Source organism: Longispora sp. NPDC051575 (assembly GCF_040681875.1).
In the GTDB taxonomy this organism is placed as follows: Bacteria; Actinomycetota; Actinomycetes; order Mycobacteriales; family Micromonosporaceae; genus Longispora.
The window spans coordinates 223,059-280,729 of sequence record NZ_JBFAZP010000005.1 but is presented as its reverse complement, the minus strand read 5'-3'; the positions used below and the strand labels follow the sequence as shown (position 1 = coordinate 280,729).

General features: G+C 72.0%; 44 protein-coding genes and 2 pseudogenes (2 of these 46 cut by a window edge). 18 read left to right on the top strand and 28 right to left on the bottom strand.

What is annotated here, in order from left to right:
• Both ricT and AB0M43_RS15665 read right to left on the bottom strand, forming a co-directional pair.
• Positions 1-529, bottom strand: the 5' portion of a protein-coding gene (gene ricT, locus AB0M43_RS15670; RefSeq protein ID WP_363725058.1) for a regulatory iron-sulfur-containing complex subunit RicT. The gene continues 296 nt to the left of window position 1, outside the view; only the first 529 of its 825 coding nucleotides appear in the window; the start codon lies at positions 527-529; its stop codon lies beyond the left edge, outside the window.
• Between the two features lie 137 nt (positions 530-666).
• Positions 667-1,986 carry an MFS transporter gene (locus tag AB0M43_RS15665; protein ID WP_363725056.1) on the bottom strand — a complete coding sequence of 440 codons (1,320 nt, stop codon included), beginning with the start codon at positions 1,984-1,986 and terminating at the stop codon, positions 667-669.
• A gap of 146 nt (positions 1,987-2,132) precedes the next feature.
• On the opposite strand from AB0M43_RS15665, the gene AB0M43_RS15660 reads away from it, so the two are divergent.
• Together AB0M43_RS15660 and AB0M43_RS15655 are read left to right on the top strand one after the other, a co-directional pair.
• Complete coding sequence (locus AB0M43_RS15660; RefSeq protein WP_363725054.1) at positions 2,133-2,588, top strand: MarR family transcriptional regulator; 456 nt, start codon at positions 2,133-2,135, stop codon at positions 2,586-2,588.
• Positions 2,585-4,159 (top strand): MDR family MFS transporter, encoded by a 1,575-nt coding sequence (locus tag AB0M43_RS15655; RefSeq protein WP_363725052.1) that lies wholly within the window; start codon positions 2,585-2,587, stop codon positions 4,157-4,159. Before AB0M43_RS15660 ends, AB0M43_RS15655 begins: the two co-directional genes overlap by 4 nt.
• 199 nt (positions 4,160-4,358) lie before the next feature.
• Here AB0M43_RS15655 and AB0M43_RS15650 read toward each other — a convergent pair whose 3' ends face one another.
• Positions 4,359-4,964 carry a CGNR zinc finger domain-containing protein gene (locus AB0M43_RS15650; protein WP_363725051.1) on the bottom strand — a complete coding sequence of 202 codons (606 nt, stop codon included), beginning with the start codon at positions 4,962-4,964 and terminating at the stop codon, positions 4,359-4,361.
• Positions 4,965-5,046: 82 nt separating this feature from the next.
• Between AB0M43_RS15650 and AB0M43_RS15645 the strand changes: the two genes are divergently transcribed.
• Complete coding sequence (locus tag AB0M43_RS15645; protein ID WP_363725049.1) at positions 5,047-6,300, top strand: MFS transporter; 1,254 nt, start codon at positions 5,047-5,049, stop codon at positions 6,298-6,300.
• A 91-nt stretch (positions 6,301-6,391) separates the two neighbouring features.
• On the opposite strand, the gene AB0M43_RS15640 is transcribed toward AB0M43_RS15645, so the two are convergent.
• Positions 6,392-7,579 (bottom strand): DNA polymerase III subunit delta', encoded by a 1,188-nt coding sequence (locus AB0M43_RS15640; RefSeq protein ID WP_363725047.1) that lies wholly within the window; start codon positions 7,577-7,579, stop codon positions 6,392-6,394.
• Positions 7,572-9,575, bottom strand: a complete 2,004-nt coding sequence (gene tmk / locus AB0M43_RS15635) for a dTMP kinase (protein ID WP_363725768.1) — start codon at positions 9,573-9,575, stop codon at positions 7,572-7,574. The genes AB0M43_RS15640 and tmk overlap by 8 nt, the downstream gene beginning before the upstream one ends.
• A gap of 126 nt (positions 9,576-9,701) precedes the next feature.
• On the opposite strand from tmk, the gene AB0M43_RS15630 reads away from it, so the two are divergent.
• A complete protein-coding gene (locus AB0M43_RS15630) occupies positions 9,702-10,874 on the top strand; it encodes an amino acid deaminase/aldolase (protein WP_363725045.1) in 1,173 nt (390 codons plus the stop codon).
• Here AB0M43_RS15630 and AB0M43_RS15625 read toward each other — a convergent pair.
• Entirely contained in the window at positions 10,871-13,951 is a 3,081-nt protein-coding gene (locus tag AB0M43_RS15625) for a BTAD domain-containing putative transcriptional regulator (protein ID WP_363725043.1), read from the bottom strand. The two genes, AB0M43_RS15630 and AB0M43_RS15625, sit on opposite strands and share 4 nt — an antisense overlap.
• A 110-nt stretch (positions 13,952-14,061) precedes the next feature.
• Here AB0M43_RS15625 and AB0M43_RS15620 point away from each other — a divergent pair, with 110 nt between their 5' ends.
• Positions 14,062-14,625, top strand: a complete 564-nt coding sequence (locus tag AB0M43_RS15620) for an RICIN domain-containing protein (protein ID WP_363725041.1) — start codon at positions 14,062-14,064, stop codon at positions 14,623-14,625.
• Between the two features lie 55 nt (positions 14,626-14,680).
• On the opposite strand, the gene AB0M43_RS15615 is transcribed toward AB0M43_RS15620, so the two are convergent.
• The gene (locus tag AB0M43_RS15615; RefSeq protein WP_363725040.1) at positions 14,681-14,968 is read right to left on the bottom strand and encodes a hypothetical protein; all 288 of its coding nucleotides are present in this window, start codon (positions 14,966-14,968) and stop codon (positions 14,681-14,683) included.
• Between the two features lie 228 nt (positions 14,969-15,196).
• Here AB0M43_RS15615 and AB0M43_RS15610 point away from each other — a divergent pair, with 228 nt between their 5' ends.
• On the top strand, positions 15,197-16,306 hold the full coding sequence (locus AB0M43_RS15610; RefSeq protein ID WP_363725038.1) for a helix-turn-helix transcriptional regulator: 1,110 nt from the start codon (positions 15,197-15,199) through the stop codon (positions 16,304-16,306).
• 55 nt (positions 16,307-16,361) lie between these two features.
• Here AB0M43_RS15610 and AB0M43_RS15605 read toward each other — a convergent pair whose 3' ends face one another.
• On the bottom strand, positions 16,362-16,898 hold the full coding sequence (locus tag AB0M43_RS15605) for a TetR/AcrR family transcriptional regulator (RefSeq protein ID WP_363725766.1): 537 nt from the start codon (positions 16,896-16,898) through the stop codon (positions 16,362-16,364).
• 202 nt (positions 16,899-17,100) lie between these two features.
• Between AB0M43_RS15605 and AB0M43_RS15600 the strand changes: the two genes are divergently transcribed.
• Entirely contained in the window at positions 17,101-18,375 is a 1,275-nt protein-coding gene (locus AB0M43_RS15600; RefSeq protein WP_363725036.1) for a D-arabinono-1,4-lactone oxidase, read from the top strand.
• A 95-nt stretch (positions 18,376-18,470) separates the two neighbouring features.
• Here AB0M43_RS15600 and topA read toward each other — a convergent pair whose 3' ends face one another.
• Positions 18,471-21,287, bottom strand: coding sequence for a type I DNA topoisomerase (topA, locus tag AB0M43_RS15595; RefSeq protein WP_363725034.1), 2,817 nt, complete (start codon positions 21,285-21,287; stop codon positions 18,471-18,473).
• Between the two features lie 164 nt (positions 21,288-21,451).
• A complete protein-coding gene (locus AB0M43_RS15590) occupies positions 21,452-22,030 on the bottom strand; it encodes a hypothetical protein (protein ID WP_363725032.1) in 579 nt (192 codons plus the stop codon).
• A 56-nt stretch (positions 22,031-22,086) separates the two neighbouring features.
• On the opposite strand from AB0M43_RS15590, the gene AB0M43_RS15585 reads away from it, so the two are divergent.
• Positions 22,087-22,632 carry a hypothetical protein gene (locus AB0M43_RS15585; RefSeq protein WP_363725030.1) on the top strand — a complete coding sequence of 182 codons (546 nt, stop codon included), beginning with the start codon at positions 22,087-22,089 and terminating at the stop codon, positions 22,630-22,632.
• Between the two features lie 110 nt (positions 22,633-22,742).
• On the opposite strand, the gene AB0M43_RS15580 is transcribed toward AB0M43_RS15585, so the two are convergent.
• The 7 genes from AB0M43_RS15580 to AB0M43_RS15550 form a co-directional block, all read right to left on the bottom strand.
• Positions 22,743-23,384, bottom strand: a complete 642-nt coding sequence (locus tag AB0M43_RS15580) for a class I SAM-dependent methyltransferase (RefSeq protein WP_363725028.1) — start codon at positions 23,382-23,384, stop codon at positions 22,743-22,745.
• Between the two features lie 234 nt (positions 23,385-23,618).
• A complete protein-coding gene (locus AB0M43_RS15575; protein ID WP_363725026.1) occupies positions 23,619-25,979 on the bottom strand; it encodes a sodium-translocating pyrophosphatase in 2,361 nt (786 codons plus the stop codon).
• A gap of 421 nt (positions 25,980-26,400) precedes the next feature.
• Complete coding sequence (locus AB0M43_RS15570; protein ID WP_363725024.1) at positions 26,401-27,195, bottom strand: alpha/beta hydrolase; 795 nt, start codon at positions 27,193-27,195, stop codon at positions 26,401-26,403.
• Positions 27,196-27,269: 74 nt separating this feature from the next.
• On the bottom strand, positions 27,270-27,686 hold the full coding sequence (locus AB0M43_RS15565; RefSeq protein ID WP_363725022.1) for a hypothetical protein: 417 nt from the start codon (positions 27,684-27,686) through the stop codon (positions 27,270-27,272).
• 174 nt (positions 27,687-27,860) lie between these two features.
• Positions 27,861-29,480 (bottom strand): carboxylesterase family protein, encoded by a 1,620-nt coding sequence (locus AB0M43_RS15560; protein ID WP_363725020.1) that lies wholly within the window; start codon positions 29,478-29,480, stop codon positions 27,861-27,863.
• A 335-nt stretch (positions 29,481-29,815) separates the two neighbouring features.
• Positions 29,816-30,220 carry an ATP-binding protein gene (locus AB0M43_RS15555; RefSeq protein WP_363725018.1) on the bottom strand — a complete coding sequence of 135 codons (405 nt, stop codon included), beginning with the start codon at positions 30,218-30,220 and terminating at the stop codon, positions 29,816-29,818.
• 5 nt (positions 30,221-30,225) lie between these two features.
• On the bottom strand, positions 30,226-30,567 hold the full coding sequence (locus AB0M43_RS15550) for an STAS domain-containing protein (protein ID WP_363725016.1): 342 nt from the start codon (positions 30,565-30,567) through the stop codon (positions 30,226-30,228).
• Between the two features lie 41 nt (positions 30,568-30,608).
• Between AB0M43_RS15550 and AB0M43_RS15545 the strand changes: the two genes are divergently transcribed.
• Positions 30,609-33,434: a DEAD/DEAH box helicase gene (locus AB0M43_RS15545; RefSeq protein ID WP_363725014.1), complete on the top strand. Its 2,826-nt coding sequence runs from the start codon at positions 30,609-30,611 to the stop codon at positions 33,432-33,434.
• A gap of 104 nt (positions 33,435-33,538) precedes the next feature.
• Here the strand turns inward: AB0M43_RS15545 and AB0M43_RS15540 are convergent.
• The 7 genes and pseudogenes from AB0M43_RS15540 to ssd form a co-directional block, all read right to left on the bottom strand.
• Positions 33,539-33,778: pseudogene (locus tag AB0M43_RS15540) on the bottom strand (Rv3654c family TadE-like protein); the annotation flags it as partial.
• Between the two features lie 227 nt (positions 33,779-34,005).
• Positions 34,006-34,383: a TadE family type IV pilus minor pilin gene (locus tag AB0M43_RS15535; RefSeq protein WP_363725012.1), complete on the bottom strand. Its 378-nt coding sequence runs from the start codon at positions 34,381-34,383 to the stop codon at positions 34,006-34,008.
• Positions 34,380-34,559, bottom strand: coding sequence for a DUF4244 domain-containing protein (locus AB0M43_RS15530; protein ID WP_363725010.1), 180 nt, complete (start codon positions 34,557-34,559; stop codon positions 34,380-34,382). Before AB0M43_RS15530 ends, AB0M43_RS15535 begins: the two co-directional genes overlap by 4 nt.
• An 11-nt stretch (positions 34,560-34,570) precedes the next feature.
• A complete protein-coding gene (locus tag AB0M43_RS15525) occupies positions 34,571-35,239 on the bottom strand; it encodes a type II secretion system F family protein (RefSeq protein ID WP_363725008.1) in 669 nt (222 codons plus the stop codon).
• Complete coding sequence (locus AB0M43_RS15520) at positions 35,226-35,930, bottom strand: type II secretion system F family protein (protein ID WP_363725006.1); 705 nt, start codon at positions 35,928-35,930, stop codon at positions 35,226-35,228. The genes AB0M43_RS15525 and AB0M43_RS15520 overlap by 14 nt, the downstream gene beginning before the upstream one ends.
• Before the next feature lie 734 nt (positions 35,931-36,664).
• Positions 36,665-37,711 (bottom strand): annotated as a pseudogene (locus AB0M43_RS15515) (TadA family conjugal transfer-associated ATPase); the annotation flags it as partial.
• 482 nt (positions 37,712-38,193) lie between these two features.
• Positions 38,194-39,234 carry a septum site-determining protein Ssd gene (gene ssd / locus AB0M43_RS15510; RefSeq protein ID WP_363725004.1) on the bottom strand — a complete coding sequence of 347 codons (1,041 nt, stop codon included), beginning with the start codon at positions 39,232-39,234 and terminating at the stop codon, positions 38,194-38,196.
• Between the two features lie 1,095 nt (positions 39,235-40,329).
• Here ssd and AB0M43_RS15505 point away from each other — a divergent pair.
• Positions 40,330-41,133 (top strand): HAD-IB family hydrolase, encoded by an 804-nt coding sequence (locus tag AB0M43_RS15505; RefSeq protein ID WP_363725003.1) that lies wholly within the window; start codon positions 40,330-40,332, stop codon positions 41,131-41,133.
• 189 nt (positions 41,134-41,322) lie between these two features.
• On the top strand, positions 41,323-42,309 hold the full coding sequence (locus AB0M43_RS15500) for a LacI family DNA-binding transcriptional regulator (protein ID WP_363725001.1): 987 nt from the start codon (positions 41,323-41,325) through the stop codon (positions 42,307-42,309).
• Between the two features lie 197 nt (positions 42,310-42,506).
• Here AB0M43_RS15500 and AB0M43_RS15495 read toward each other — a convergent pair whose 3' ends face one another.
• Together AB0M43_RS15495 and AB0M43_RS15490 are read right to left on the bottom strand one after the other, a co-directional pair.
• Positions 42,507-43,688, bottom strand: a complete 1,182-nt coding sequence (locus tag AB0M43_RS15495) for an alpha-L-fucosidase (protein WP_363724999.1) — start codon at positions 43,686-43,688, stop codon at positions 42,507-42,509.
• Positions 43,685-45,397 (bottom strand): glycoside hydrolase family 35 protein, encoded by a 1,713-nt coding sequence (locus tag AB0M43_RS15490; protein ID WP_363724998.1) that lies wholly within the window; start codon positions 45,395-45,397, stop codon positions 43,685-43,687. Before AB0M43_RS15490 ends, AB0M43_RS15495 begins: the two co-directional genes overlap by 4 nt.
• A gap of 405 nt (positions 45,398-45,802) precedes the next feature.
• Between AB0M43_RS15490 and AB0M43_RS15485 the strand changes: the two genes are divergently transcribed.
• Positions 45,803-46,645, top strand: a complete 843-nt coding sequence (locus AB0M43_RS15485; protein ID WP_363724997.1) for a DUF1932 domain-containing protein — start codon at positions 45,803-45,805, stop codon at positions 46,643-46,645.
• 58 nt (positions 46,646-46,703) lie between these two features.
• Positions 46,704-47,459, top strand: coding sequence for a hypothetical protein (locus AB0M43_RS15480; RefSeq protein WP_363724995.1), 756 nt, complete (start codon positions 46,704-46,706; stop codon positions 47,457-47,459).
• A 101-nt stretch (positions 47,460-47,560) separates the two neighbouring features.
• Here the strand turns inward: AB0M43_RS15480 and AB0M43_RS15475 are convergent, their stop codons facing one another.
• Positions 47,561-48,313, bottom strand: coding sequence for an oxidoreductase (locus AB0M43_RS15475; RefSeq protein ID WP_363724993.1), 753 nt, complete (start codon positions 48,311-48,313; stop codon positions 47,561-47,563).
• 269 nt (positions 48,314-48,582) lie between these two features.
• Between AB0M43_RS15475 and acs the strand changes: the two genes are divergently transcribed.
• The 5 genes from acs to AB0M43_RS15450 all read left to right on the top strand — a co-directional run bounded on the left by acs (position 48,583) and on the right by AB0M43_RS15450 (position 57,117).
• The gene (acs, locus tag AB0M43_RS15470; protein WP_363724991.1) at positions 48,583-50,514 is read left to right on the top strand and encodes an acetate--CoA ligase; all 1,932 of its coding nucleotides are present in this window, start codon (positions 48,583-48,585) and stop codon (positions 50,512-50,514) included.
• Positions 50,515-50,629: 115 nt separating this feature from the next.
• Positions 50,630-52,363: a bifunctional metallophosphatase/5'-nucleotidase gene (locus tag AB0M43_RS15465; RefSeq protein WP_363724989.1), complete on the top strand. Its 1,734-nt coding sequence runs from the start codon at positions 50,630-50,632 to the stop codon at positions 52,361-52,363.
• Between the two features lie 190 nt (positions 52,364-52,553).
• On the top strand, positions 52,554-54,842 hold the full coding sequence (locus tag AB0M43_RS15460) for an immune inhibitor A domain-containing protein (RefSeq protein WP_363724987.1): 2,289 nt from the start codon (positions 52,554-52,556) through the stop codon (positions 54,840-54,842).
• A gap of 75 nt (positions 54,843-54,917) precedes the next feature.
• A complete protein-coding gene (nhaA, locus tag AB0M43_RS15455; RefSeq protein WP_363724985.1) occupies positions 54,918-56,168 on the top strand; it encodes a Na+/H+ antiporter NhaA in 1,251 nt (416 codons plus the stop codon).
• A 22-nt stretch (positions 56,169-56,190) separates the two neighbouring features.
• A complete protein-coding gene (locus tag AB0M43_RS15450) occupies positions 56,191-57,117 on the top strand; it encodes an alpha/beta hydrolase (RefSeq protein ID WP_363724983.1) in 927 nt (308 codons plus the stop codon).
• On the opposite strand, the gene AB0M43_RS15445 is transcribed toward AB0M43_RS15450, so the two are convergent.
• Positions 57,092-57,671: the 3' portion of a BTAD domain-containing putative transcriptional regulator gene (locus AB0M43_RS15445; protein ID WP_363724981.1), read on the bottom strand. 2,606 nt of this gene lie beyond the right edge of the window; the window shows 580 of its 3,186 coding nt (coding positions 2,607-3,186); the start codon falls outside the window, past its right edge — the gene reads right to left on this strand; it ends in the stop codon at positions 57,092-57,094. The two genes, AB0M43_RS15450 and AB0M43_RS15445, sit on opposite strands and share 26 nt — an antisense overlap.

Genomic DNA, 57,671 nt, shown 5'->3' with positions numbered 1-57,671 from the left:
CCGGCTCGAAGTCGGTGAGGAACGTGGCGCAGCACAGGTCGCGGCCGCAGGAGCCGATGCCGCCCTGGATCCGGGCGGAGTCGCGGGCGGAGAGCTGGCGGAGTTCGACCCGGCATTTGAGGGTGGCACCGAGGTCGCGGACCAGGCCCCGGAAGTCGACGCGTTGCGGGGCGGTGAAGTAGACGGTGCTGCGGTCGACGTCGCCGCCGGGGACGTGGTCGACGCCGACGATCTTCATGGGCAGGTCGTGGGCGCGGATCAGCTTCTTGGCGGCGACCTTGGCCTCGGCCTTGCGCTTGCGGATGTACGCGTCGCGGGTCAGGTCCTCCTCGCCCGCGAGCCCGACCAGCTTGGGGAAACCGTCGGTGTCCTCGGTGACCCACTGGGCGGCCCAGACGCACTCGGCGACCGCCGCGCCGTCGTCGGTGGGGACGAGCACCTTGTCCCCGACCTGGGGGGTGAGGTCGCCGGGGTCGAGGTAATAGAGCCGTCCGTACCGGTTGAAGCTGACGGCGCACAGCATGCCCATGCGGAAAACTCTATCGGGGAGGAAAAACTCCCGTTTTGCCCCCTGCCTTTGTCCGAAATGCTAAAAATATTGCAGAACCGAGATGGTTCGAAGACCTGCGGGGGGTGCAGGGGCCTGCGGCGTCGTGTACACGGATCTCACTGTGATCCGGGTACCGGCGCCGCAGGCTTGTCCCCGTCCGGCGGCGCGGCCTCCAGGAGCAGCGCCGCCTCCTCCGCCTCGCGCACCGCGATCCCCTCCCGGTTGTCGTAGGAGATGAACTTCGGCAGCAGCGCCGAGATCGCGACCGTGCCGACGACGCACAGCACCCCGCCGGTCACCACCGAGCCGGTCACCCCGACGAGTTTCGCCGCGATCCCGGACTCGACCTGCCCGAGGGTGGGCCCCGAGGAGTACGAGATCACCTCGATGCCGGCGAGCCGGCCGCGCAGCCGGTCGGGGATGGTCTGACCCCACATGGTGCTCCGGAACAGGCCGGAGACCATGTCGGCCCAGCCGGCCAGGGCCAGGAACAACAGCGCCAGCCAGAGCGCCTCGGACAGCCCGAAGCCGATGATCGCCAGCCCCCATCCGGCCGCCGCGAGCGCGACCGCGAGGCCGTGCCGGTGGATCCGTTCGGCCCAGCGGGAGGTCAGGGAGGCGACGAGCGCGCCCAGGGCGGGGGCCGAGTAGAGCAGGCCGAGGACGCCGGGGCCGCCGAGTTTGAGGGCCAGGGCCGGGAAGAGGGCGGTGGGCATGCCGAAGAACATGGCGTTCATGTCGATCAGGTACGTGCCCATCAGTTCCTGGCGGCTCCGCGCGTACCGCAGGCCGGTCACCACGGTGCGCAGGCTGGGGCGCTCGGCGGCCTCGGGCGGGGCGACCGCGCGCACCAGGAGCAGGCAGACCAGGGAGAACGCGTAGGTGGCGAGGTCGACCGCGTACACCCAGGGGATGGGGACGGTGGCGATCAGCAGGCCCGCGACGGCAGGCCCGGCGAGCATCGCGGCCGTCGTCGCGGTGGACTTCAGGGAGATCGCGGCGGGCAGCTTCTCGGGGGTGACCAGCCGGGGGATGATCGAGTCGAGGGCGGGGCGCTGGATGCCGGCGACGCCCGCCGTGAGCCCGGCGAACACGTAGAGCACCCAGAGCTGGGGCGCGCCGGACAGCGAGTTGAGCATCAGGACGCCGACCAGGACGGCGAAGGCCAGTTCGCTGTAGAGGACGAGTTTGCGGCGGTCGACGTAGTCGGCGAGCGCGCCGCCCACGAAGGCCATGAACAGGAGGGGTACCAGCTCACACAGCCCCATCAGCCCGACGGCGAACACGTCGTGGGTGATCTCGTACAGCTGGTACGGGACCGTCACGTGCGTGATCATCGCGCCGAGGAAGGTGACGCTCCGGGCGCTGAACACGAGCCGGAAGTCGCGGAAGTCGCGCAGGGGGCTCAGGTCCGGGACCCAGCGTCTGATATTCACGGGCCCCAGCATTCTCCCCGGTCACGGACCGGTCGACCGATTTCCGGGTGCGACTGGTCACAAGATGAAGGGGTTTCGGGACACGGGCGTTCCGGATGATGGATGCTTTCAGCGAGCAAGTGTTTCGGCGTGCGCGAAGGAGTCGCATGAAGCCCCCCAATCCCTCTGACGAGATCCTCGGTCAGATCGGACTGTTCTTCCGCAGGTCCCAGGCCCTCTTCCAGTTGATCAAGCCGCAGGACGACGGACTGGAACGGCCGGCGTACATCCTGCTCGGCATGATCGACACCGACGGCCCGCTGCGGCTGACCGCCCTGGCGGGTCTCGCGCAGCTCAACCTGTCGACGATCAGCCGCCAGGTGGCCGCGCTGGAGGCCGCCGGGATGGTCGAGCGGGACGCCGACCCGGCCGACGGGCGGGCCAGCCTGGTCCGGGTCAGCGAGCAGGGCCACGCGGTCCTGGAGCACAACCGGAGCAGGTGGCGGGGCGAGATCTCCTCGATGCTCAGTGACTGGAACGAGACCGAACGGGCCGAGTTCGCCCGGCTGTTCACGCAGTTGAACCAAGCGATGGCCGCGCGTTGCGCCGTGGAGGAACAGTGACAGTGAACGTACAACTCAGCCCGAAACAGATCTGGACGTTGATGTCCGGGCTCATGCTCGGCATGCTGCTCGCGGCGCTCGACCAGATGATCGTCGGCACGGCGTTGCCCACCATCGTCGGGCAGCTCGGCGGTCTGAACCACTACTCGTGGGTGGTGACCGCGTACCTGCTGGCGTCGACCGCCTCGACCCCGCTGTACGGCAAGATCTCCGACCTGTACGGCCGCCGGCCGCTGCTGCTGTTCGCGATCGTCACGTTCCTGATCGGTTCGCTGCTCGCCGGCCTGTCCCAGAACATGATCCAGTTGATCCTGTTCCGCGGGATCCAGGGCCTGGGCGCCGGCGGCCTGATGACGCTGGCCTTCACGATCATCTCCGATGTCGTCCCGCCCCGGGAGCGCGGCCGGTACCAGGGCCTGTTCGGCGCGGTGTTCGGCCTGTCCAGCGTCGCGGGCCCGCTGCTGGGCGGCTACTTCGCCGACCACAACTGGCGGTGGATCTTCTACATCAACCTGCCGATCGGCCTGGTCGCGCTGTTCATGATCGACCGGCTGCTGCGCCGGGTGCCGTTCAAGCGCCAGGACCACAGGATCGACTACCTGGGTGCGGGGCTGCTCGTGGCCAGCGTGGTCGCGCTGCTGCTCGCCACGTCCTGGGGCGGCAAGGAGTACGCGTGGGGCTCGCCGACGATCATCGGCCTCTTCACCGCCGGCGCCGTACTCGCCGCCGCGTTCCTGTACGCCGAGACCCGGGCCAGTGAGCCGATCCTGCCGTTGCGCCTGTTCGGGACGCTGACGTTCTCGATCTCGAACCTGGCCGCGTTCGTCCTCGGCGTCGGCATGTTCGGCGGCATCATCTACATCCCGATGTACCTGCAGATCGTCAAGGGCTACACCCCCACCGAGTCGGGGCTCCAGATGCTGCCCATGATGGCCGGCATCATCCTCACCTCGATCGTGGCCGGTCAGGCGATCAGCAAGATCGGCAAGTACAAGTGGTTCATCGTCGGCGGCACCGTCACGATGACCGCCGGGTTGGGCCTGTTCACCCAGCTCCAGGTGGCCACCCCGCTGTGGCAGACCGCGATCTACATGGCGATCGTCGGCATCGGGCTGGGCCTGTGCATGCAGCCGCTGGTGCTGGCCGTGCAGAACGCCGTGGCCCCCAAGGACCTGGGCGTGGCGACCTCCACCTCGACGTTCTCCCGCTCGCTGGGCGGCTCGTTCGGGGTGGCGATCCTCGGCGCGGTGCTGTCCACGAAGCTCGCCGACTGGATGGCCGAGCTGTTGCCGAAGGCGATGGTCCAGCTGCCGCCCGAGCAGGCCGCGGCCCTGAAGGACAAGGACATGGCCAGCCTGCTGACCTCGCCGCAGGAGATCGCGCAGCTGCCCGCCGCGGTCAAGGGCGCGATCCAGGACTCCTTCGTGAACTCGCTGCACACGGTCTTCTGGATCGCGGCGGCCGTGTCCCTGGTGGCCGTGGTGATCTCGCTGTTCCTGCCGGACAAGACGCTCAAGGGCGCGCCGACCCCGGAGGCCGCGGAGGCCCTGGCGGAGTCGAACGCGCTGTAGCCGCATGCCGACCGCCCCCGCCCGCCGCACGGTGGCGCGGGGGCGGTTCGCTGTAGAAAGCCAGGTCAACAGCCATTTTCTGACTACGGGGTGCCGGCCGACCCGAACCCACGACGGCCGGACCGCCCTGGACGGACCCGTCGCGTCGGGAACCGTGGCGTCGCACGCCCGTTCGGGTCCCCGCCGAGCTGGCGGCGGGTCAGGCCGGGCCGGCCTTCGCCTTCTGCCGGGCGTAGTAGGCGCGGGCGCGGTTGCGGTCGCCGCAGTCCTTCGTGTCGCACCAGCGGCGGTTCCGCCTCGGCGACGTGTCCAGGTAGACCCAGCCGCACTTGACGTCCTCGCACTGGTGCAGCCGGTCGAGGTCCTCGCGCCGGGTCAGGTCCACCAACCCGCGGACGATGCGGTCCCGGGGCAGGCGGAGGTCGGCCTCCCGGTCCCGCCACCCCCAGCGGTCGCCGGTGCGGACCAGGTCGGCCGCCGCGATCGCCGCCCGGTACAGCTCCGCGAGGTGCCCGGCGGCCCCGGGGTCGTCCTCGAAGAGCGCCGCGTAGACCCGTTCGCGGGCCGTCAGGACCAGGAGCCGTTCCCGCTCGGCGCGGGCGTCGTCCCGGGCGGCCAGGGCGCTCAGGGCCACGGCCTCGTCCGCGCCGAGCAGCCCGGACTCGGCGCACCAGTCGAGCACGTCGGCGTAGGTCGCCAGCTTCTCCACGCGTTCGGCCCCGCCGAGGCGCCAATCGACGGTGTTCACCAGGTCGAGCATGCGGTCGCCCGCGATGTGGCCGAACTTCACGAGTACCCCTCTCATGGGTGAATGAATTATTGCATGTGAGGTGATCACGTGGCATGCTCATGCCTGATCAGGCAATAACCCATGAGGAGGAGGTCCTATGCCCGCCCCACGCGGCTCGTTCGCGGCGCTCTGGGCGTCCCAGGCGTCCTCGAATCTGGCCGACGGGCTGCTCCAGGCCGCCGCGCCGCTGCTCGTCGCCACCCTGACCCGGGACCCGCTCGCGGTGGCGGGGATGACGGTGGTGCAGTTCCTGCCCTGGCTGGTCGCGACCCTCCCCGCCGGCGCGCTCGCCGACCGGATGGACCGCCGCCGGATCCTCACCGCCGGCAACTGGCTGCGCGCGGCCGGGTTCGCGCTGCTCGCGGTGGCCCTGGCGAACGGTGGGCGGCACGTCGCCCTGCTCTACGCCGCCGTCTTCCTCGCCGGTTGCGCCGAGACGCTGGTCGACAACGCCGCCCTGACCATCCCGCCCCGGCTCCTGCCCCGGGAGCGGCTCGAACGCGCCAACGGCCGGCTGTTCGCCACCCAGTCCGTCATCAACACGTTCGTCGGCCCGCCCGCCGGGGCCGCGTTGTTCGCGCTGGCGGCGTCGGCGGCCTTCTACACCGGCGCGGTCGCGTTCGCCCTGGCCGGCGCGGCGGCCCTGCTGCTGCCCGCGCTCCGGCCGACCGAGGGGGAACGGGAACGGCGCCGGGCGACCCCGACCAGCGTCGGCCAGGACATCCGCTCCGGCTGGGCGCACTTCTGGCGGCACGACCTGCTCCGCCGGGTCGCCTTCATCTCGGCGGCGATCAACTTCTTCGGCGCGGCCACCGGCGGGCTGCTCGTCCTGCTGGTCACCGGCCCGTACCAGGTGCCCACCTCCCGCTACGGCCTGTTCATCGCCGTCCCCGCCGCCGGTGCGATCGCCGGCTCGCTGCTCGCCGAGCACGTCGTGCCCCGGATCGGCGGCGGCCCCACCACCTGGCTCGCCGCCCTCGCCCCGGCCGCCAGCTACGCCCTCCTCGGCCTGGGCCACGACACGCCCCTCGCCCTGGCCGGCATGTTCGGCGCCGCCGTGGCCACCGCGATGAACCAGATCGTCGTCAGCACCCTGCGCCAGGCGGCGGTCCCCGACGCACTCCTCGGCCGGGTCACCGCCGCCTACCGGCTGGTCGTCCTGGGCGTCGTGCCGTTCGGCGCCCTCGCCGGGGGCCTGCTCGGCCGGGGAGTCGGCATCCGGGCCACCTTCGTCGCGGCGGCCGTCGGGCTCGCGCTCGCCGCGCTCCCGCTCGCCTCCCGGGTCACCACCCGCGCCCTCCGCGACGCCGAGACGGGCCTACCCCGGCGCGAGGTCCAGCCGCACCCCTGAGCCGGATGGCACCGCCACCACGAAGAGCCAGGTCAAAGGCTACTTTTCAAGTACGAGGTGCCGGCCGACCCGACCACCCGGGGGTCGGCTCTCAGCCCTGCCAGAGGGACAGCATCATCGACTCGACGGCGATCCGGGGCTTGACGTTCGCGTCGATCGCCTCCCGGCACGCGAGGACCGCCTCCAGCCGGCGCAGCGTCGACTCCGGCGTCCACCGTTCGGCGGCGGCCCGCGCCATGTCCGCCCGGTCCGCGTGGATCGGCCGGGCCGGGGACTTCAGCGTCAGGGCGAGCACGTCGCGGTACAGGCCGGCGAGGTCCATCAGCGCCCGGTCGAGGGCGTCGCGCTGGGCCCGGGTGGCCCGGGACTTCTGCCGGCGTTCGAGATCCTTGAGGATGCCGGCCGAGCCACGGACCGCCCCGCCGGACCCCTTGCCCGTACCCCCCGCGCCCAGTGCCATCTCCAGCTCGGCCTTCTCCTTCACCGACAGCTCGGCGACGGACGCGGCGGCCTCGGCCTCGGACGCGGAGATCAGGGTCGCGGCGGCGTCGAAGGCCGCGCTGATGTTGGTGAGCCGGCGCGGCAGGCCCAGGACCTCCTCGCGGCGGGCGCGGGCCTCCGGGTCCCGGGCGAGGCGGCGGGCCCGCCCCACGTGGCCCTGGGCGGCCGCCGCGGCCCACTGGGCGTCGGCGGGGGCGATGCCGTCGCGTTCGACGAGTACCCGGGCGATGGACTCGATGTTCGGGGTGCCCAGGGCGACCACCCGGCACCGGGAGCGGATCGTCACGGAGATGTCGTCGGGGTGCGTGGACGGCGTACACAGCAGGAAGACCGTCCGGGGTGGAGGTTCCTCGATCGCCTTGAGCAGCGCGTTGCCAGCCGCCTCGGTGAGCCGGTCGGCGTCCTCGACGAGGAGCACCTGCCAGCGGCCCCCGGTCGGGGAGCTGGCGGCGCGCAGGACGAGGGCGCGCATCTCGCTGACCGCGATCGACAGCCCCTCGGGGACCACGAACCGCACGTCGGCGTGCGTCCCACCGAGCACGGTGTGGCAGGCGGGACAGGTGCCGCAGCCGCCGTCGGGACACTGGAGCGCGGCGGCGAACGCCCGGGCGGCCACGGACCGGCCGGAGCCGGGCGGGCCGGTGAACAGCCAGGCGTGGGTCATGGCGCCGGCCGGCACCTGTTCGCCGCGCACGATGGCGTCGGCGGCCAGGGCGGCGCGGCGCAGGGTGACGACGGCGTCGTCCTGCCCGGCCAGGTCGGCCCAGACGTCAGACATGGGCCGCTTCCCGGACGAGGAGCGCGTCCACCCGGTCCCGGATCTCCAGCGCGATCTTCTCCGGGTCTCCGGTGCCGTCGATGACCAGGTAGTTGGCGGCGTCGGCCCCGGCGAGGTCGAGGAACGCGTACCGGACCCGCTCGTGGAACGCCAGGGACTCCGACTCGATCCGGTCGGCCCCGCTGCGCGCCTTGGCCCGGGTCAGCCCGACCGCCGGGTCGAGGTCGATCAGGATGGTCAGGTCGGGCTTGAGCGCGCCGGTCGCCCAGGTGGACAGCCAGCTGATCTCGTCGGTGGCCATGGTGCGGCCGGCGCCCTGGTACGCGAGCGAGGAGTCCACGTACCGGTCGCTGATCACGACCTTGCCCTCGGTGAGCGCGGGCCGGAGCACCTCGGAGACGTGCTGGGCCCGGTCTGCCGCGTACAGCAGGGCCTCGGCGCGCGGCGAGATGTCGTCCTTGCCGTCGAGGACCAGGCCCCGGATCCGCATGCCGATGTCGGTGGCCCCGGGTTCGCGGGTGACGACGGGTTCGGAGCCCCGGAGGCGCAGCCAGGCGGCGAGCTTGACGACCTGGGTGGACTTGCCGACCCCCTCGCCGCCCTCGAACACGATGAACAGGCCCTTGCCGGGGTCGGGTTCGCCGATGCTGAGCGGCCGGCGGGTGAGCGCGCCCCAGATGTCGCCGAGGACCGGTACCCCCCGGCGGTCGTCCATCTGGCGGAAGGCCATCACCCCGGCGAGCGCGCCGACGATGCCGGCGGCGGCGAGCAGGATCCGGGTGAAGGAGATGTGCGCGCCGAAGATGAGCCGGGTGCCGCCGAAGCCGGCCAGGGTGGCCGACAGGGAGATGCTGAGCATGAGCACGACCCGCACGGCGGTCCAGATGAAGCCGAAGACCCGGCCCCGGACCTCGTCGCCGATCTCGGTGCCGAGCATCGTGGTACCGGCGAGGAAGGCCATGCCGGCCCCGGAGCCGACGAGCAGCGCGCCGAACACGGCGATGGCCAGGTGCGGGGAGATGGCGAGCAGGAACACGGCGCAGCTGGCCATCACGATGCTCGCGCCGAACCAGCGCTTGCGGGACAGGGTGCCGATGATCCGGGGGCCGAGGGCGATCCCGACCGCGAGGCCGATGAACAGCGAGCCGAACAGCATGCCGAACGAGGCGTCGCCGCCGCCCAGGGACTCGGCGTAGAACGGGCCGGCGCCGATGACCACGCCCGCGCCGGCGAACGCGCCGAGCATGCCGAAGACGAGGCCCCGGACGAGCGGGGTGCGGCCCACGTACCGCCAGCCGTCGAGGAACTGGGTGAGCACGCCCTCGCCCTTGGCCTGCCGGGCGCTGCGGCCGCTGATCTCCTTGATCCCGAAGAACACGGTCACGGCGGCGGCGAGGAAGGTGAGCGCGTTGAAGTACAGCGCGATGTTCGACGAGGAGGCCCAGGTGTTCGCCTGGTCCTTGAGCAGCGAGGACACCACGATGATCGTGAGCGCGGCGGACACCGGGGCGACGCCGTAGGTCATGACGAGGCTGAGCTGGTTGGCCCGTTCGAGCTTGCCCTTGGGCAGCAGGTTCGGGACCGAGGCCTCCTTGGCGGGGGCCCAGATCATGCCGACCGCCTCGATCAGGAACGTGGCGATCGCGGCCCAGCTGATCGCGACCCCGGCGTTGTCGGCGATCGTGCCGACCAGCGGGATCGAGGCGAACAGGACAAACCGCAGAATATCGCAGACCACCATCGTGTACCGGCGGTCGAAACGGTCCGCGAACACGCCCGCGATCGGGCCGAGCACGAGGGCCGGGAGCAGCCGGATGGCGATCACGCCACCGAAGGCGGCGCCCTTGGCCGCCGAGGAGTTGACCTGGGCGGTGGCGAAGATGGCGGTGGCCATGAGTCCGAGCCAGTCCCCGAAGGAGGAGAGGCTGAGGACGAGCCAGAGACGACGGAACGGCCGGATTCGCAGAATCGCGCGGACGTCGGCTCCGCTGGACAGATCGACCTGCGCGCTGATGACGAATCCCCCAACTCGAACGCCTGATACTGCCGATCACTGTATAACTGTTGGCCGTCGGACTCGGTGGCACCATCAATGTGAGCGAGTTTCGCGTTAAGCTGGGCCATGCCTGCGCGCTATGACCTAGCGACCACCGATCTCGACCCGCCGTTCGCGGTGGTCGACTCCGCCGCCTTCGACGCCAACGCCGCCGCCATGCTCCAGCGGGCGGGCGGCAAGCCGATCCGTGTCGCCAGCAAGTCGGTCCGCTGTCGGCCCCTCATCCAACGAGCCCTGGCCCTCCCCGGGTACGCGGGGGTCATGGCCTTCACCCTCGCCGAGGCGCTCTGGCTCGCCGAGACGGGCACCAGCGACGACATCCTGGTCGCGTACCCGACGGCCGACCGGGGCGGGCTCGCCGACCTGGTCAAGCACGCCGACAAGATCACGCTGATGGTCGACGACCCCGCACAGCTTGACCTGATCGACGCCGTCGTGGCACCGGGCGCGCGGCCCGACTTCCGACTCTGTCTGGAACTCGACGCGTCCTGGCGGCCGTTCGGGGCGCACATCGGGGTCCGGCGCTCGCCCCTGCACAGCGCCGCCGCGCTCGGGGAGTTCGCCGGGCGGATCGCCGCGCGCCGGGGCTTCACCCTGGTCGGCATCATGGCGTACGAGGCCCAGATCGCCGGGCTCGGCGACGCCCAGCCGGGCCGGCGCGCCTACAGCCGGGTGATCCGGTTCATCCAGCGCCGGTCCGTCGCCGAGTTGGCCGAGCGCCGGGCGGCGGCCGTCGCGGCGGTGCGCCGGCACGCGGAGCTGGAGTTCGTCAACGGCGGCGGCACCGGCAGCCTGCACCTGACCACGGCCGAGGACGCCGTCACCGAGCTGACCGCCGGCAGCGGCCTGTTCGGCCCGACCCTCTTCGACGGGTACTCCGCCTGGCAGCCCCGCCCGGCCGCCCTCTTCGCACTGTCCGTGGTCCGCCGCCCCGCCCCGGGCATCGCGACCGTGCTCGGCGGCGGCTGGATCGCCTCCGGTCCGGCGCACGGCAGCCGCCTGCCCAGCCCGTACCTGCCGAAGGGTCTTGCCCTGAGTGGTTCCGAGGGGGCCGGTGAGGTACAGACGCCGCTGCACGGGCCCGGGGCCGACGCGCTGCGGGTCGGGGACCGGGTGTGGTTCCGGCACGCGAAGGCCGGGGAGCTGTGCGAGCACGTCAACGAGCTGCACGTGGTGGAGGGGGACCGGGTGGTGGACGTGTTCCCCACCTATCGGGGCGAGGGGAAGGCGTTCCTCTAGGCGGTGACCACCGACCCGGCCGGGACGCCCAGCGCCGCGTAGAGGGCGTCGGCCGCCGCGCGGAACCGGGCCGCCTCCGCCGGGTCCGGGGCGCACCGGGCCGCGCCCGCCAGCGCGTCCGCCTCCGAGGAACGGGCCCCGCAGCCCCTGGCGAGCCCCACGGCGGCCTCGTGGTGCACCAGGGCCGCCGGGTGCCGGCCCACCGCCTCCAGGGCCAGGCCGAGCCCGTGGTGGGCGTTCATCAGGCCGCCGGGTGACCCGAGGTCCACGGCGAGGGCCACGGTGCCCCGGAACCGGGCCACCGCGTCGTCCCTGCGGCCCTCGCGGTGGTCGAGCAGGCCCAGGATGTTGAGGGTCTCCAGCTCGGCGACCCGGCTGCCCAGTTCGCGGTGCACGGCCAGGGCCTCGTCGAGGTGTCGGCGGGCGGTCGCCCCGTCGCCCCGGTTCGTGGCGGCCAGCCCGAGGTTGTTCAGCGCCACGCCCACCCCGCCCCGGTCGCCGGTCTCCCGGTACACCTCCAGGGCCCGTTCCAGGTGCTCGACCGCCTCCGGGATCCGGCCGGCCTGCCGGTGCACGATCGCGAGGTTGTTCAGGGTGTCGCCCTCACCGGTCCGGAAGCCGCTCGCGCGGTGGATCGCCAGCGCCCGGTCGTAGCAGTCCAGCGCCGCCGGCCACTCGCCCAGCCACTCGTGCACGAGGCCGATGTTGCCGAGTACCGCGCCCTCGGCGGCCAGGTCCCCCACCTCCCGGCCGAGGGCGAGCGCCCGGCGGAACTGGTCGAGCGCCTCCTCCGGTCGGGACAGCTGGTTGGCGAGCATGCCGAGCCCGTGTCTCGTCGCGCCCTCGCCGGCCCGGTCGCCGGTCTCCACCCGGACGGCCAGCGCGCGGGTCAGGTCCGCGCCCGCCTCGTCGTGCCGGCCCAGGCGGACCAGCGCGATCCCCCGGTCGTGCAGGGCCGCCGCCTCGGCGCGCGGGTCGGCCGCCGCCCGGGCCGCGTCGAGGGCCAGGCCGTGCACGTCGAGCATGTCGGCGTACCGGCCCCGGGTGTACAGGTGCCGGTGCAGGGTGCCCGACAGGGTCGCCAGGTGCCCGGACCACGGGCCCCGGGCGGCGAGCCGGACGGCCGCGAGCAGGTTGCCGAGTTCCGCGTCGAGCCAGGCCCGGGCGGCGTCGGGCCCCGCGAACGCCTCGGTGGGCACGGTCGGCTCGACGGCCTTGGGGCGGCGGTGCGCCTCGTACGGGTACACCAGGTCCATCGCCACCGACGCCGTGTACGCCTGCTGGTCGAGCAGCCGGGCCACCGCTGCGGGCCGCTCGTCGAGCCCGGCCGCCAGTTCGTGGGCGTACCCGCGCAGCAGGTCGTGGGACGCGTACCGGCCCGGGGACACCTCGTGGATCAGGTGCGCGCGCAGCAGGGCGCCGAGCAGGGCCCGGGGCGGGGCGTCGGCGAGCGCGCCGAGCGCGTACCCGTCGAAGTGTCTTCCCGGGTGCAGCCCCAGCAGCCGGAACGCCCGGGCCGCCCCGGCGGACAGGTGCCGGTCGGACCAGGACAGCACCGCCCGGACGGCCGTCCGGGCGTCCCCGCCCGCGTCGAGCACGTCGAGCCGGTGCTGCACGTCCGCGAGCTCCCCGGCCAGCTCCGCCAGGGTGGTCGCCGGGGCGTCGGCCACCAGCTCGGCGGCGATCCGCAGCGCGAGGGGCAGCCGGGCGCACCGGTGCGCGAGGGTCTCGGCGGTACCGGGCTCGGCCTCGGCCCGGCTGCCGATCAGGGCACGCAGCAGGTCCACGGCGTCGGCGACCGGGAGCAGGTCCACGTCGACCCGGGTCGCGCCGTCCCGGGCCACCAGGCCGGCCAGCGCGTCCCGGCTGGTGACGAGCACCCCGCACGAGTCGCCGGGCAGCAGGGGCCGGACCTGGTCGGCGGAGTACGCGTTGTCGAGGACGACGAGCAGCCGGCGGCCGGCGAGCACCGTGCGGTACGCGCCGGTCAGGTCGCGGGGCGCCTCCGCGCCGAGGGCCTGCAGGAACTCGACCAGCACGTCCTCGGGCTGGCGGGGCTGGTCGGGGCCGTAGCCGCGCAGGTCCACGTACAGGCAGCCGTCGGGGAACTGTTCGCGGGCCCGGTGCGCCCAGTGCAGGGCGAGGGCCGTCTTGCCGACTCCGGCGGTGCCGCTGAGGACGGTGAGGGTGATGGGCGCGCGCGGGGTGGGTGATGGGCGCATCGCGGTGTCGAGCTGGGTCAGTTCCGGGGTGCGGCCGGTGAAGACCGCCGGGGCGGGCGGGAGCTGCCAGGGGCGGCCGGTACCCGGGCGGGCCGGTGCCATGGACAGCCCCGGATCCGAGCGCAGGATCCGGCAGTGCAGCTCCCGGCTGGCCGGCCCCGGCTCGACCCCCAGTTCGTCGGCCAGCAGCCGGTACAGCCGCTGGTAGGTCTCCAGGGCCTCCGCCTGCCGGCCGCACCGGTACAGGGCGAGCATCAGCTGGCCCCACCGGCGTTCGCGCAGCTCGTGGCCCGCGATCAGGGTCGGCAGCTGGCAGGCCAGGTCCGCGTGCTGGGCGAGCGCGAGCCGGGCGTCGATCGCGTCCTCGGTGACGTCGAGCCGCCGGTCCTCCAGGAGGCGCGCCTCGGCGGCCACCGCCCCGGGGACCTCCAGCCCGGCCAGCACCGGCCCCCGCCACAGGGCCGAGGCGCGGCCGAGCCGGTCGGCGGCCGACCCGTACCCGCCGTCGGCCAGGTGTTGGCGGCCCTCGGCGGCCAGGGCCTCGAAGCGCAGCACGTCCAGGCCGAGGGTGCCGACCCGCAGCAGGTACCCGCCGCGCACGGCCTCCACCCGGGGATCGGCGGGCTCCGCGCCGGGCAGCAGCCGGCGGAGTTCGGCCACATAGGACCGCAGGTTGGCCCGGGCCGAACGCGGCGGGGCCCCGTCCCACAGCGCCTCCACGATCGTGTCGGTGGACAGCGGGAGGTTGGCGCGCAACGCGAGCATGCCGAGCAGCACCCTGGTCAGCCGCCGCCGGGGCGCGGTCGTGGAGCGCCCTTCCCGGATCTCCAGCACCCCGAGGACACGCAGCTCCACTGTGGTCTCCCGTCGCCGTCGGCATGCACACGCACGTGTGTGCGCGGCTGTGTGCCGAGTGGGGCAACTATGCAACCCAGCTCCGCCCAGTACCCAGGAAATGAGGTCTCATGTTGAAGCGCATTCTCATGACGCTGGCCGCCGCCGCGGTCGCGTTCGTCACGCTGGCCCCGTCCGCCGCGCAGGCCGACGTCTGGTGGTTGCAGTACTCGAACAAGGCCACCGGCCTGTGCATCGACGTCAAGGACCGCTCGACGGCCAACGGCGCGATCGTGCAGGAGTTCGGCTGCAAGGTCCCCAACTCCAGCGGCTCGGGCAACCAGCAGTTCACGTTCCAGTCCTCCGGTGCCGGCGTGCAGATCGTGGCCCAGCACAGCGGCAAGTGCCTCGACCTGGCGAACTGGTCCACGGCCGACGGCGGCACGGTCCAGCAGTGGGCGTGCTCGGGCGGCGCGAACCAGCAGTGGAAGGTGCAGTACCACAGCGCCAACCCGAACGGCACCACCAACTACATGATCAAGAACGTGAACAGCGGCAAGTGCCTCAACCACTCCAACTCGGGTACGGCGCTCTACCAGCTGACCTGCAACAGCGCGAGCACCCAGCAGGTCTGGAAGGAGCACTTCCGCGAGTCGAGCTGCACCACCTGCCTGACGGCCACCCGCGAGCACTGACCGTCCGGGGCGGGCCCACCCGGCCCGCCCCTCCGCCGCGCCATGGTCTGGCCAATCACGACAGCCGCACCGCCTGGCGGACGTACTCCACGAACATCGCAAGGCTTGAAGGGCTTTGGAAATCGTGGGGTACGAACACGTGGGTCACCATGAGCCGGTCGACCTGGGCGCGGGTGATGACCGGCGCACAGCCTGCCGGGGCGCCCGGGCCCCCGCTGATCCCGAACCGGCCGCGCGGGTCACGGAAGATGAGTGCGTCCAGGTCTCCCGGGCCGTATTCGGCGACGAGGCCGACCACGCACATGGACAAATGGTTGCGCTGGTCGTCGGAAAGTTCGAGCATGGATACAGCCCTCCGGGGTCAGAAGGGACCTCCTTCCGATGTGGACGCGCCGCCCGGCGGGGTCGGCAGGACGCGGTCCGGCCGGCGATGTCGTCGACCGGGTGCGCTGGCGCAGAGAGAAGCCTGTCAGTCGGGGAGCCCGGAGGGCCACGGTCCGGGCGCGCGTAGGTGTTCCTACCTGTTCCTTGCCGGTGGGTCTGCGGCCTTTGTGCGGAAGAATGTGAGTCCATGGCAACTGTTGGCGGCATCTTGAAAGCTGAACGTCAGCGGGCTGGTGGCCAGATCAAGGCCATGGCCAGCCGTTGCGGGGTCAGCCGGAGCTACCTGGCCAACATGGAAGACGGCCGCAGGCCGGTCACCCGGCGGATCGTCGCCATCTACGGAGAGGTGTACCCGGACATGATGCGACGCAGAGAAGTCATCGCGTTCCTGGCGGCGGCAGCCACCGTCACCCCGGCGGTCCTGGCCCTGGACCTGGAGGCCGCTCTGGCCTCCGAGGCGACCGGGCTGCGCGGCCTCGACGACTGGCGGCAGGTTCTGTCCACCCGCGCCACGGACTACATGTCCATCGCCAAAGTGCCCACCGTCCGCGCCGGCCTGTTCGGCGACCTAACGATCCTGCGTTCGGGCAGGTCCACGCCGCGCCACCTGGAACTCACGTCCCGGTTCGCCACCCTGTTCGGGCAGACCTCGCCGACGTCGACCGGCCCGCAGAACGCGATCGGCTGGTTCGAACGCGGCATCGCGCACGCCGACGCCTCCGGGGACAACGCCGCCCAGGTGTGGTCCCGCGCCCGCGCCGCCCAGGTGCTGGAGAGCACCCCGGAGCTGCACCCACGGGCCCTGCGATGGGCCGAGGAGGCCGTCGCGGTGGCCCAGCAGCCCACCACCGGCCTGGTCTGGGCGCACCTGACCCGGGCCGCCCTCGGCGCCCGCGACGACCGGGAGCTGTCAGGCGAGCTCGACGCCGCCGACCGGGCGCTGGCCGTCTCCGGCTCCGACTCCGCCGGCAGCGACTACGACATCGCCTACTGGCGACACCAGGTCAGCGTCTCCGGCATCCTCGCCGGGCTCGGCCACCCCCGCGCGGCCGCCGTCACGGACAAGGCCGAGGCGGTCCTCCCCGCGGGGCACGCCCGTTACGCGGTGCACCTGCAACTGCACCGGGCCGCCATCGAGCACGACGCGGGCGACCGGGCCGGTGCCCGGCAGCGCGCCCGCGAGGCCTACGACAGGCTTCCCGCCGACCAGCGCAGCCTGTCCATGCGGACGTTCCTCGGCGAGCTGGCCGGCGAGCACCGCCCCCACCGCCCGATCGTGCTCAAACGCCGCTGGTAGCGGTCGGACTCCCGTGGCGGAGCCCCGGACGGCCGGGCTGTCCGGGGCTCAGGAGCTAGACGTGCTTCGCCAGGTACTCGCGGATCATCGCCTTGCCCTCGGCCAGCACCTCGGGATCCCCGTTCGGGTCGCGCCGGAACGCCAACTTGATCAGCGCGTCGCCGGTCTCCACGGCCACCGCCAGCTGGAGCTCGGGCGGGTTCACCCCGAACCGGTCCGCGAGCAGCCCGCCGAGCCGCGCCGCGATGGCCGCGTTGTTGTCGAGCTCCGGGTCGAGCAGGTGCACGTCGACCACGTCGCCGAAGTGCAGGGTGCGGAACCCGGGCAGGTCGCGGCGCAGGGCGATGTACTCCTCGATGACCGCGTCCACGCCGTCCCACCAGTGCACGACCGTCTCGGCGGCGAACCGCTCGCCGATCCGGCGCAGGTACTCCCCGAGGTTGCGTTCCGTGAGCGCCTGGACCAGGGCCCGCTTGTCCGGGAAGAACTGGTAGACCGAGCCGATCGCGACCTCCGCGCGCTCCGCGACGAGGGTGGTGGTGAGGTCCTCGTAACCGAGCTCGTCGACCAGGGCGGCGCAGGCGTCCAGCATCCGCTCGACGCGCGCGGCGCTCCGCTCCTGCACCGGCAGTCGGCGCAGTGGCCCGCTGCGTACCTGATTAACCGCCATGTCCTAGTGCCTCCGTGTCCGTACACTAACCGTCTGCACATCATGCCCGATTCGTCCCAGCGAACTGGAGCCGTCCCCCTCCGGCCCCTTGACGTGGGGCAGACATGAAGAGTACTCACGTCACATGCAGGAATGGCGGAACTGGGCCGGCAACCAGCGCGAGACCGCGGCAAGGGCGGTTACCCCGGGCTCTCGGGACGAGCTTATCGATGCCATCAAGGCCTTCGATGGTCCGATAAAAGCGCTCGGCTCCGGGCACTCCTTCAGCGCGGCGGCCGTCACGACGGGACTCCGGCTGTCCCTCGACGGGTTCGCCGACCTGATCCGGATCGAGAACGACCTGGTCACCGTGGGTGCGGGCATGCCGCTGCACGTGCTCAACCCCCTGCTGGCCTCCCACGGCCTGGCCCTGCCCAACCTGGGCGACATCGACGCCCAGACGATCGCGGGGGCCATTTCGACGGGTACCCACGGGACGGGTTCCCGACTCGGCGGCCTGGCCACGTTCGTGGAGGCCGTGGAGCTGGTCACCGGCACCGGGGAGGTCCGCAGGTTCACGAAGGGCGGGCCCGGGTTCGACGGGGCCGTCGTCGGGGTCGGCGCGCTCGGGGTGCTCACCGAGGTCACACTCCGCTGCTGCCCGGCGTTCGTCCTGCACGCCACCGAGGGCCCGGTCCCCCTGGCCGACGTCCTCGCCGGGTACGAGGACCTGTTCGCCGCCAACGACCACTTCGAGTTCTACTGGTTCCCGTACACCGACCGCGCGCTCACCAAGGCCAACAACCGGGTCGAGCGCGACGACCGGCCGCTCGGCGGGTTCAAGAGCTGGCTGGAGGACGACTTCCTGTCCAACACCGCGTTCGACGGGCTGTGCCGGGTCGGGCGGGCCGCGCCGGGACTCGTGCCGTCGATCACCCGGCTGTCGGCGCGGGTGCTGTCCGCGCGCGAGTTCACCGGGGCCTCGCACCGGGTGTTCTGCTCGCCGCGCCGGGTGCGGTTCGTGGAGATGGAGTACAGCTTCCCGCGCGCCGTGCTCCGGGAGGCGTTCGCCGGGCTCCAGCGGGTGATCGCGGGGCTGCCCTACAACATCGTGTTCCCGGTCGAGGTGCGGTGCGCGGCGGCCGACGAGCTGTGGCTGTCGCCGTCCTATGGCCGCGACTCGTGCTACATCGCGATCCACCAGTACCTGGGGATGCCGTACGAGGAGTACTTCCGGGAGTTCGAGCGGATGGCGCTGGACCTCGGGGGGCGGCCGCACTGGGGGAAGATGAACTACCGGACGGCCGAGGACCTGCGGCCGGCCTATCCCCGGTTCGACGAGTTCCTGGGGCTGCGCGAGGAGCTGGACCCGGGGCGGCGGTTCGCGAACGCGTACACGGAAAAGGTGTTCGGGATCTAGGTCTTCCGGCCCCGAGGGGCCGTCGGAACAGGGCCTGGGGAGGCCTCGGAAAGGTGCCGCCGTCCGGCGCGGGCGGCGGCACCTCCCCGAAGGGTCTACTCGGCCGAGGCCGCCGCCTTCGCGGCCTTCTTCGCGGCGGCCATCGCGGCCTTCACCGCCAGGTTGGCCTTCTGCGTCTCGGTCAGCTCCTTGACCGGGGCCGCCGCCTTCTTGGCGGGAGCCTTCTTCGCAGCCGTGGTCTTCTTCGCGGCCGTCGTCTTCTTGGCCGCCGCCGCCTTCTTCGCGGTCGGGGCGTCGGCCTTCTTCGTCGCGGCCTTCTTGGTCGCCTTCTTCTTCACCGGCCCGGCCGCCCGCTTCTCGGCGAGCATCTCCGAAGCCTTCTCGATCGTCAGCTCCTCGACCGTGTCACCCCGGCGCAGCGACGCGTTGTACTCGCCGTCCGTCACGTACGGCCCGAACCGGCCGTCCTTGATGACCAGCGGGTTCTGGGTGACCGGGTCCGGACCCATCTCCCGCAGTGGCGGCTTGGCGGCACCCCGGGCGGCCCGCGTCTTCGGCTGGGCCAGGATCGCCAGCGCCTCGTCCAGGGTGATCGTGAAGATCTGCTCCTCGGTCTCGATCGACCGCGAGTCCGTGCCGCGCTTGATGTACGGCCCGTAGCGGCCCGAGGTGGCGACGATCTCCTCGCCCTCCGGGTCCTTGCCGACCACGCGCGGCAGCGTCAGGAGCTGCACCGCCTCGTCGAACGTGACCGTCTCCGGGGACTGCGTCTTGAACAGCGACGCCGACTTCTCCCCGCTGGAGATGTACGGACCGTAGCGGCCCGTCTTCACCAGGATCGGCTCGCCGGTCTCCGGGTGCGGCCCGAGGTCGCGCTCACCGTTACCGCCGATGAACAGCTCCTCGACCTTCTCCCGGGTCAGCTCGTCGGGGGCCACCCCCTCCGGGATGGCGGCGCGGGCCTCGGCGTCCTCACCCTTCTGCAGGTACGGACCGTAGCGGCCGACCCGGACGACCACGTCGTCGAACAGTGGGATGGAGTTGACGGCGCGCGCGTCGATCTCGGTCAGGTTCTCCGTGACCATCTTCTGCAGGCCGCCGGAGCGGGCCACCGAACCCTCGGGGCCGTCCTCGCCGCCGAAGTAGAACCCGCGCAGGAAGTCGACGGACGCGGACTCGCCGCCCGCGATCTGGTCGAGCTCGTCTTCCATCGAGGCCGTGAAGTTGTAGTCCACCAGGCGCGGGTAGTACTGCTCCAGGAGCTGGATCACCGCGAACGCCGTGAAGGACGGGATGAGGGCCTGGCCCTTCTTGAAGACGTACTCCCGGTCCTGGATCGTCTGGATCGTCGGGGTGTACGTCGACGGGCGGCCGACGCCCAGCTCCTCCATCGCCTTGATCAGCGAGGCCTCCGTGTACCGCGACGGCGGCTGGGTGGTGTGCCCGGTGGGGGTCAGCGCGTCGGCCCGCAGCTGGTCGCCCTTGACCAGCACCGGCAGCCGGCTCTCCTGGTCCTCGGACTCCTCGTTCTCGTCGTCGGTGGACTCGACGTACGCCTTCAGGAAGCCCGGGTCCGTGATCGTCTTGCCGGACGCGGTGAAGTCGCAGACCTCGCCGCTCGTCGTGCTCGCCTTGATCCGGACCGAGGTCGAGTTGCCGATCGCGTCGGTCATCTGGGACGCGATCGTGCGCCGCCAGATCAGCTCGTAGAGCTTCAGCTCGTCGACCGGCATCTCCTTGGCCACGTCGCCCGGGGTGCGGAACGCGTCACCGGCCGGTCGGATGGCCTCGTGGGCCTCCTGGGCGTTCTTGGCCTTCTTCGTGTACAACCGGGGCTGCGGGGGCACGAACCGGTCACCGTACAGCTCGCGGACCTGCTGGCGGGCCGCGTTGAGCGCCGTCTGCGACAGGTTCGTCGAGTCGGTACGCATGTAGGTGATGTAACCGTTCTCGTACAGCCGCTGGGCCACCCGCATCGTCTGCTGCGAGGAGTACCGCAGCTTCCGCGACGCCTCCTGCTGCAGGGTGGAGGTGATGAACGGCGCGTAGGGCTTGCGCCGGTACGGCTTCTCCTCGACCCGGTCCACCACGAAGTCGCGGCCCTCCAGGCGGGCCGCCAGACCCCGGGCGCCCTGCTCGTCGAGGTGCACGACCTGGGTGCCGACCCGGACCTGGCCGGTCGCCGGGTCGAAGTCCTTGCCGGTCGCCGTCTTCACGCCGTCGAGGGCGTTGAGGGTCGCCGTGAACGCGCCCTTCTCCTTGCCGCCGACGAGCGCCGCCAGGATGTCCCAGTAGGTCGCGGCGTGGAAGGCCATCCGCTGCCGCTCGCGCTCCACCACGATCCGGGTGGCGATCGACTGGACCCGGCCCGCCGAGAGGCCGCGCTGGACCTTCTTCCAGAGGACGGCCGAGACGTCGTACCCGTAGAGGCGGTCCAGGATCCGGCGCGCCTCCTGGGCGTCGACCAGGTCCTTGTCCAGGTCGCGGAGGTTGTCCACCGCCGCGAGGATCGCCGGCTTGGTGATCTCGTTGAAGACCATCCGCCGGACGGGGATCTTGGGCTTGAGCGTCTCGATCAGGTGCCAGGCGATGGCCTCGCCCTCACGGTCGCCGTCTGTGGCGAGGTAGAGCTCGTCGGCGTCCTTGATCAGGGCTTTCAGCTTGGTGATCTGCTTCTTGCGGTCCGCGCTGATCACGTAGACCGGGGTGAAGTTGTCGTCGACGTTGACGCCCAGATACGCCCAGGGCTGCTTCTTGTACTCCTCGGGGAGGTCCTTCGTCCCGCGCGGCAGGTCCCGGACGTGTCCCAGACTCGACTCCACGACGTAGCCCGAGCCGAGGTAGCCCGCGATGATCTTGACCTTCGCCGCGGACTCGACGATGACCAGGCGGGTGCTTGTGGAACGAGGCACGGTACTCCAGTCCCCTAGTGCAGTAGGCAAGCCTTCTTGAGGCGGCGATCAATAGTTAAACGTAACGCGCCGACCGAACGGCCAGTTGCGCAGGTGGCGATTTGGCCCCTCATTCGCCCTCGAACCTGCTCATATGACCGTAATTTCAAAATTTTTCGGGGTACTCAGCGCCGCTCCGGCCACTCCTCAGCCGGCGCCCCGCGCGGAGCGGGCCCCACCAGCTCGGCCAGCCGGCTCATCCGGCGCCGCCCCACGATCCGGTACGCCGGGCCGCCCGCCCGGGGCCCGACCAGCTCCGCCGGGAGCCCCGCCCGGGCGATCGCCGACCCCACCGCGCGCCAGGACCGCTCGTCCGTGGCGGCCAGCGGCAGGTGGTAGCTCCGGTTGTCCCCCGGACAGCCCGCCGCGATCACCCAGAGCCGCAGCTTGTGCCCGTCGAGCTCCAGGTCGGCCGGGGGCATCTTCACCGCGCCGCGCAGCCAGTTGCCCAGGGGGGCGAGCTCCTTGGAGTAGACCGTCCGGACGGAGATGTGCTCCTCCGCCGTCGTGGTGCGGTCGCCGCCCAGGCCCCGGGCCGCGTACTCCCCCGCCAGGGCCAGGGCGCGCCACTCGTCGGCCACCACGACCGAGACGCGGGCCGTGCCGCCCATCCGGACCAGCTGACCCGGGCCCGCCAGCAGACCGGCCAGGTCCAGGGGACTCCGGTCGGTCGACTCCGCCGCGAACAGGGACAGCTGATTCATCGAGAGCATCGTACGACTGTTCGGTGCTCCCGGGACATGCTCCTAGACTGTCCGGCATGGCCTCACGCAGCCGCGCAGCTCTGACCCTCGTCCTCCTGCTGACCGGGTGCGGGCTCCTCGCCGGCTGCGAGTCCCCCGTCGCGCCCGAGCGGTGGGCCGACTCGGTGTGCGTGTCCGTGCGCACCTGGCAGGTCAAGGTCGGCCAGCTCACCAAGAACGCCCAGGACAGCATGGCCACCGCCAAGAGTCCGCACGAGGCCCAGCAGAGCCTCCTGGGGCTACTCGGCGGGGCGGAGAGCGCCTCGGAGACCGCCAGGATCACCGTGTCCGGGGCGGGGGTGCCCGACGTGGACAAGGGGTCGCAGTTCTCCGACCAGCTCCTCAAGGCCATCGCCGCGGCCCGGGACGCCTACGGGAAGGCCCGGCGGACGATAGAGGGGCTGCCGACGGACGTGGACAAGCCGTTCTACGACGGGGTGACCACGGCGATGGAGACGTTGAAGCAGGAGTACCAGCCGGACTCCGCCGATCCGGCCAAGCTGGACTCGGCGGAGTTGAAGAAGGCGTTCACGACGGCGAAGAACTGCCAGTCCACGTCCTGACGGGCCGCCGGGCCGGGCGCGACGTCACGGACACCCTGTCACGGGGCCCTTGGCGGGTCAGGCCGTGGCGGTCTCCTGGTGGGTCAGGCCGTGACGGGTCCCCTGATGGGTCACGCCGTGACGGGTCTCCTGGCCAGCAGGTAGGCCCGGTTGCTCTGGTGCTCGGCCGGGTCGAGCGGCGTGCGCTCGACGGTGCTGACGATCTCCAGCCCCGCCCGGGACATGCCGCCCTGCTCGGCCGCCGGGTCCAGGAACCGGAACGTCAGGTCGACGCTCTCGCCCCACCAGGAGTCCATCGTCAGCGCCTCGCCGGCCAGGTGCTCGGCGTCGGACACGTGGAAAGCCACCAGCGCGTACCCGCCGGGCCGCAGCACCCGGGCGAACTCCCCGTACGCGCGGGCGCGGTCCTCGGCGTAGAGGTGGATGACGGTGTACAGGGCCGTCAGCGCGCTCAGCGAGCCCGACCGGAGCGGGAGCCGGGTGAGGTCGCCGGCGACCATCGGCAGCGCGTACCGCCCCGCGCCCGTGGCGCACATCCCCTGCGAGAGGTCCAGGCCGAACACGTCGGCCCCGTGGCCGCGCAGGAAGTCCGCGACGTGCCCGGGGCCCGCGCCCAGGTCGGCGACCGGGCCTGGACCCGCGAGTTCGAGGAGGGCGAGGAGGAGTCCCCGGTCCAGTGGCTTGCCGGCGAGTTCGTCACCGACCTCGTTTAGGTAGCGGGCGGCGACCTTGTCATAGCTGGGCGCAGTCACCCGACCAGGCTATCGGGGGCCGGGCCTCGGGGGGTCCCTGGAAACGTCCGGCTCTCGTCAGCGCCCTGGCGGACACCCGACACCCGTTGGGGCCGCTCTTCCGGTACCCAGAAAGGGATCTGGCTCTTTTCGAGCCCTGCCCGAGGGGCATCCGGCACCCAAGGGGCTTCCGCCCGCGCCGAAGACAAGGGGGCCCGACGCCAACGCGCCGGGCCCCCTCGATCGAACGTGGTGTTACGCGTTCACCTTCTCCTGCGCCTCGCTGCCGTTCGTCTCCTCGGCGGCGTCCACCGCGCTCGGACGACGCTTGTTGATCAGCACCGCGAGGAAGATGACGGCGGACGCCGCGACCGCGATCCCGATCCGGATGCCGTTGTTCATGTCAGCGCCGAGGCTGAGCAGGACGACCGCCGGGGCGATGAGCAGCGCGACCAGGTTCATGACCTTGATCAGCGGGTTGATGGCCGGGCCGGCGGTGTCCTTGAACGGGTCACCGACGGTGTCGCCGATGATGGTCGCCTCGTGCGCCGGCGAACCCTTGCCGCCGTACGCGCCGTCCTCGACCATCTTCTTCGCGTTGTCCCACGCGCCACCGGAGTTGGCGAGGAACACGGCCATCAGGGTGCCGGTGGCGATCGCGCCGGCCAGGTACGCGCCCAGCGCGCCCACGCCCAGCCCGAAGCCCACGGCCACCGGGGCCATCACGGCCAGCAGACCCGGGGTGATCAGCTCGCGCTGCGCGTCCCGGGTGCAGATGTCCACGACCTTGCCGTACTCCGGACGCTGGGTGCCGTCCATGATGCCGGGGAACTCGCGGAACTGGCGACGGACCTCGAACACCACGGCCATGGCCGAGCGCGACACCGCGTTGATCGCGAGCCCCGAGAAGAGGAACACGACCGCCGCGCCGACGATCAGGCCGACGAGGTTGCGCGGGTCGGACACGTTGAGCATGTCCAGGATGTACCTGTCGAGCTTCTCGACCGTCGACACCGCGTCCGCGCCGGTCTTCTCCAGCGCGGTGCGCAGGATCGCCGTGAACGCGCCGAACAGGGCGGTCGCCGCGAGCACGGCCGTGGCGATCGCGATGCCCTTGGTGATCGCCTTGGTGGTGTTGCCCACCGCGTCGAGGTCGGTCAGGGTGCGGGCACCCTTCTCGTCGATGTCGCCGGACATCTCGGCGATGCCCTGCGCGTTGTCGGAGATCGGGCCGAACGTGTCCATGGCCACGATGACGCCGACCGTGGTGAGCAGACCGCAACCGGCCAGCGCCACCGCGAACAGCGACAGCAGCAGCACGCCGCCGCCGAGCAGGTACGCGCCGAACACGGCCGCGCCGATCACCAGCGCGGTGTAGACGGCCGACTCGAGGCCGACGGAGATGCCGGCGAGCACGACGGTCGCCGGGCCGGTCAGGGCCGACTTGCCGATGTCGCGGACGGGCTTGCGGGAGGTCTCCGTGAAGTACCCGGTGAGGGCCTGGATGATCGCCGCGAGCACGATGCCGATGACGACGGCGCCGATCGCGAACAGCCGCGGGTCGCCGCCGTGCGCGAGGATCGCCTTGTCCGTGGTGTCGAGCTCCGCGAACGTGGCCGGCAGGTACGCGTACGACGCCACGCCACACAGGATCGCGGCGATCGCGGCCGAGATGTAGAAGGCGCGGTTGATCGCGGTCATGCCGCTCTTGTCGCTCTTGCGGAGCCGGGTGATGAACACGCCGATGATGGCGGTGAGCACACCGAGGGCCGGCACGATCAGCGGGAACACGAGGCCCTCGCTGCCGAAGGTCGCGCTGCCGAGGATCAGGGCGGCGACGAGGGTCACCGCGTACGACTCGAACAGGTCGGCGGCCATGCCGGCGCAGTCACCCACGTTGTCGCCCACGTTGTCCGCGATGGTCGCGGCGTTGCGCGGGTCGTCCTCCGGGATGCCCTTCTCGATCTTGCCGACCAGGTCGGCGCCGACGTCGGCGGCCTTCGTGAAGATGCCGCCGCCGACCCGCATGAACATCGCGAGCAGCGCGGCGCCGAAGCCGAAGCCCTCCAGCACGGTGGGCGCGTCGCCCTTGTACAGCAGCACGACCAGCGCCGCACCGAACAGGCCGAGGCCGACGGTGAGGAAGCCGACGACGCCGCCGGTCCGGAACGCGATCTGCATGGCGGTCTCGCGGCCGCCCTCACTGATCCGGGCGGCGGCGGCGACCCGCAGGTTCGCGCGGGTGGCCAGCGACATGCCGGCCCAGCCGATGAAGCCGCTGAACAGCGCGCCGACGATGAAGAACGCCGAGCGGCCGAACCGGATCGAGTTGCCGCCATCGGCCGGCAGAAGCCACAACAGGCCCACCGCGATGACGACCAGTACTGCCAGCGCCTTGAACTGGCGGTTCAGGTAGGCGCTGGCGCCCTCCTGTACGGCCCCGGCGATGTCTTGCATCTTCTGGGTGCCCTTGTCGGTGGCGAGAACCGCCTTGACGAGACCTGCCGCGAAGCCGAGCGCGAGGAGCGCGATGGCGGCGGCGATGATCACGTAGGTGGTGTTCGAACCAGTCAGGGCCGCCCCGTTCCCGCCGACGGCGAGAGGTACTGCGGACATCCGTCCTCCTGATAACGAGCGCCCAGCTAACGGCTTCAGGAAGCGGTCGGGCCGCTCCGTGGCCCGCCGAGGGCGGCGTGCTCCACATGTGGAGTAGCGATCCCCGTCGGCCCTGGCGGGTCGACGCCGACGTGTCACAGCACGGGAACGCTGTGACACGACCCGCGTACTCTAGCCCGAGATCGTGGGCGTAGTCACATCTGCCTCCACCTCTTTTTGAAAGACTTTCGTCTCTATGCTAGGGATCTTGGTGGGAGTCGAAGTTGTGCGCGGTCTATGCAGGTCACCCTTGGTCTGAGCCGGGACCGGGCGAGGCCCCAAATGCCACGTAGTGATTTGCGCCACCAAAGATCGACAGATCAGGATCATCATTCGGGTACTGCGACACCGCCTCGACCCCCCGCACCCCACCCGGGCGTACTTATCCGCACATAGCCCACAAGTCTGTGAGCAGCGCGTTTGTCGCTTCTGCCTGTTCGCGCTGGACCTCGTGCGCCGCGCCCCCGACCCGGACGAGTCGCGCCCCGATCCGGGCGGCGACCGCCTCCCCGACGAGTTGGATCACGGCACCCATCTCGGGCCGGTACCCGGGCGCGTCGATGTCCCAGGCGCCGGTGAGGACCAGCTTCGGGAACGCGGCTTCGGCGAGCGCCCCGGTCGGGATCTCCGCCAGCCAACAGGGCCGCTCGTGCAACGCCGAGTGCGCGGCCCGCAGCAGCCGGTCCGCCGGCCCCGGGCGGGGCCGGTCCCCGAACACGACCTCCAGGTACTCCTCCGCCGTCGACGTCCGCGCACCCGCCATGTACCGGCGCGCGTTCGCGACCGACCCGGCGACCAGCGGCCGGTCGAGGGCCAGCATGTGCGCGGCCGGCTCGATCAGCGCGAGGGAGGCGACCAGGTCGGGCCGGCGTCCGGCGGCCAGCAGCGCGACCACCCCGCCGTAGGAGTGGCCGACCAGGTGCGCGCCGGCGCCCAGCAGCTCCACGATGTCCTCGGCGTCCACGTCGTAGTCGCTGGTGTACGCGCCGCCGGTCAGGTCCGGGCTGGCCCCGAAGCCGCGCCGGTCGGGGACGAGCAGCCGCCGGTACCGGGAAAGGGGTCTCTGTTCCTCGAACGCGAGGGCGCCCCAGTTGAGGGTGCCGTGCACGAGGACGACGGGGGTGGCGTCGGTGTCCGCGGAGGAGTCCCAGACGGTGACGTGGAGTGGTGGGCGCATGGGCCCGACCCTAGGCCCGGCAGGGCTCCGACGCTGCCCGGTGGAGCCCTCCGCCGGACCGGGAGGTCGTCGTCCTACCTGGACACGGTGGCCGAGCAGTTGACGACCAGGTCCGCCTGGTTCCTGTCCACCTGCCTGCCGTCGACCAGCAGCCGGCACGTGAGGACCCCGGCCGGGGCCGACGCCGTCACCCCGACGATGCCGTCCCGCAGGCTCACCGTCTTCGACCACGGCAGGGGCTCGTTCGTGAGGATCTCCGAGTCGGCGTTGCCGGACCAGTTGACCGTGGCCGGGTCCGTCGCCGTCGACGTGATCTCGAAGCGGATCTCGTGCCCGGCACTGCCGCCGCCGTTCAGGGTGTAGACCAGCGCGGCGGAGCCGACGAACAGGGCCACCGCCCCGACCACGGCGAGCCCGACCAGCACGGGCTTCGGCAACCCGGCCCGGGCGGGGCGCTCGGCGGGCGGGGGCGGGGCGGCGGGAGTCGTCACCGGAACAGAGTGTCATCCGCCATCGGTGATCACCATTCCCGGCACGGGGAACGGGCCGAACGGCCGAGCCCGTGGGTGCCGTGACCGGTGCCGGGTGGTCCAGGGTCGCCGTGGGACGCGGGCCGGCGTAGGGCGCCGCACCCGGTGTGGATGCGGCGCCCCCGGGCTCTGTGGTCAGCCGAGCTGGGACCAGAAGGCGTACCGGTGGTTCGCCGCGAGGTCCGTGCCGTGGCTGCCGGCCACGTCCAGCGACATCGTGAACGGTCGCCCCGGAGTCTGGGCCGGCCAGCACGGCGCGCCGCCGCCGTTCGGGTCGCCGGTGCGGGCGAAGCGGGTCCAGTACCCGATCATCTCGGTGGCCAGGCGGGACTGTTCGGCGTCGGGGCGGGCCATGAAGGGCATGTCGAACAGGTACGGCAGGTCGCCGGTGTGCGGGGCGCCCAGCGGGAAACTCAGCTCGGGGAACCCGACCATGGCCGGGGTGCGCTGCTCGGCCAGCTCGTAGCCGAACGTCGGTGTCCGCCGGGACAGCAGCCGCAGCGTGTCCACGGCCGGCCGCGCCCAGGTGTGATCGGTCTGCACCGTCGCCAGGGTGAGCCCGGGCGACCGGTTCCCGACCGGGTACTCGGCGAGCACCCGCCCGGCCCGCTCCCCGAACGTCGCCCGGACCCGGGCCTCGTACTCCTCCCGGGTCAGCGGGCGCCCCGTGAAGAACTCCTCCCCGGCCACCATCAGCCGCTCCTCGTCGTGGTTGATCCCGAACAGCACCGGCACCCGGTTGAACCGGCCCGACGCGAACGCCTCCCCGGGGCTGACCGGCAACAGCGCGCCCCCGGTCTCGTACTGCATCTCGGTGACCATCGGCGTGGCCGCCATCATCGCGGCGGCGTCGGTGCCCCGCAGGCAGGCGGCGGCGACGGCCGGATCGGGGCAGCCCATCCGCGCGGCCAGGTCCAGCCCGAGCCGCTCGGACTCCGCCCGGGGCCGGCTGCCCCAACCGGTGCACGGCGCGCGCTGCAGGATCGCCCGGTGGAACAGCCCTGCCGAGGCCGGCGACGCCAGGTGCGCGCACACGCTGAACCCGCCGCCGGACTCCCCCGACACCGTCACGTTCCCCGGGTCCCCGCCGAAGGAGCGGGCGTTGTCGCGCACCCAGCGCAGTGCCGCCTGCTGGTCGGCCAGCCCCAGGTTGCCGGAGTCCGGGCCGAGCGCCGGGTGCGCCAGGAAGCCGAACACGCCGAGCCGGTAGTTCACCGTGACGACGACGGCCTGCCCCTGCCGGGCGAGCCGCTCGGCGTCGTACACGTCGCCGACGCCGTAGACCAGGCCGCCGCCGTGCAGCCAGACGATCACCGGCAGGTCGCGCCGGTCCGTGCGCGGGGTGGTCACGTTCAGGACCAGGCAGTCCTCCTCGGTACTCGGCCGGCCGACCGGCAGGCCCACGGGCTGGGCGCAGGCGGCGCCGGGGCGGGTGGCGTCCCGGGTGTCCCGCCAGGGGGTGACCGGGCGGGGCGGGCTGTAGCGGGCGGCGCCGGTGGGCGGGGCGGCGAACGGGATGTTCTGGAAGGTGCGGGTCGTGGGGGTGACCGTGCCGCGCACCGGGCCGGAGCGGGTGCGGACCACGTCGCCCGTGGCGTTGGTGGGCGTGGCGTTGGCGGGCGCGGTGCTGGCGGGCGTGGTGTTGGGTGAGGGGCCGGTCGCGGGCTGGGCCGGGGCGGCGGAGGCCGGGGTCGCGAGGGTGAGGAGGGCCGCGAGGGTGGCGGTCGCGGCCAGGGCGGCGGTCGTTTTTCTCATGCCGCAGAGGGTGCGGGGCGGCACTGACCGACCGGGCACCGAACGCTGACCGACCTAGTCAGGGGCTTTCAGACCCGAGACACCTTCGGAGGGGTACCGACCGGGGAGGCATCGTCCGCTCCGGTCGGCGGCGCGCCCCGGGGCCGATCCGCCCCGGATAGCGGGGCAGCCCTGGCAACGGGGGGCAGAGAGGCCTGGCGACGGCGGGGCGACCTCGGCGACGGAGAAGTCGACGTCAGCGCCAGGGGTGCCGGGCGGGTCGCCTGCCGGGTCGGCTCAGCCGTGACGGGCCGGTGCCGGGCGACCGCGCGGGCGCCGGTACCCGTCGAAGGGGTTCAGCGGTGGGTCGCGGTGGGCCACCACAGGGAGATGGTGCTGCCGATGCCGTCGGCGCCCGGGGTGACCTTCAGGACGTCGGCCGACTCCGCGAGCAGCGCGACACCCGCCTCGGCGACCACCGTCTCCTCCGGGTCATCCGGATTGCCCGGATCGGCCGGCGCGTAGTCCAGCACCCGGACCTCGAACCCGGCGTCGTCCACCAGCTCCAACAGGACCAGATCGCTGAGACCGCCCCGCCGGTGCCGGGCGACCGCGCGGGCACACGCCTCGCCCACCGCGAGCTTCAGCTCCTCCAGGCGGTCCACGGCGACACCCGCGCGACGCCCGCAGGCGACCGCGACGAGGCGCGCCGTACGCACGTGCGCCGGCGACGGTGAGAAACGCAGCCGAACCGTCGGCATCCCGGTTACCGCGCTCCAGCCAGCGCGTCGGTCACCGATGGATAGAGCTCGAAGACCCGCTCGAGCCCGGTGATCCGAAAGATCTTGAGCAGTCGGGGCTGGTCACAGACGAGCACGAACGTCCCGTCGCTGGCCCGGGCCCGTTTCAGGCCCCCCACCAGCACGCCCAGCCCGGTCGAGTCCAGGAACTCCACCATCTCCAGGTCCACGACTATGTGACGTGCCCCGCCGTCGGCCAGCTCGACCAACCGCTCCCGCAGGCTCGGGGCCGTGTACACGTCGATCTCCCCGCCGACCCGCAACAGCGTGCGGTCCTCGACAGCCTCGGTTTCGAGCGACAGCTCCATGGGTGAATCTAACCATCTTCTGGATGTGTCAGAGTGCATGAGTGACGGCGATTGACGTATTGGCCCGCCTGGTGCGCGGACGCACCGGCCTCGTCACCCACGTCGAACGGGTGCCCGCCCGGGTCGGCCGCCCAGCTCAGTGGCCCGATTTCGTCCCCGACGAGGTGCTTTCAGTCCTCTCCGCCCGGGGGATCGACCGGCCCTGGGCGCACCAGGCCGAAGCCGCGACCGCCGCCTGGGAGGGCCGGCACGTGGTGATCGCCACGGGTACGGCCTCCGGCAAGAGCCTCGCGTACCAGCTGCCCGTCCTCTCCCGGCTGCTCACCACCAACGCCACGGCGCTGTACCTGTCCCCCACCAAGGCCCTCGCCGCCGACCAGCTGCGCTCCCTGACCGGCTTCGACGTGTCCGCGGCCGTGTACGACGGGGACACCCCGCGCGCCGAACGCGACTGGCTCCGCCGGCACGGGCGGCTCCTGCTCACCAACCCCGACATGCTGCACCACGGGATGCTGCCCCAGCACGCCCGGTGGGCGGGGTTCCTGCGCCGGCTCCAGTACGTGGTGGTCGACGAGTGCCACACGTACCGGGGCGTGTTCGGCTCGCACGTCGCGCACGTGCTCCGGCGGCTGCGGCGGCTGTGCGCCCGGTACGGCACCGAGCCGGTCTTCGTACTGGCGTCGGCCACGGTCAGCGACCCGGCAGCGTCGGCTTCCCGACTCACGGGGTTGCCGGTGATCGCGGTGACGGATGACGCCTCGCCCCGGGCGGGGGTGACGTTCGCGTTGTGGGAGCCGCCGTTGTTGCCGGTGTTGAGTCGGCGGCGGAGGGATCCGTGGGAGAGCGCGAGTCCGGATCGGCCGGGTGATGTGGCCGGGTCGGGTGATGCTCTTGGGTCGGTGATCGGGACTGGGGCTGGTGCCTCCGCATGGGCTGGTGCTGGTGCTGCGGCCCGGGCTGGTGCTGCGGCCGGGGCCGGGACCGGTGCTGGAGCCGAGGTCAGGGCTGGCGCTGGTGCTGCGGCCGAGGTCAGGGCTGGCGCTGGGGCCAAGGCCGGGGCTGGTGCTGAGGCCGGTGCCGGGGCTGGCGCTGGGGCTGGGGCTGGGGCTGGGATCGACGGGAGTGTCGGCGTCGGGCACGGCTCGGCCGCCGGACCGGATGTGGCGGGTCACGCGTCGGTGGCAGCGCTGGGCGGGGGCCGGGCCGGGGTCGTGACGAAGGCGGTCACCGTGTCGCCCCGGGTCGCGGCCGAGGATGCCGAGCAGTGGCCGGACGGGCGACCTGAACCCGGGGCGGGGCCGGAGGAGGGGCATCCGGAGGAGTTGTGGTCCGTCGAGCCCCCCGAGCACACCGACGACCCCTCCCCCACGGACGAGAGCCCCGCGATCGGCGAACACGGCGCCCCGGTCCGCAAGACCGCGCTCCGGGAGACCGCCGCCCTCCTCGCCGACCTGGTCGCCGCCGGGGTCCGCACCCTCGCGTTCGTCAGGTCCCGGCGCGGCGCCGAACTGGTCGCCACCATGGCCAAGCGCGGCCTCCGCGACGCCGAACTCGACTTCCTCACCGGCCAGGTGGCCGCCTACCGGGCCGGGTACCTGCGCGAGGAGCGGCGCGCCCTGGAGAAGGCCCTCCGCTCCGGCGAACTCGTCGGCCTCGCCGCCACCAACGCCCTCGAACTCGGCGTCGACATCGCGGGCCTCGACGCGGTGCTGCTCACCGGGTACCCGGGAACGCTCGCCTCCCTCTGGCAGCAGGCCGGCCGGGCGGGGCGCTCGGGCCAGGAGGCGCTGTGCGTGATGGTGGCCCGCGACGACCCGCTCGACACGTACCTCGTGCACCACCCGGACGCCCTGTTCCGCCGGCCCGTCGAGGCGACCGTGCTGGACCCGGGCAACCCGTACGTCCTGGGGCCGCACCTGTGCTGCGCCGCCGCCGAGCTGCCCCTGACGATGGAGGACCTCCCCCTGTTCGGGGCGAGCGAGGAGTTCTGCGACAGCCTGCTGCGCCGCCGCCCCACCGGCTGGTACTGGACCGGCCACCGCCGCCCGACCGTCGACCTCCGGGGCACGGGCGGCGAACCCGTGGCCGTGATCGAGACGGGTACCGGCCGGCTCCTCGGCACGGTCGACGCCGGCTCGGCCCACACCCAGGTGCACCCCGGCGCCGTGTACCTGCACCAGGGCTCCTCCTACGTCGTCGACGAACTGGACCTGGAGGACGGGGCGGCCCTCGTCCGCGCCGAGGAGCCCGACTGGAGCACCCACGCCCGCGACGTCACCGAGCTGCGCATCCTGGAGACGCACGCCACGATCGACGCCGGCCCCGTGCGGCTCAGCCTCGGCGAGGTGGACGTGACCAGCCAGGTCGTCGCGTACCAGCGCCGGCGGCTGAGCAGCGGCGAGGTGATCGACGAGCGGCCCCTGGACCTGCCGGAGCGGCAGCTGAGGACCGTGGCCGTCTGGTACACGATCACGGGCGACCTCCCGGCCGGCCTCGAACCGGCGGACCTGCCCGGCGCCCTGCACGCCGCCGAGCACGCCGCGATCGGCCTGCTGCCCCTGATCGCGACCTGCGACCGGTGGGACATCGGCGGCCTGTCCACGGCCCGGCACCAGGACACGGACCTGCCCACCGTGTTCGTCTACGACGGCCACCAGGGCGGGGCGGGCTTCGCCGAGCGGGCGTTCGCGGCGGCCACCGACTGGTTGACCGCCACCCGCAAGGCGATCGAGGCCTGCGAGTGCCCGGCGGGGTGCCCGTCGTGCGTGCAGTCCCCGAAGTGCGGCAACGGCAACGACCCCCTCTCCAAACCGGGCGCTCTCCGGGTACTCGACACCGTCCTGACCGCCCTCGCCACCGTCACCTGACCTGCCCCGACGCAGTCGGCGGACGTGTCACCTTCGTCGCGGAGCGGGCCGGCTCGGGCTGTGGCCCGGGCCGGGCCCTGGCGCACGACCAGTGCCGGAGTGACCTCGGCCGTGATGGTCAGGTCCAGGTCGTCCAGGCGGCACCCGACCAACCGCGCGTTGTTCGCGGCGACGATCGCCCCGGCCGCCGCACAGGCCGCGTCCGGCCCCTCGACGGCCCGCTGCGCCCCGGCCAGCGCCCCGAGATCCGCCGCCACGCCCGCCCGGTGCCGGGCCACCACCGCCGCGCCGACGACGGCCCCGAGGCCGCCGAGCACCGCGAGCAGCAGCCCGATCCCCAGCATGATCATGGACGCGGATCCGCGTTCCCGGGCACCTTCGCCGAACCGCTGACGAAGCACCGCCCCCAGGTCCACCGGCCGACCCTGGAGCGGCACATCGGCTCGCCGTCGGATCGGGACGGTCACCGCACCACGAAGACCATGGCCGCCGCGCACCTCAGGGTGGTCAGCGCAGACCGGGCCGGTCAGCGCGTCTCGCAGCCCATCGCCGCCCCCACGGTCCCGGGCCGTCACCGGATCTCGCCCGGCTCCCGGGCGGCGACCGCGTCCGCGCTCACCGTGACCCCGGGTAGTCGCAGCCCGAACGGCCGCACCACGAGAACCACCCGGGCCCTTACCGATTCCCCACTCTGCGTGACGGAAACTGCGGCCTCGGGCGCGGCCCGCCGCCCGGCGAGGACCCCGTCCGATCCCCGGGCCTGAGCGCGCGCGGCCTCCCGCGCGGCGTCCACACACCGCACCTGGCCGACCACCGCCATGACCGCCGTCATTCCCGCGAGCAGCAACAGGACCATCGCGGGCAGGCACGCCGCGAGTTCGACGGTCGCGGACCCTGCGTCGCCATCCAGCCGCGCACGGCCGCGCGCCAGGAACGCGGGGCCCCTCACTGGAGCGCCTTTTGGATCAGGGCATTCAGCGCCGCGAGTACCCCGTCGGACGTGACGGCCTTCAACAGCATCCCGGCGAGTGCTACGGCCGCGATCGTACCGACGGCGTATTCCGCGGTGGTCATTCCCGCATCGCCACGAAATCGACGGAGTACCCGGAGAAAAGCTGTGCGCATGTCTTTTCCTTTCATCGGAGAAACTGACCAAAAATCGTGAAAACAACAGGGGCGAGTCCGGCGAGTACGAATGCGGGCAGAAAGCACAGTCCGAGCGGCAGCACAATGAACACTCCGACCCGCTGGACCGCCGCCGTGGCAGCCGCGTTCTGTTCCGCCCGGAGTTCCAGCGCCAGTCGTTCGAGTCCGACCGCGAACGCCCCGCCGCTCTCGCTGCTGCGGACCGCCGCCGCCGCGATCCGCGCACCGGGTGCCGTGTCCCCGACCCGTGCCCAGGCGTCGGCGGGTAGCCGCCCGGCCCGCAGGTCCGTCGCGGTCCGGGTGAGCCTTTCGCCCAGGGGTCCGCCGAGGACGGCCCCGACCGCGCCGGCCGCACTGGACGGCGGCGCCCCCGACCGGAGCACCGCGCTCAGCAGGTCGGCCGCGAACGGCGCGTCGGCCAGGACCCGGAGCCGGACCCGCCGCCGCGCGCCCGGTTCGAGCCCGGATACCACCCGCGCGGCCACCGCCCCGGCGACCGCGCCCAGGGCCACGCCGGGCCAACCGCCGACCAGGAGCGCCGTCGTCGAGCCGGCGCCGAGTGCCGCGACCAACCGGGCGGGTACCGACAGCTTCGAGGCCTCAGCCCCCGGCAGGCCGATCCTGCGCAACCGGTCGCGGGAGGAGTTACGCCGAGGCATGGCGCACCAGCCGACCGACCCAGACCAGTCCGAGCGACTGGAACAGCAGGGTGAGCACGGCGCACACCGCGCCGAACGAGGTGTGCAGGAGCACCGCCAGCGGATCGCCCCCGATCGCGTACCCGAGTCCGAGCCCGACTGCGGGCAGCACCGTGAGGATGCCCATCGTGGCGCGGGCCCCGGCCAGTTGGGCGTTGGTCTGCGCGCGCCGGGACTGCTCCTCGCGGAGGTCCAGCACCACGAGATCGAGAATGTCGGCGAGCGGCGCGCCCGAACGCTCCGCGAGCCGCCACGCGGCCCGCACCCTGTCGTCCGCCGTCACCGAACCGAGCGCCGGCAACGGGCCACCGACCTCGGCCACCTGACGGCGAAGGCCTCGCTCCCGCGCCGTCTCCAACGCCCCGCCCAAGGGCACATCTAGCCGGTCGCGCGCCGTCCCCAACGCCCCGCTCGGGGGCACATCGAGCCGTTCCCGGGCCACGTCCAGCGCCCCGTTCAGGGGCAGGCCGGCCCGGAGATCCGCCGCCAGGCTCACCACCACGTCGAGGGCCCGACGCTGGTACCGCGCCTCCGCCCGGCCGACCACCCGGTGCAGCAGGGCCCGAGCCCCCACCGCCGTGTACCCACCGAGGAGCAGCGCCGCCACCGGCCCCGCGAGCGAAGCCCCCACGATCGCGGCGAGAATCCCCACCCCGAGCGCCTGTCCGAGACGTCGCCCAACGGTCCCAGCGGGCCGCGTCCACGCCCGCAGCCTGGCCACCACCCGACGCACCCGCCCACGCGTCCCGCCCCGGCCCCGGCCGTCGAGGGGCCGCACGGTCCGCGCCCCCAGCCCGCCGATCACCGGTCGAACCGCCCGTCATGCCGCCGATCGAACTCGCGATGCCCGCCAGCTCCGCGATGTCGACTCGACTCGGACCCGCCCGACCCGCGACGCCCCTCAGCCTCGGAAAGCCGGTCGGCCTCGGACAACGAGTCGGGCTCCGACCGCGAGCCACGCTCGGCACGCCTGGTCCATCCGCGATGCCCGTCCGGCCCGGACAGCGGGCTCAGCTCGGCGTTCTGGCCGGACTCGGAATGCCCTCCAGCCTCCGAATGCCGGCCCGGCTGAAGATGCCGGCCCGATTCACGAGGCCAGCCAGACTCAGCAGGTCGGCCCGGTTCAGACAGCCGGCCCGCCTCCGCAGGTCTGCTCGGTTCAGAAAGCCGACGCGACTCGACAGATCGGCCCGACTCCGGAAGTCTGCCCAGCTCGACAGGTTGACTCGGCTCCGAAGGCCAGCCAGGCCCGGCAGCTCGGCTCGGCTCCGGAAGCTGGACCGATTCCGCAGGTCGGCTCGGTTCAGGAAGCCAGTCATGCTCGACGGGTCGGCTCGGCTCGGGATCCGGGACCAGCGAGAGAGGTCTGTTCAGGTGTTCCCCGAGCAGCAGCCCCGGGACCGGAACGCCCCTGCCAGCCAGTTCCTCGGCCAACAACCCGGCCCCCGGCCCGACCCCGGCGATCCGCCCCCACACCCGCAGCGCCACGACCAGCCCATCGGCGTCCGGCCGAAGCAGACACACCTCGTCGAGCACCCGATGAGCCCCCAACCTGCGCAGATGGACCACGACCAGCGCCGCGGCACCGAGTTGTGCGTGCAGAGCGGCCCGATCCAGCCCACCGCTCAGGGCGAGCGCCTCGAACCGGGCCGGCACGTCTGCCGGGGTGTTCGCGTGCAGCGTCCCCGCGCCGCCCTCGTGGCCCGTGTTCAGCGCGGTGAGGAGTTCCACCACCTCCGGTCCGCGACACTCGCCGACGACGATCCGGTCGGGACGCATCCGGAGCGCCTGGCGAACCAGATCCCGCAGGGTCACCGCCCCGGTGCCCTCGACGTTCGGGGTCCGGGCCTCCATGACCAGCACGTGCGGGTGCGCGGGGCGCAACTCCGCCGAGTCCTCCACGACGACGATCCGCTCGGTGGGCGGCACCTCGCCGAGCAGCGCGTTGAGGACGGTGGTCTTCCCCGATCCGGTACTCCCGGTGACCACGAACGCCAGCCGCGCCGCCACGATCGCCGACAGCAGGGCCGCCTCGTCCGCCGCAACGAGTTCGGGCAGCGCCCAGACCTGTCGTCGGAAGAGCCTCAGCGACAGGTACGGACCGCGCCGGGCGATCGGCGGCAGCACCGCGTGCACCCGGGTCCCGTCGGGCAACCTGGCGTCCACGTACGGACTGGCGTCGTCGAGCCGCCGACCGCACGCCGCCGCGAGCCGCTGGGCGACCGCCCGCAGTTCCGCGTGCCCCCCGAACCGCAGCCGGGTACGCAGCAACCCCGCGCCCCGGTCGACCCACACCTCGTCCGGCCCGTTGACCAGGATGTCGGTGATCCGGTCGTCGTGCTGCAACGCCTCAAGGGGACCGACGAGGCTCGACGCACCCGCCCCCTGCCCCCAACCGGGACCGGCCGCCCCGGACGCAACACGCCCTCCCACCTGCGACGCACGCACCGCCCTACCGCCTGCGGAGTCCGCAGTCCGGGACGGAGCGCGCCCCACCACCTGCGGCGCACCCACAGCACCACCGCCAACGAAACCCCCAGGCGCACTCACAGCACCACCCACGAAGCCCCCGGGCACACCCACAGCGCCCCCATCTACGAAACCCCCGGACGCAACCCGCCCGGCGACCTCGGGCACACCCACAGCCCCACCGGCGGAGTCACTGGCCCACTGCGGAACCTGTCGCGCATCCGCAGCACCACCCGCCGAGACCCCGACCTGGGGTGCGGCACGCCCTACGAACTGCGGCGTGCCCACAGCCCTCCCGCCAGCGGTGTCCACAGTCCAGGGCACATCCCGCCCGGCCATGGACAACGTGCCCACGGACTTCCCACCTGTGGGAACCCCGGTCCCGACCATCCGAGCCGCCGGTTCTCCCGGCTGCCGGGCAGCACCGTCCCGTCCGATGAGCCGCCTCACGCCGACGGTCCAGCCGTGGTGAAGCGCGGATCGGCCAGCAGCTGACGGCACAGGTCGGCGAGCGGACCCTTGCCGGTGTGGGCCGGGGCCGAGCCGCGTTCGAGGGCCGTGACCAGGCCGGGTTCCGACCGCAGGCTGCCGGCCAGGGGCAGGCCCAGGGCGCGGGCGATCTCGGTGGCCCGCAACCGCCCCGGTGACGGACCCCGGACGATCAGCTCCACCGGCACGTCGAGCTCGCCGAGGTGCGACACCACCTTGGCGGCGGCGGCACAGGCCCGCAATTCGGCGGGTACGACCAGCAGCAGCCGGTCGGCGTGCCCCAGCGCGTGCCGGGCGGCGTCGTCGAGGGTGCGCGGCAGGTCCAGCACGACGAGATCGGAGCCCGTACGCCCGGAGCGCAGCGCCGTCGCCATCAGCTCGGGGGACACCTCCACGGCGGCGTGCCGGTCCTGGGAAAGCACGCTGAGCCGGCCCTTCTCCAGGAACGGGCCGAGCTCGCCCGACGTGAGCTCCGGCCAGCGCAGGCCGCCGACCTCCTCCCAGCCGAGGACGAGGTCCACGCCGCCACCCAGCGGGTCCGCGTCGACCAGCAGGACGTCGGAGCCCTGGCGGGCGGCGGTCACGGCGAGGCCGGCGGCGAGCACCGAGGCCCCGGCTCCGCCCCGGCCGCCGAGCACCCCGATCACGGGCGCGTCCGGGGCGCCCTGTTCGGCCACGCCGAGCTTCTCGATCAGCCACGGCTCGGCGGCGGGCAGGGCGGCGACGTGCTCGGCGCCGAGGAGTTGGGCGAGTTCCCACAGGGGATCGTCGGGCTCGGCGTCCACGACCAGGACGACCCGGGGTCTGCTCGGCAGCCCGGCACAGCCCGCCGCCTGGTCCGGCCCCACGATGACCAGGGGCGCGCCACCCCACAGCGGCCGGGCGGCGACGGGGTCGGGCGCGACCGTCGGCACGATGCCGGCCTGGGCGGTGAGGCGGAGCAGCTCATCCAGGAGGTGGGGGTCGGCGGTGACGATCAGCGATCGGGGATGCTGCACGGCGGACTCCCTGCTCGACGGGTACGACCGCTCCACGTTCGCGCCGGACCGAGCAGGTTGTGCACAGCCTGTGGATAACCACCCACCCTGTGGATAACTCCGGCGCTATCCGCGCTGGCGGGACGCCCACCGCACAAAAAGCCGCATGAAAGCCCACGCAAGAAGCCGCCAAGCCAGCCCGGGCCACCAGGCCCCGCCACAAGGCACAAGGCACACGGCACACGGCACACGGCACACCAGGCATCCGACACCCGGCACCCGGCACTGGGCACTGGGCACTGGGCACAGCTGAGCACCGAGCACGGCTGGGTCCTGGGCACCGGTCGCGGCAGCACACCAAGCACCCAGGCCCGCCCCGAGGCCACCAGATCACCGAACGACCGAACGACCGAACGCCTAGCCCACCGCCCCGGCACGGCACGGTCTACAGCGGCACAGCCCTCCCCACACCCAGCCCACGCGCCCCCGGCACGACACCCCGCCCCCACCCCACCCTGACCACCCGTTACCAAGCCACCACCCAAGCACCACCCCACCCACCCCCACCAACACCCCCGAACCCCCCACCACCCCCCAATAACCACACCAGAAATTTCCACCACCGACTTTCCGGCAATGGAATTCATCCGCGATTCGGTACCCCTCGACTTGGCCATTCGTTCGATGGATTTCCGACTGAGTTCCCGCTGACATTCCCCGGCCACTCATGGGCACAATCAAAATGACGACACAGAGCGACCACACCCTGACCAGGGGGAACAACCAGCTGCCCCGGGAACGACCACCGGACCGGCCGCGAAAGACCACCGCACAGGCCCCACCACAGCCGCGAAACCCCAGCGCCGCACCCGACAGGCCACAAAATGGACGACCCCCGCCGGGGGGTGGCGGGGGTCGTCGTGCGGCCCGGCTCCGGGGGGTGAGCCGGACCGACTCAGCGGTCACGGGGGGTGCGACCGCCGAGGGGCCAAGGTTTGGGGGCTATGACTATGCACCAGCATGCCTGACTTGGCCTACATAGTCGAGGCCCCTTGTTCTCCCTCCGATTCCGGCCCGGTCATCGCGTCGTTGGCGTGGAGGATCTAAACTCCGGCCGTGGGTCGCAGCGCCGCGTTCTTCGATCTCGATAAGACCGTCATTGCCAAGTCGAGCGCCTTGGCCTTCGGGCGGCCGTTCTACCGCGACGGCCTGATTACCCGGAGTGACGTCCTCCGGGCTGCGTACACGCAGCTCGTTTATCAGCGTGCCGGCGCCGACGATCAACAAATGGATCGAATGCGCGATTATCTGGCCCAATTGTGTAAGGGGTGGCGGGCCGACCAGGTCCGACAGATCGTCACCGAGACTCTCGACCAGCTCATTCACCCTTACATCTACGCCGAGGCCGCGACGCTCATCTCGGAGCATCGCGCGGCGGGTCGCGACATCGTGCTCGTCTCCGCCTCGGGCGACGAGATGGTGCGGCCGATCGGCGAGCTGTTGGGCGTGACGGACGTGATCGCCACCCGGATGGTCGTCGCGGACGGTCACTACACGGGCGAGGTCGAGTTCTACGCCGCGGGCCCCAACAAAGCGACCGCCGTGATCGCCCTGGCCGCCCAGCGGGGGTATGACCTCACCGAGTGTTACGCCTACTCCGACTCGATCAGCGACGCCGCCCTCCTGACCTGTGTCGGACATCCGACAGCGGTGAACCCGGACCGCGCCCTGCGCCGCACAGCCCTCGAACGCGACTGGCCGGTGCTGACCTTCCGGCACCCGATCCCGTTGCGCCGCAGGGTTCTGGGCGAGAAGCCCGCCGTCCCGGTGGCCGCGATGGCCGTCACCGCCGTGGCCATCGGCGGCGCGGCGGCGCTCTGGTATGGACGGCGGCGCCGGAGACTCGCCACCGCCGCCTGAGCTGCACGCACCGCCCGAGGCGCGGCGCGACCCTGCCCGAGCTGCACGCACCGCCCGAAGCGCGGCGCGACCCTGCCCGAGCTGCACACACCACCCGGAGCACGCCGCCACCCTGCCTGACCGGCGCGCTCCACCCCACCGTCCACAACAGCTCACCCACCACCCCCTCGGGCGAGCTACGGTGGCCCGGTGACCCGTCAGCCCACCTTGCAGGACGTCGCGCAGGCGGCCGGTGTCTCGATCGCCACCGCCTCCCGCGTCCTCAACGGCTCGGCCCGCCGGGTCGGCCCCGAGCTGCGCGCCCGGGTGCTCGACGCGGCCCGCCGCCTGCACTACACCGCGAACGCCCAGGCCCAGGCGCTGGCCCGGGGCGGCAACCCGCTGGTCGGCCTGCTGCTGCACGACATCGCCGATCCGTACTTCTCGTTGATCGCGGCGGGGGTGCTGACCGCCGCCGCCGAGTACGAGATGCGGGTCGTCATCGCCAACACCGGCACGGACCCGGACGTGGCCACGACGCATCTCGCGGCACTGCGCGGCCAGCGGGCCCGGGCGGCGATCCTGGTCGGCAGCCGGACCACGGCGGAGGCCGGCGAGGCGCGGCTGGCCGACGAGATCGAGCAGTTCACGGCGGTCGGCGGCCGGGCGGCGTGCGTGGGTCAGCCGGGGCTGCCGGCGCACACGCTCTGCCCGGACAACACGGGCGGCGGCGCGGCGGTGGGCCGGCACTTCCGGGGTCGCGCGTCGGTGGCGGTCGTGGCCGGACCGGCGCGGTTGCAGACGGTGCGCGACCGGCTGCACGGCTTCCGGGCGGGGCTGGGCCGGCGGGAGGAGTTCCTGGTGGAGGCCGACTTCAGCCGGGACGGCGGTTACCGCGCGGCGCAGGCGATCCCGGCCGGCACGACCGCGGCGTTCGTGATGTCGGACGTGATGGCGACCGGGTTCTGCACCGGGCTGCGCGACCGGGGGCTGCGGATCCCGGAGGACGTGTGGGTCGCCGGGTTCGGGGACGTGCCGTCGGTGCGGGACCTGTCGCCGCCGTTGACGACGGTGCGGCTGCCGCTGGTGGAGATGGGCGCCCGGGCGCTGACCCTGGCCCTGACCGAGGACCAACCCCAGACGATAGGGGTACCGGCGGAGCTGGTCGTCCGGGGCAGCACGGACCCGACAGGCTGACGGACCGGCACGCTCCCCGGCCGCGACGTCGACCGACCGGCGGGCTGAGCCGACCAACCTGAGGGCCGACGGATCGACGGCTTCAGCGCGAGCCGGGCACACGGCGAGCGGACCTTGAGCCCGCCGCCCACCGCCCACCGCCCACCGACCGGGCCCACCGACCGGGCCCACCGCCCGGAGCCGGGCCCCGGGCCGACCTACGTCAGCTTCACCACGGCCGGAAAGTCCCCCGGATTCATGCTGATCCGCAACTGCCCGTCGCGTACCTCGGAGCCGCGGACCCGGGTGCCGATCGCCTCGGTCCACGGGAACCGGTCCGGCTCGGGCAGCGGCACGGTCAGCTCGGTCGCCGAGGACGTCACGATGATGTAGTCCGCGCCGTCGCGCCGGGTGGAGGTCCAGCCCTGTCCGGAGCTGAAGCCGACCCGGGTGCCGTAGATGGCCTCGCCGTGGGTGACCAGCCATTCGCCGACCCCGCGCAGCCGGCTGATCTGGTGGTCGGGGATGTTGCCGGACTGGGTGGGCCCGACGTTGAGCAGCAGGTTCGAGCCGTAGCCGGCGGCGCGGGCCAGGCGCGCGGTGAGCTGGCCGGCGCTGCGGCGCAGCGGGTCGTGCGGCATGAAGCCCCAGCTGGCGTCCATGGACATGCAGGTCTCGGCGGGGGCGTCGCTGGCGAGCGCCGGGTTGACCTCCTGCTCGAAGCACTGGATGTCCTCGCCGGGCAGCAGGGTGGAGTGCCGGTTGTTGACGATGACGGCGTCGGGCTGCGCGTTGTGCACGGCCGCGTACAGCTCGGGGTAGTGGTAGTCGGCGCGGCCGGCGAACCAGTCGGGGTGGTCCCGGGACAGCCGCGCGCCGGGCCAGTCGCCGTCGAGCCAGAGCTGCACGAGGGGCCCGTACTGGGTGCAGACCTCTTTGACCTGGCCGAACAGGTACTCCCGGAAGGAGTGCCAGGAGCCGTTGTTCTGCCAGTCGCGGTAGCCGGGGTGCGACCAGTCGACCAGGGACAGGTAGACGCCGAGGCCGAGGCCCCGGTCGCGGCAGGCGTCGGCGAGCTCGGCGAGCAGGTCACGGCCGAACGGCGTCTTCGTGATCTTGAAGTCGGACACCTGGGTGTCGAAGAGCGAGAAGCCGTCGTGGTGCCGGGCGGTCACGGTGATGTAGCGCTGGCCCGCGTCGAGGGCGAGGTCGGCGAGACGGTTGGCGTCCCACTCGCCGCCGTAGAAGTGGTCGGCCAGGCTGCGGTACCGGTCGGCGGGCACTCTGTCGTTGAACATGTGCCATTCGCCGCGCCCCACGAGCGCATACAGACCCCAGTGGACGAATAACCCAAAACGGGCATCCTGAAACCACTGCAGACCCCGAGCGCTCGCCTTCACCCCAGACCTGCCTCCCCATCGATGGACACAGCGGACTGTGCCACACCATCAAGCTCCAACACAACGACGTCATTCGGCCCAGAACGCAGGACCGGCGCGGGAAGGTACAGCGTGCGCTGCGGCCCCACCGCGTTGTACCTACCCAGACAGAAGCCGTTTACCCATACATACCCACGCAGTCCACCGGGGACGGAGAGGTACCCGTCGAGAGGCTCGTCGATCTTCAACACCCCTCGGGTGAACACCGGCCCCGCGCCCTCGACACCCGAGCCCCAGGGCACGTCTTCCCAGTTCAACGGGTACGCCGTCACCCCGTGCACGTACTGCCGCTCGTGCCGCAGCGCCCGGATGCCCTTGGTCTCCCCGACGTGCGGCCCGTAGTTGACCCGGCCCAGGGACTCGACGAGCACCTCCACGGTCGCCGGACCGGGAACGTCATCGATGGTGTTAGTCCCGCCACGTTCCAGGGTTGCCCGGAATTGACCGTCCACAAACACGTGCGCGCGGTCGGCGATCCCGTCGATGATCAGCGGATAGGGCTGGCGCGGGCCGGGCAGCTCCGCGCGGTACAGCACGAGGCCGTGCACGAGTCCGAGGTCCTCGTAGCTCGCCGGCATCGGACTTCTGACACCGTCGCGAATCAGACTCCGCCACGAGGTCGGCTCGCCGAGCGCGACGGTCCGGGGGGTCAGCACCGGCGGCAGCGGCTCCGGCTCGGGAATGTCCGGGTTGTACTTCGCGAGCACCGCCCGGAAGGCCCAGAACTTCTCCGTCGGCGCGCCCCGCTCGTCGATCGGCGCGTCGTAGTCGTAGGACGTGACGGTCGGCTGGTAGTCCCCGTCGTGGTAGGTGCCGCCCCGGTTCGCCCCGGCCCAGGTGCCGAAGTTGGTGCCGCCGTGCGCCATGTAGAAGTTGACCGACCCGCCGAGGGCCAGCATCTCCTCCAACGTGGCCGCCGCGTCCTCAGCCGACCGGGTGACGTGCTCGTCGCCCCAGTGGTCGAACCAGCCGTTCCAGAACTCCATGCACATCGGCGGGTCGTCGGGCCGGTGCCGCTTCAGCGTCTCGAACGCGGCCCTGGGGTCCGAGCCGAAGTTGACCGTGGCCAGGATGCCCGGCACGGAGCCACCGGTGAGCATGTGGTCCTCGGGTCCGTCCGAGGTGAAGAGGGGTACGTCCACGCCCCGGGCGAGCAGCCCGTCCGCGAGGTACCGCAGGTACTCCTGGTCCGAGCCGTACGAGCCGTACTCGTTCTCGACCTGCACCATCAGCACGTTGCCGCCGCGCGTGACCTGCCGCTGCACCACGAGCGGGAGCAGCGCGTCGAAGAACCGGTCCACCGGGGCCAGGAACCGCTTGTCATGGCACCGCAGCGGCACGCCCGAACCGGTCAGCCAGGCCGGCAGCCCGCCGTTCTCCCACTCCGCGCAGATGTACGGCCCCGGGCGGACGATCGCGTACAGCCCCGCCTCGGCCGCGTCGTCGAGGAACTTCGCCAGGTGGTCGAGCCGTTCCACGACACCGGCGACGGGCTCGTGGTAGTTCCACGCCACGTACGTCTCGACGGTGTTGAGGCCCATGGCGCGCAGCATCCGCAGCCGGGCCGGCCACTGTTCGGGCAGGCTGCGGAAGTAGTGCACGGCACCGGAGAGCACCCGGAAGGGCGCACCGCGCAGCTCGAAACCCTGGGGCGTGACGACGAACGACATACGCAAGTTCCTACCCGATGTCGGGGTGACGTGCCAGCCGGTCCCAGAAGCCGGTCCCATGAACCCCAGCCGTCACAGGTTGCCTCGAATCCCTAGCGGGCTGGGGAGAACCGGGGTACAAAGGTTATAGCGGATCTCATGTGATGAACCCCGTTTCACCAGCAAGATATGAGCTCCGCCGCACGGCCACCGGGCACCCACGCGCGACCAGCCGCGGGAAGGCGCGTCGCCCAGGACAGCAGCACGGGTCCTGGTTCGACGAGACAAGGTGCACGCATGATCACCTGGCCGGACGTGCGGTTTTGAGACGGCGCTCCAGACTGTTGGAGCGCCGTCCCTCCGTTTCCACCCCAAACCCCTCCGACGGGTACGAGGCGGTGGCGCCACCGACATAGGCTTGTGGGCATGACTGTCGGTATCGTCAGCCCCGGCCACATGGGTTCCGGGCTCGGATTCTCCCTCGCGCGCGGCGGCGAGCGCGTGGTCGCCACCGTCGCCGGCCGCTCGGCCCGCACCGCCCGGCTCGCCCGCGACCTCGAACTCCTCCCCGACCTCGACGCCGTCGTGACCGCCTCCGACGTGCTGCTCGTCGTCACCCCGCCGGCCGAGGCGGTCGCCGCCGCCGCCGAGATCGCCGCCGCCGCCCAGCGCACGGGGGCCCGGCCGCTGGTCGTGGACATGAACGCCGTCTCCCCGGTGACCCTCACGGCCGTGCAGTCCGAACTCGGTGGCCTCGACCTGGTCGACGGCTCGATCTCGGGCGGCCCGCCGAGCGTCGCCGACGGTACCCAGCTGTATTTCTCCGGGCCCCGGGTCGGCGAGGTCCTCGCCCTGCCGTGGACCGGCGTGGTGCCGCTCGCGCTGGGCGACGAGGTCGGCACGGCGAGCGCCCTGAAGATGTGCACCGCGAGCGTCTACAAGGGAATGGCCGCGCTCTGGGCCCAGGCGATGGTCACCGCCGAGCACCACGGGGTGCTGGACGCGTTCCTGGCCGACGTCGGGCGCAACGTCCCGAAGAAGCCGTCGGACGTGGCCCGGGCGGCGACGAAGGCCCACCGGTACGTCGGGGAGATGCACGAGATCGCCGCCACCCAGTCCGGCGCCGGGCTGTCCCCCGCCCTGTTCGCCGCGATCGCCGCGATCTGGCGGGATATCGCCGCCGGCCCGCTCGCCCAGGGCGACCCGGAGTCGGTCGACGGGACCATGCCCGCGTCCGAGATCGTCGCCGGGTTGTTGCCCGGACGTTGACCTGGTCCTCTAGTGTTCCGCTGGCTGTTCCCACACCCTCCAGCGAAAGCACACGTCCATGCCCCTTGCCACCATCGACCTCGACAACGGGTTCGGTAACTTCGTCCTGATCCTGTACATGGTGGGCGGCCTCGCGCTGATCATCACCTCGCTGCTGAACACGCAGTCGCGCGGCTGGCAGATCGGCGGCTCGCTCGCGGGTCTCGTCGTCCTGCTCTGGGCCGGGTTCGTCTTCCTGTTCGGCGGCTGGATCATCATCAGCTTCTACGTGGCGATCCTGCCGTTCCTGCTCGCGGGCAGCGCGATCAAGGCGAAGTTCGCCCAGCGGAAGGTGAACCAGAACCTGCACCTCCTGCCGCCGCCCGTCGCGCCGCAGGGTTACCCGGCCCCGGGCTTCCTCCCGCCGGCCCCGGGTCACCCGAACCAGCCCGGTGCCCCGGCGGGCTACGCGCCGCAGCCCGGCGCTCCTGCCGGTTACGCGCCCCAGCAGGGTTACGGCCAGCCGGGTCAGGCCCAGCCCGGATACCCGGCCCAGCCCGGCTACGCCCCGCAGGCTCAGCCCGGCTACGCGCCGCAGACCCCCCAGGGTCAGCCCGGCTACGCACCGCAGGGCCAGCCCGGTCACGCGCCGCAGCCCCAGCAGGGCTACCCGGCCCCGCAGGGTTACGCCCCGCCGGGTTACGCCCCGCCGGCCCAGCCCGGAGCCGTCCCGCCCCAGCAGCCGGGCTTCGTCCCGTCCCAGGCGGGCTACGTCCCCCCGCAGCCCCCGGCCCAGCCGGCCGCCCACCCGCCGCCGGCCGCCCCGCCGCAGTAGTGGCGTCCCGCGTCGGGCCAGCCTCCCTCAGGCTGGTCCGGCGCGACCGGGCGCGCGGTCAGGGCAGGTCACGCACGGACTCCCCGGTCACGGCTCCCGGCTCAGACCAGCCCGTCGCAGATAGCCGTGGTCTCCTCGGCGGCCCGGGTCACCGCCGCCGCGTAGTGCTTCAACCAGGACCGCAACCCGTCGGGGGTACCGGTCGCGAAGGTCGCCTGCGCCCCCAGGTACTCCGGCTCGCGGTCCAGGTGCCCCACGTCCACCGGCAGCAGCCCGCGCAGGTCGAACCCGCCCGCGATCAGCGTCAGCCGCGCCGCCGCCCGGGCCACCACCCCGTTGACCTGCCCGAAGGCCCCCAGCGCCAGCAGCTCCCCGTGCACGACGGCCGCGAGCAGCAGCGTGTCCTCCTTGCCGGTGACGAGCTGGACGAGCCCGTCGAGCCGCGCCTGCACCCCGGCCTCCACGACACCGGGAGCCCCACCTGCGAGAGCCCCACCCGGCCGCCCCAGCTCCGCGTCCGGCACGATCCCCCGGCCGGCGAGTACGTGCAGCTTGGCCAGCACCTGGCGCGGCGCCCGGGTCCAGCTCGGCACCAGCCCCTCCAGCGCCTGCGACACCCGCAACGCGCCCTGCACCACGGGGTCGACGGCGGTGCCGGCCCGGAGTTCGTCCAGGTCGTACGCGTGCCCCTGGAGCGCCGCGCTCGCCCGTGCCGTCCGCAGCCCGGCCTCGACGGCCACCTGGCCGCCCTGTTTGCGCAGGGCCCGGTGTCGGAGCGCGGTGTCGAAGGAGGCGCGTGCCCCGCCCAGCGCGTCGGCGATGTCGGCGAGGTCGAGCAGTGGGGCGAGCGTCATGCCGCCGAGGTTACCCACCGGTTCTCCCGCCACTCACCGCGCCAGGCCGGCCTTTCGGCTCACCGGGCGCGCCGTTCTCCCCGGAGGCCCGGTCGACGTCCGAGACTGGCGGGCGGTCCGTATCGGTGCGCGGACCGCCAATACAGGCACAAGTCCCCACTCTCCTGCTCGATTGGTTTCGAAAACTGGCCTGACCGAACATTTATCGAGCAGGCCGAGCACGCTATGTTGAAGCTGAGCCCGGGATCACACAAGGAGCGGCCAAGAAGATGAGCGACGCACTCGAGAACCTGCTGTCCGAAACGCGGCGTTTCGCCCCGCCGGCCGAGCTGGCGGCGAACGCCAATGTCACGAGCGACGCGCAGCCCTCAGACCGGTTGGCGTTCTGGGAGACCCAGGCCCGCCGCCTGTCGTGGGCGAAGGACTGGGACCAGACCCTGGACTGGTCGAACCCGCCGTTCGCCAAGTGGTTCGTCGGCGGCGAACTCAACGTGGCCTACAACTGTCTGGACCGGCACGTCGAGGCCGGCCTCGGTGACCGGGTCGCCATCCACTGGGAGGGCGAGCCGGGCGACACCCGCACCATCACCTACGCCGACCTGCTCACCGAGGTCAAGCAGGCCGCCAACGCGCTGACCGACCTGGGCGTCGTCCAGGGCGACCGGGTCGCGATCTACATGCCGATGATCCCCGAGGCCGCCGTCGCGATGCTGGCCACGGCGCGGATCGGCGCGACGCACAGCGTGGTGTTCGGCGGGTTCTCGGTCGACGCGCTGTCGGGCCGGATCTCCGACCAGGACGCCAAGCTCGTGATCACGGCCGACGGCGGGTACCGCCGGGGTGCGGCCAGCGCGCTGAAGCCGACCGTGGACGAGGCCGTCGCCCTGTGCCCCGGGGTGCAGAACGTGCTGGTCGTGCGCCGGACCGGGCAGGAGGTCGCCTGGACGGACAAGGACCTCTGGTGGCACGAGGCGGTCGGCAAGGCGTCCGCCGAGCACACCGCGCGGGCGTTCGACTCGGAGAACCCGCTGTTCATCCTGTACACGTCGGGGACCACGGCCAAGCCGAAGGGCATCCTGCACACCACGGGCGGCTACCTGACGCAGGCGTCGTACACCCATCACGCCGTCTTCGACCTGAAGCCGGAGACCGATGTCTTCTGGTGCACGGCGGACATCGGCTGGGTCACCGGGCACTCCTACATCGTGTACGGCCCGCTCTCCAACGGCGCGACCCAGGTGATGTACGAGGGCACGCCGGACACCCCGCACCGGGGCCGGTTCTGGGAGCTCGTGCAGAAGTACAAGGTCACCATCCTCTACACGGCGCCCACCGCGATCCGGACGTTCATGAAGTGGGGCGACGACATCCCGGCCGGGTTCGACCTGTCCTCGCTGCGGTTGCTCGGCAGCGTGGGCGAGCCGATCAACCCCGAGGCCTGGATGTGGTACCGGGAACACATCGGCGCGGACAACTGTCCGATCGTCGACACCTGGTGGCAGACGGAGACCGGCGCGATCATGCTCTCCCCGCTGCCGGGCGTGACCCACACCAAGCCGGGTTCGGCCATGTCCCCGCTGCCGGGGATCGCCGCCGACGTCGTGGACGACCAGGGCGAGTCCGTGCCGAACGGCGGCGGTGGCTACCTGGTGCTCCGCGAGCCGTGGCCGTCGATGCTCCGGACGATCTGGGGCGACGACGCGCGCTTCCTGGACACGTACTGGTCCCGGTTCCCGAACATGTACTTCGCGGGTGACGGGGCCAAGAAGGACGAGGACGGCAACATCTGGCTGCTCGGCCGGGTGGACGACGTGATGCTCGTGTCCGGGCACAACATCTCGACGACCGAGGTGGAGTCCGCGCTGGTCAGCCACCCGGACGTCGCCGAGGCGGCGGTGGTGGGCGCGACCGATCCGACGACCGGTCAGGCCATCGTGGCGTTCGTGATCCTGCGCGGCGGCGTCGAGGGCGACGTGGCCGTCCTGCGCGACCACGTGGCCAAGACGCTCGGCCCGATCTGCAAGCCGCGCCAGATCATGATCGTGCCGGAGCTGCCGAAGACCCGGTCCGGGAAGATCATGCGCCGGCTGCTGCGGGACGTCGCGGAGAACCGCACTCTGGGCGATGTCACCACTTTGCAGGATTCGTCCATCATGTCCCTGATCTCCTCGGGGATGCAGTCCAGCAAGGACGAGGACTGACAGCTCGACCCGACGCGGGCCGTGTCAAGGCGGTGAATGCGTCCGGGGCGTAATGCAGTTCGGCGGCCTACCGATGTTTACCCGTCGGTAGGCCGCACGTCCTATGCTGCCGGACATGAAGCGACTCCTCCTCGCGACGACAGCGGTGGCCCTCGCCGCCGGCATGCTCGCGGCGCAGCCCGCCACCGCGGGTCGGCCCCACGACCTCGCTGACCTGCAGATCCTCGCGATCAACGACTTTCACGGCAACCTCGAGCCGCCCGCCGGCTCCTCCGGCCGGGTGGTGACCGGCAAGGACGCCGCCGGCAAGGACATCACGGTCGACGCCGGTGGTGTGGAGTACCTGGCCACGCACCTGAAGAACGCCCGGGTGGGCAACCCCAACACCACCACCGTCGGGGCCGGCGACCTGGTCGGCGCGAGCCCGCTGCTGTCGGCCGCGTTCCACGACGAGCCCACGGTGGACGCGCTCGGCGACCTCGGCCTGGAGGCCACGGCCGTCGGCAACCACGAGTTCGACGAGGGCGCGGCCGAACTGCTCCGGCTCCAGAACGGCGGCTGTCACGCCGTCGACGGCTGTGCCGACCCGGCCGCCCCGTTCCAGGGCGCGGCGTTCCAGTACCTGGCCGCGAACGTCATCGACACCAAGGCCAAGAAGACCGTCCTGCCGCCCTACTGGGTCAAGGACTTCGGCAACGGCGCCAAGGTCGGCTTCATCGGCATGACCCTGCGCGGCACCCCGGACATCGTCACCAAGTCCGGTGTCGCCGGCCTGTCGTTCACCGACGAGGTCGTCACCGCCAACCACTACGTCAGCGAGCTGCGGCTCAAGGGCGTCATGGCCATCGTGGTACTGCTGCACGAGGGTGGCCTGCCCGCCAGCAACGTGTACAACTACGACTGCAACGCGGGCGGCAACCTCGGCCTGAGCGGTCCGATCGTGGACATCTCGAAGAAGCTGAGCCCCTCGGTCGACCTGGTCGTCACCGGGCACACCCACTCCTCCTACGCCTGCTCGATCCCCGACCCGATGGGCCGGCCTCGCATGGTGACGAGCGCGGGCTCGTTCGGGCGCGAGTACACCGACGTGCGGCTGAAGTTCGACCTGGACAAGAACGACATCGTCCAGGTGGCCGCGCAGAACAAGGTCGTGACCCGCGACGTCGAGAAGGACGCCAAGGCCAAGGCGCTGGTGGACAAGTACAAGGTGCTGGTCGCGCCGATCGCGAACCGGAATCTCGGCTACATTGCCGGCGATATCAAGCGGGCGGGTACCTCCACCGTGGAGTCTCCTCTCGGCGACCTGATCGCCGACGCGCAACTGGCGTCGACTTCCGCCCCGGACAAGGGCGGCGCGCAGATCGCATTGATGAATCCGGGCGGCATTCGGACCGACCTGGTCTTCGCGCAGTCGGGTGCCGAGGGCGCCGGCGTCGTGACCTACGGCGAGGCGTTCGCGGTGCAGCCGTTCAACAACTTCGTGGACACCGTGAGCCTGACCGGGGCGCAGGTCGTCACCGTGCTCAACCAGCAGTTCACGGGCGCCAACGCCGGTACCGCGAAAAAGGTTCTGCAGGTCTCGGCCGGTTTCACCTACACCGTGACCGGCCTGTCGACGGTGTCCGACGTGCGCCTGAACGGGGTGCCGCTGGACCCCGCCGCCACCTACCGGGTGACGATCAACTCCTTCCTCGCGGACGGCGGTGACGGCTTCCCCGAGCTGGCCAAGGGCACCGACAAGCTCGTGGGCCAGCTGGACATCGACTCGTTCGCCGACTACCTGGCCGCGCACTCGACGCCGTCGATTCCCTACCCGGTTCCGGCCGCGAACCGGATCACGTTCCAATAAACCCTTTTCGTCGATGCCCCGGAAGATCGTTTCCGGGGCATCGTCATGTAACACAAGCGTTATGCAATGGCTGCGCTTCCTTAATCCGCCCTTCAGGCGTCTTCTGCCAGTGTCTGGACTACCCGAGCCGTCCGATGTGAGATCCCTCATGCATCCGGCCGGCGGGGTCCCAGACTGAAGGGGAGGAACCGTGCGACGACGCACAAGAGTTCTCGTGGCCGGGGTCGCGTCCGGCCTGCTGGCCGCGGGCATGGCGAGCGCGGCGGTACAGGCGAGCCCCGGTGGCCCCGCCGCCCAGCCGCCGGCGGCCGAAGAGGCTCACCAGCACCGTGCCCACGAGCTGATGACGCCGAAGATGGCCCAGGAGCGTGCCGAGAAGCAGCAGGCGCTGAACCTGATCGTCAGCGACCCGTCGAAGCTCAAGCAGCGCGGCGAGTCCCGCGGCGTCCAGCTCCCGAACGGCAAGTGGGTCCAGTGGGGAACGCCGAAGACGGCGCAGATCTTCACCCTGCTCGCCGAGTACGGCGACGCCACGCCCGACGGCGGCACCCCCGGCCCGGCGCACAACGCGATCCCGCAGCCGGACCGCACCAAGGACAACTCGACGATCTGGCAGCCGAACTTCACCCAGGAGTACTTCCAGAAGCTCCTGTTCGCCAAGTCCGGCGACTCGATGAGCGACTTCTACCTCCGGCAGTCCTCCGGCCGGTACACGGTCGACGGCGAGGTCACCCCGTGGGTGAAGCTGCCGGCGAACACGACCCGGTACGGCAAGAACGACCCCACGGACCTGGACAACGAGGCCAAGCGGTACGGCGCCCTCGTCAAGGACACCGTCGAGGCCTGGGTTCTGCAGCAGAAGGCCGCTGGCCGCACTGACGCCCAGATCAAGGCGCACATGGCGAAGTTCGACGTGTGGGACCGTGACGACTTCGACGGCGACGGCAACTTCGACGAGCCCGACGGCTACCTGGACCACGTCCAGATCATCCACTCGGGCGAGGGCGAAGAGGCCGGCGGCGGCGACGACCTCGTGTGGTCGCACAGCTGGTCCGCGTTCGGCGCCGACGCCGGCAAGACCGGTCCGGCCGGCAACAAGCAGGGTGGCGTCGCGATCGGCGACACCGGCATCTGGGTCAGCCGCTACACCACGGAGCCGGAGAACGGTGGCCTCGGCGTGTTCGCGCACGAGTACGGCCACGACATCGGCCTGCCGGACTACTACGACACCCAGGGCGGGGACAACGGCACCAGCTTCTGGACCTTGATGTCCGCTGGTTCGTGGCTGAACGCCGGCAAGAACGACATCGGCAGCCGTCCGGGCTACATGGGCCCGAACGAGAAGCTGTTCCTCGGCTGGCTCGACTACGACGTGGTCGAGGCGAACGACAAGAACGCGGTCAGCGTGCTCGGCGCCGCGGCCGGCGGCAGCGTGCTGGGTCTCAAGCAGGCCACCATGGTCAAGCTGCCGGTCCAGAAGCTGACCAAGGAGTACACCAAGCCGTTCGCCGGCACGGGTGAGTACTTCTCGGGTGACGCCGACAACATCCAGGCGTCGCTGCGTCGCGAGATCGACCTGACCGGGACGACCACGGCGTCCGTGACGGCCAAGGCGCACTACGCGACCGAGAAGGGCTACGACTTCGTCGAGGGCCAGGTCTCCACGGACAACGGCGCGACCTGGATCGGCCTCGGTAAGCGCGAGGGCGCCAGCGCCGGCTGGGTCGACCTGACCTACGACCTGACCCCGTACGTGGGCAAGAAGATCCTGTTCCAGTTCTTCAACTACACCGACGGTGGCTTGCACTACGAGGGCCTGTTCCTCGACAACATCTCCATCGTCAAGAACGGCGCGGTCGCGTTCAGCGACGACGCCGAGACCGACAACGGCGGTTGGACCTCGAAGGGCTTCACCCGGTTCGACGGCACGCTGCGCTACGAGCGTGAGCACTTCTACCTGGTGGAGAACCGGCAGTACGTCGGCTACGACTCCACGCTGAAGACCGGCCCGTACAACTTCGGCTTCCGCAACACCAAGGCCGACTGGGTCGAGCGCTACGCCTTCAACCCGGGCATCGTGGTCTGGTACATCAACGGCGCGTACGGCGACAACAACACCACGGCGCACCCCGGCTACGGCCAGGCGCTCCCGGTGGACGCCCGTCCGGGTCTGATCACGCCTCCCGGCCAGACGCCGCTGCAGAACAGCAAGGGCGCCTTCGACGGCTCGTTCAGCCGTAAGGGCATCCCGGCGGTGACGTTCCACAAGAACGGTTCGGCGATCACGCTGCCGGCCCGTCCGGGCATCGCGGTCTTCGACGACACCAACGTCGACAAGTACTGGATCGCCGGCGACGCGACCAGCCCGCAGAACGGCTGGAACTCGACCAAGGTCTCCGGTACCGGGGTCCGGATCGAGATCCTGCTCGACGGCAACGGCTCGCTGGTTCCCGCGATCATCAAGATCACGCGCAAGTAAGTAGGTAGCACCCGAAAGCGGGCGTTCCGGTTAATTCCGGAACGCCCGCTTTTTCGTGGCCGATAAGATCATGGGATGTCCCGACCAGCGCGTGAGACCCGCAACCCGAAAGTCAAACGCGCCCGGCGCAGGCTGCACAAACGGGCCCGGAGCGCCGCCGGCACCGTCGTGCGGTACCTGAGGGTCGAGACCATCGGCGGCATGCTGCTCCTCGGCGCCACCGTCCTCGCGCTCGTGATGGCCAACTCCCCGCTCGCCGACTTCTACGAACGGCTCCGCGAGGCCCAGTTCGGGCTGGACCTGTTCCACCTCAAACTGCCCCTGGAGTCCTGGGCGAAGGACGGGCTGCTGACCCTGTTCTTCGTCGTCGCCGGCCTGGAGCTCAAACGCGAACTGGTCGTCGGCGAGCTGCGCGAACCCCGCCGGGCGCTGTTCCCGGTGTTCGCCGCGCTCGGCGGCATGCTCACCCCCGCGGCGGTCGCGCTGGCCATCGGCTGGGGCGCGGACGGCGCGACGGACGCGTGGGCGATCCCGGTCGCCACGGACATCGCGTTCGCCCTCGCAGTGCTGGCGGTCACCGCGTCGCGCCTGCCCGCGAGCCTGCGGGTGTTCCTGCTGTCCCTGGCCGTCGTCGACGACCTCGGCGCGATCCTGATCATCGCCGTGGTCTACACCGCGTCGCTGTCCTGGGTCTGGCTGCTCGCCGGGGTCGCCGTCCTCGCCGTCTACGGCACGCTCCAGCAGCTCCGGTTCAAGGGCGTCTACCTGTACGTGGCGCTCGGCGTGGCCGCCTGGGCCTTCATCCACGCCAGCGGTGTGCACGCGACCATCGCGGGCGTGGCCGTCGGCCTGCTCACCCGGGTCAAGCCCGACAAGGGCGAGGCGCACACGCCGGCCGAGAGCCTGGAGCACAAACTCCAGCCGTTCAGCGCCGGCTTCTGCGTACCCGTCTTCGCGTTCTTCGCGGCGGGCGTGGCCCTCGACGGGTCGGCGATCCGCGCCTTCGTCGGGGACCGGGTCGCCTGGGCGGTCGTGGCCGGCCTCGTGCTCGGCAAGACGATCGGGGTACTCGGCGGGGCGGCCCTCGCCGTGCGCCTCAGACTGGCGAAACTCCCCGAGGAACTGAGCTGGTGGGACCTGTCGGCCGTGGCGGTACTCGCCGGCTGCGGCTTCACCGTGAGCCTGCTCATCGCCGAGCTGGCCTTCGTCGGCGACCCGCAGGCGGAACGGATGAAAGCGGCCGTTCTGCTCGGTTCCCTGGTGTCCGCGACCGTCGCCGCGCTGCTCCTGAGGCTGCGGACCAAGCGCTTCGTGTCCGCCGCGTGAACGTGAGCCTATTCTTGACGACATGAACCCAGTGGCCACCGACGAGTCCACCGTCCTGTTGGACGGGCCGTGGACCCACCGGTTCGTCAGCGCCAACGGCATCCGGTTCCACGTCGTGGAGGCCGGGGAGGGCCCGCTGGTGCTCCTGCTGCACGGCTTCCCCGAGTTCTGGTACACGTGGCGGCACCAGCTCGTCGGTCTCGCCGAGGCGGGCTACCGGGCCGTGGCCGTCGACGTCCGGGGCTACGGGGCCTCCGACAAGCCCCCGCGCGGCTACGACGGCTACACCCTCGCCGGGGACGTCGCCGGCCTGATCCGGGCCCTGGGCGAGCGCTCGGCGACCCTGGTGGGCCACGACATGGGCGGGATGCTCGCCTGGACGGCCGCCACGTTCCACCCGAAGCTGATCCGCCGGCTGGTGATCCTGGGCGCCGCGCACCCGTTGCGGATGCGCAGCGCGCTGGTGGCCGACCCCCGGGGCCAGCTCGCCGCGAGTACGGACCTGATCCGGTTCCAGCGGCCCCGGTACGAGCACGTGATCACCCGGGACAACGCCGCGCTCGTCGGCTCCTACCTGCACCGGTGGGCCGGGCTGGACTGGGTGCGCACCGCCGACTTCGAGGAGTACGCGGCGATCTGCCGGGCCGCGATGCAGATCCCGCAGGCCGCGTTCTGCGCCCTGGAGGCGTACCGGTGGGCGATGCGCAGCGTCCTGCGGCTGTCCGGCTACCGGTTCGTGAGCCTGCTCAAGCAGCCGATCGTGACCCCGACCCTCCAGCTGCACGGCGAGTACGACGCGTGCGTGCTGCCCCGCACCGCCCAGGGCTCGGGCCGCTACGTCATCGCGCCGTACGAGTGGCGCCAGCTCGAAGGCGTCGGGCACTACCCGCAGATGGAGGTCCCCGAGCTGATCACCGGGGAGATCATCCGCTGGGCGAAGCAGGAGTAGAGCCGATCTCGGCCCGGATCCGGTCCGCCGCGGCCCGCGGCTCCCGATCCCCGGTGATCCCGGCGAGCACGGCCAACGCGCGGGCCTCACCGAGCCGGTAGCCCGTCTCACGGTGCACCACCAGGGCTTCGCGCGCCAACTGCTCCGCCTCCGCCGACTGGCCGGCCCGCCCGAGCGCGTCGGCCAACGCCGTCAGCGCCTGGCCCTCGTGCATCCGGTACCCCATCTCGCGGCTGACCGCCAACGCGCGCCGGGCGTGCGTGACCGCCTCATCGGCCGTCGTCGCCGCGGCGAGCCTGACCCGCACCTCGGTCTCGCCGAGAAGGTAGTTCGCGTCCTCCGCGTAGCCCAGCGCCTCCCGGAGACCGGCCTCGGCCTCCGCCAGTTCGCCGGTCGCCAGGTGCAGTCCGCCGATGACGGCCAGTCCGTGGCACTCGCCGACCCGGCTCCCCATGCCGCGGGCGGCCTGCACCGCCGTCCGCGCGAGGTCGAACGCCTCGGCGTGCCGACCCATGTCGCTCAGCAGCTCGGCCAGGCTGCACAGCACCGCGATC

What these genes read in the sequence shown, in the direction of transcription:
- AB0M43_RS15660 (WP_363725054.1), top strand. Translation starts at nt 2,133, where the DNA reads ATGAAGCCCCCCAATCCCTCTGACGAGATCCTCGGTCAGATCGGACTG.
- AB0M43_RS15650 (WP_363725051.1), bottom strand. Translation starts at nt 4,964, where the DNA reads ATGAGAGGGGTACTCGTGAAGTTCGGCCACATCGCGGGCGACCGCATG.
- AB0M43_RS15645 (WP_363725049.1), top strand. Translation starts at nt 5,047, where the DNA reads ATGCCCGCCCCACGCGGCTCGTTCGCGGCGCTCTGGGCGTCCCAGGCG.
- AB0M43_RS15640 (WP_363725047.1), bottom strand. Translation starts at nt 7,579, where the DNA reads ATGTCTGACGTCTGGGCCGACCTGGCCGGGCAGGACGACGCCGTCGTC.
- AB0M43_RS15630 (WP_363725045.1), top strand. Translation starts at nt 9,702, where the DNA reads ATGCCTGCGCGCTATGACCTAGCGACCACCGATCTCGACCCGCCGTTC.
- AB0M43_RS15620 (WP_363725041.1), top strand. Translation starts at nt 14,062, where the DNA reads ATGTTGAAGCGCATTCTCATGACGCTGGCCGCCGCCGCGGTCGCGTTC.
- AB0M43_RS15615 (WP_363725040.1), bottom strand. Translation starts at nt 14,968, where the DNA reads ATGCTCGAACTTTCCGACGACCAGCGCAACCATTTGTCCATGTGCGTG.
- AB0M43_RS15610 (WP_363725038.1), top strand. Translation starts at nt 15,197, where the DNA reads ATGGCAACTGTTGGCGGCATCTTGAAAGCTGAACGTCAGCGGGCTGGT.
- AB0M43_RS15605 (WP_363725766.1), bottom strand. Translation starts at nt 16,898, where the DNA reads ATGCTGGACGCCTGCGCCGCCCTGGTCGACGAGCTCGGTTACGAGGAC.
- AB0M43_RS15600 (WP_363725036.1), top strand. Translation starts at nt 17,101, where the DNA reads ATGCAGGAATGGCGGAACTGGGCCGGCAACCAGCGCGAGACCGCGGCA.
- AB0M43_RS15590 (WP_363725032.1), bottom strand. Translation starts at nt 22,030, where the DNA reads ATGAATCAGCTGTCCCTGTTCGCGGCGGAGTCGACCGACCGGAGTCCC.
- AB0M43_RS15585 (WP_363725030.1), top strand. Translation starts at nt 22,087, where the DNA reads ATGGCCTCACGCAGCCGCGCAGCTCTGACCCTCGTCCTCCTGCTGACC.
- AB0M43_RS15575 (WP_363725026.1), bottom strand. Translation starts at nt 25,979, where the DNA reads ATGTCCGCAGTACCTCTCGCCGTCGGCGGGAACGGGGCGGCCCTGACT.
- AB0M43_RS15570 (WP_363725024.1), bottom strand. Translation starts at nt 27,195, where the DNA reads ATGCGCCCACCACTCCACGTCACCGTCTGGGACTCCTCCGCGGACACC.
- AB0M43_RS15560 (WP_363725020.1), bottom strand. Translation starts at nt 29,480, where the DNA reads ATGAGAAAAACGACCGCCGCCCTGGCCGCGACCGCCACCCTCGCGGCC.
- AB0M43_RS15555 (WP_363725018.1), bottom strand. Translation starts at nt 30,220, where the DNA reads ATGCCGACGGTTCGGCTGCGTTTCTCACCGTCGCCGGCGCACGTGCGT.
- AB0M43_RS15550 (WP_363725016.1), bottom strand. Translation starts at nt 30,567, where the DNA reads ATGGAGCTGTCGCTCGAAACCGAGGCTGTCGAGGACCGCACGCTGTTG.
- AB0M43_RS15530 (WP_363725010.1), bottom strand. Translation starts at nt 34,559, where the DNA reads ATGCGCACAGCTTTTCTCCGGGTACTCCGTCGATTTCGTGGCGATGCG.
- AB0M43_RS15525 (WP_363725008.1), bottom strand. Translation starts at nt 35,239, where the DNA reads ATGCCTCGGCGTAACTCCTCCCGCGACCGGTTGCGCAGGATCGGCCTG.
- AB0M43_RS15490 (WP_363724998.1), bottom strand. Translation starts at nt 45,397, where the DNA reads ATGTCGTTCGTCGTCACGCCCCAGGGTTTCGAGCTGCGCGGTGCGCCC.
- AB0M43_RS15485 (WP_363724997.1), top strand. Translation starts at nt 45,803, where the DNA reads ATGACTGTCGGTATCGTCAGCCCCGGCCACATGGGTTCCGGGCTCGGA.
- AB0M43_RS15480 (WP_363724995.1), top strand. Translation starts at nt 46,704, where the DNA reads ATGCCCCTTGCCACCATCGACCTCGACAACGGGTTCGGTAACTTCGTC.
- AB0M43_RS15475 (WP_363724993.1), bottom strand. Translation starts at nt 48,313, where the DNA reads ATGACGCTCGCCCCACTGCTCGACCTCGCCGACATCGCCGACGCGCTG.
- acs (WP_363724991.1), top strand. Translation starts at nt 48,583, where the DNA reads ATGAGCGACGCACTCGAGAACCTGCTGTCCGAAACGCGGCGTTTCGCC.
- AB0M43_RS15465 (WP_363724989.1), top strand. Translation starts at nt 50,630, where the DNA reads ATGAAGCGACTCCTCCTCGCGACGACAGCGGTGGCCCTCGCCGCCGGC.
- nhaA (WP_363724985.1), top strand. Translation starts at nt 54,918, where the DNA reads ATGTCCCGACCAGCGCGTGAGACCCGCAACCCGAAAGTCAAACGCGCC.
- AB0M43_RS15450 (WP_363724983.1), top strand. Translation starts at nt 56,191, where the DNA reads ATGAACCCAGTGGCCACCGACGAGTCCACCGTCCTGTTGGACGGGCCG.